Annotated in this window: 52 protein-coding genes (2 of these 52 only partly in view); 35 read left to right on the top strand and 17 right to left on the bottom strand. The window is 67.1% G+C overall.

Annotation, left to right across the window (positions count from 1 at the left end; all coding sequences use genetic code 11):
• The 5 genes in view from kdpA to Q9Q79_RS01520 are tightly spaced (at most 36 nt apart) and all read left to right on the top strand, a layout consistent with a single transcriptional unit that may run on beyond the window.
• Nucleotides 1-1,701: the 3' portion of a potassium-transporting ATPase subunit KdpA gene (gene kdpA, locus Q9Q79_RS01540; RefSeq protein WP_183153727.1), read on the top strand. The gene continues 9 nt to the left of window position 1, outside the view; 1,701 of the gene's 1,710 nt are visible here — the last part of the coding sequence; its start codon lies off the left edge, out of view; its stop codon occupies nt 1,699-1,701.
• Nucleotides 1,702-1,711: 10 nt separating this feature from the next.
• Nucleotides 1,712-3,769 carry a potassium-transporting ATPase subunit KdpB gene (kdpB, locus tag Q9Q79_RS01535; RefSeq protein WP_005412004.1) on the top strand — a complete coding sequence of 686 codons (2,058 nt, stop codon included), beginning with the start codon at nt 1,712-1,714 and terminating at the stop codon, nt 3,767-3,769.
• Complete coding sequence (gene kdpC / locus Q9Q79_RS01530) at nt 3,766-4,416, top strand: potassium-transporting ATPase subunit KdpC (RefSeq protein ID WP_049459891.1); 651 nt, start codon at nt 3,766-3,768, stop codon at nt 4,414-4,416. Before kdpB ends, kdpC begins: the two co-directional genes overlap by 4 nt.
• A gap of 36 nt (nt 4,417-4,452) precedes the next feature.
• Nucleotides 4,453-7,113, top strand: coding sequence for a sensor histidine kinase KdpD (locus Q9Q79_RS01525; RefSeq protein ID WP_012478919.1), 2,661 nt, complete (start codon nt 4,453-4,455; stop codon nt 7,111-7,113).
• Nucleotides 7,094-7,807 carry a response regulator transcription factor gene (locus Q9Q79_RS01520; protein WP_005412001.1) on the top strand — a complete coding sequence of 238 codons (714 nt, stop codon included), beginning with the start codon at nt 7,094-7,096 and terminating at the stop codon, nt 7,805-7,807. Before Q9Q79_RS01525 ends, Q9Q79_RS01520 begins: the two co-directional genes overlap by 20 nt.
• A 229-nt stretch (nt 7,808-8,036) precedes the next feature.
• On the opposite strand, the gene Q9Q79_RS01515 is transcribed toward Q9Q79_RS01520, so the two are convergent.
• Genes Q9Q79_RS01515 through coaBC form a run of 3 tightly spaced genes read right to left on the bottom strand, consistent with a single transcriptional unit; the run spans nt 8,037 to nt 12,124 of the window.
• Entirely contained in the window at nt 8,037-10,379 is a 2,343-nt protein-coding gene (locus Q9Q79_RS01515; RefSeq protein WP_005407764.1) for a phosphomannomutase/phosphoglucomutase, read from the bottom strand.
• A 12-nt stretch (nt 10,380-10,391) separates the two neighbouring features.
• Nucleotides 10,392-10,865 (bottom strand): dUTP diphosphatase, encoded by a 474-nt coding sequence (gene dut, locus Q9Q79_RS01510; protein ID WP_005411999.1) that lies wholly within the window; start codon nt 10,863-10,865, stop codon nt 10,392-10,394.
• Nucleotides 10,862-12,124, bottom strand: a complete 1,263-nt coding sequence (gene coaBC / locus Q9Q79_RS01505) for a bifunctional phosphopantothenoylcysteine decarboxylase/phosphopantothenate--cysteine ligase CoaBC (protein WP_049449536.1) — start codon at nt 12,122-12,124, stop codon at nt 10,862-10,864. Before coaBC ends, dut begins: the two co-directional genes overlap by 4 nt.
• Nucleotides 12,125-12,352: 228 nt before the next feature.
• Here coaBC and Q9Q79_RS01500 point away from each other — a divergent pair, with 228 nt between their 5' ends.
• The 4 genes from Q9Q79_RS01500 (at nt 12,353) to Q9Q79_RS01485 (ending at nt 16,476) form a co-directional block, all read left to right on the top strand.
• Complete coding sequence (locus Q9Q79_RS01500; RefSeq protein ID WP_033834997.1) at nt 12,353-12,979, top strand: response regulator transcription factor; 627 nt, start codon at nt 12,353-12,355, stop codon at nt 12,977-12,979.
• 69 nt (nt 12,980-13,048) lie between these two features.
• Entirely contained in the window at nt 13,049-13,753 is a 705-nt protein-coding gene (radC, locus tag Q9Q79_RS01495) for a DNA repair protein RadC (RefSeq protein ID WP_005407759.1), read from the top strand.
• A 113-nt stretch (nt 13,754-13,866) separates the two neighbouring features.
• On the top strand, nt 13,867-15,555 hold the full coding sequence (argS, locus tag Q9Q79_RS01490) for an arginine--tRNA ligase (protein WP_012478915.1): 1,689 nt from the start codon (nt 13,867-13,869) through the stop codon (nt 15,553-15,555).
• A 21-nt stretch (nt 15,556-15,576) separates the two neighbouring features.
• Nucleotides 15,577-16,476, top strand: coding sequence for an SPOR domain-containing protein (locus tag Q9Q79_RS01485; protein ID WP_012478914.1), 900 nt, complete (start codon nt 15,577-15,579; stop codon nt 16,474-16,476).
• Nucleotides 16,477-16,565: 89 nt separating this feature from the next.
• Here Q9Q79_RS01485 and Q9Q79_RS01480 read toward each other — a convergent pair whose 3' ends face one another.
• On the bottom strand, nt 16,566-17,318 hold the full coding sequence (locus Q9Q79_RS01480) for an SDR family NAD(P)-dependent oxidoreductase (RefSeq protein WP_005411994.1): 753 nt from the start codon (nt 17,316-17,318) through the stop codon (nt 16,566-16,568).
• Nucleotides 17,319-17,405: 87 nt separating this feature from the next.
• Nucleotides 17,406-17,894 carry a hypothetical protein gene (locus tag Q9Q79_RS01475; protein WP_099527562.1) on the bottom strand — a complete coding sequence of 163 codons (489 nt, stop codon included), beginning with the start codon at nt 17,892-17,894 and terminating at the stop codon, nt 17,406-17,408.
• Between the two features lie 83 nt (nt 17,895-17,977).
• Here Q9Q79_RS01475 and Q9Q79_RS01470 point away from each other — a divergent pair, with 83 nt between their 5' ends.
• Entirely contained in the window at nt 17,978-18,445 is a 468-nt protein-coding gene (locus tag Q9Q79_RS01470) for a DUF1456 family protein (protein WP_099527566.1), read from the top strand.
• On the opposite strand, the gene Q9Q79_RS01465 is transcribed toward Q9Q79_RS01470, so the two are convergent.
• On the bottom strand, nt 18,414-19,301 hold the full coding sequence (locus tag Q9Q79_RS01465; RefSeq protein WP_111174334.1) for a LysR family transcriptional regulator: 888 nt from the start codon (nt 19,299-19,301) through the stop codon (nt 18,414-18,416). The two genes, Q9Q79_RS01470 and Q9Q79_RS01465, sit on opposite strands and share 32 nt — an antisense overlap.
• 143 nt (nt 19,302-19,444) lie before the next feature.
• On the opposite strand from Q9Q79_RS01465, the gene Q9Q79_RS01460 reads away from it, so the two are divergent.
• Nucleotides 19,445-20,593, top strand: a complete 1,149-nt coding sequence (locus Q9Q79_RS01460) for an MFS transporter (protein WP_329762175.1) — start codon at nt 19,445-19,447, stop codon at nt 20,591-20,593.
• On the opposite strand, the gene Q9Q79_RS01455 is transcribed toward Q9Q79_RS01460, so the two are convergent.
• Entirely contained in the window at nt 20,590-21,288 is a 699-nt protein-coding gene (locus tag Q9Q79_RS01455; RefSeq protein WP_032965519.1) for a TorF family putative porin, read from the bottom strand. The two genes, Q9Q79_RS01460 and Q9Q79_RS01455, sit on opposite strands and share 4 nt — an antisense overlap.
• Before the next feature lie 177 nt (nt 21,289-21,465).
• On the opposite strand from Q9Q79_RS01455, the gene Q9Q79_RS01450 reads away from it, so the two are divergent.
• Nucleotides 21,466-21,855 (top strand): DUF6165 family protein, encoded by a 390-nt coding sequence (locus Q9Q79_RS01450; protein ID WP_081284565.1) that lies wholly within the window; start codon nt 21,466-21,468, stop codon nt 21,853-21,855.
• A 7-nt stretch (nt 21,856-21,862) separates the two neighbouring features.
• Here Q9Q79_RS01450 and Q9Q79_RS01445 read toward each other — a convergent pair whose 3' ends face one another.
• On the bottom strand, nt 21,863-22,534 hold the full coding sequence (locus Q9Q79_RS01445; RefSeq protein ID WP_024956372.1) for a response regulator transcription factor: 672 nt from the start codon (nt 22,532-22,534) through the stop codon (nt 21,863-21,865).
• Nucleotides 22,535-22,724: 190 nt separating this feature from the next.
• Nucleotides 22,725-23,297 carry an Ax21 family protein gene (locus Q9Q79_RS01440; protein ID WP_005407747.1) on the bottom strand — a complete coding sequence of 191 codons (573 nt, stop codon included), beginning with the start codon at nt 23,295-23,297 and terminating at the stop codon, nt 22,725-22,727.
• A 210-nt stretch (nt 23,298-23,507) separates the two neighbouring features.
• On the opposite strand from Q9Q79_RS01440, the gene Q9Q79_RS01435 reads away from it, so the two are divergent.
• The gene (locus Q9Q79_RS01435; protein ID WP_201863753.1) at nt 23,508-25,910 is read left to right on the top strand and encodes a DPP IV N-terminal domain-containing protein; all 2,403 of its coding nucleotides are present in this window, start codon (nt 23,508-23,510) and stop codon (nt 25,908-25,910) included.
• A gap of 91 nt (nt 25,911-26,001) precedes the next feature.
• A complete protein-coding gene (locus tag Q9Q79_RS01430; RefSeq protein ID WP_201863755.1) occupies nt 26,002-26,361 on the top strand; it encodes a DUF1428 domain-containing protein in 360 nt (119 codons plus the stop codon).
• Nucleotides 26,362-26,376: 15 nt separating this feature from the next.
• On the opposite strand, the gene Q9Q79_RS01425 is transcribed toward Q9Q79_RS01430, so the two are convergent.
• Both Q9Q79_RS01425 and Q9Q79_RS01420 read right to left on the bottom strand, forming a co-directional pair.
• Nucleotides 26,377-27,060 carry a hypothetical protein gene (locus Q9Q79_RS01425; RefSeq protein ID WP_043035179.1) on the bottom strand — a complete coding sequence of 228 codons (684 nt, stop codon included), beginning with the start codon at nt 27,058-27,060 and terminating at the stop codon, nt 26,377-26,379.
• 107 nt (nt 27,061-27,167) lie between these two features.
• Nucleotides 27,168-28,028: a hypothetical protein gene (locus tag Q9Q79_RS01420; protein ID WP_043035180.1), complete on the bottom strand. Its 861-nt coding sequence runs from the start codon at nt 28,026-28,028 to the stop codon at nt 27,168-27,170.
• Nucleotides 28,029-28,519: 491 nt separating this feature from the next.
• Here Q9Q79_RS01420 and Q9Q79_RS01415 point away from each other — a divergent pair, with 491 nt between their 5' ends.
• The 10 genes from Q9Q79_RS01415 (at nt 28,520) to Q9Q79_RS01370 (ending at nt 37,025) form a co-directional block, all read left to right on the top strand.
• Nucleotides 28,520-29,953 carry a Do family serine endopeptidase gene (locus Q9Q79_RS01415; protein ID WP_012478904.1) on the top strand — a complete coding sequence of 478 codons (1,434 nt, stop codon included), beginning with the start codon at nt 28,520-28,522 and terminating at the stop codon, nt 29,951-29,953.
• A 101-nt stretch (nt 29,954-30,054) separates the two neighbouring features.
• On the top strand, nt 30,055-30,420 hold the full coding sequence (locus tag Q9Q79_RS01410) for a hypothetical protein (RefSeq protein WP_004153835.1): 366 nt from the start codon (nt 30,055-30,057) through the stop codon (nt 30,418-30,420).
• An 8-nt stretch (nt 30,421-30,428) separates the two neighbouring features.
• The gene (locus tag Q9Q79_RS01405; RefSeq protein WP_099498329.1) at nt 30,429-30,899 is read left to right on the top strand and encodes a phage holin family protein; all 471 of its coding nucleotides are present in this window, start codon (nt 30,429-30,431) and stop codon (nt 30,897-30,899) included.
• Nucleotides 30,896-31,351: a protein sip-5 gene (locus Q9Q79_RS01400; RefSeq protein ID WP_099498328.1), complete on the top strand. Its 456-nt coding sequence runs from the start codon at nt 30,896-30,898 to the stop codon at nt 31,349-31,351. Before Q9Q79_RS01405 ends, Q9Q79_RS01400 begins: the two co-directional genes overlap by 4 nt.
• 67 nt (nt 31,352-31,418) lie before the next feature.
• A complete protein-coding gene (locus tag Q9Q79_RS01395) occupies nt 31,419-32,528 on the top strand; it encodes an AI-2E family transporter (RefSeq protein WP_099498327.1) in 1,110 nt (369 codons plus the stop codon).
• A gap of 241 nt (nt 32,529-32,769) precedes the next feature.
• On the top strand, nt 32,770-33,087 hold the full coding sequence (locus tag Q9Q79_RS01390; RefSeq protein ID WP_223846454.1) for a hypothetical protein: 318 nt from the start codon (nt 32,770-32,772) through the stop codon (nt 33,085-33,087).
• 74 nt (nt 33,088-33,161) lie between these two features.
• Nucleotides 33,162-33,881, top strand: coding sequence for an HAD-IA family hydrolase (locus Q9Q79_RS01385; RefSeq protein ID WP_049441851.1), 720 nt, complete (start codon nt 33,162-33,164; stop codon nt 33,879-33,881).
• 3 nt (nt 33,882-33,884) lie between these two features.
• Nucleotides 33,885-35,252, top strand: a complete 1,368-nt coding sequence (locus Q9Q79_RS01380) for a M17 family metallopeptidase (RefSeq protein ID WP_012478900.1) — start codon at nt 33,885-33,887, stop codon at nt 35,250-35,252.
• A 136-nt stretch (nt 35,253-35,388) separates the two neighbouring features.
• Nucleotides 35,389-36,492, top strand: coding sequence for a catalase family peroxidase (locus tag Q9Q79_RS01375; RefSeq protein WP_076739070.1), 1,104 nt, complete (start codon nt 35,389-35,391; stop codon nt 36,490-36,492).
• Entirely contained in the window at nt 36,489-37,025 is a 537-nt protein-coding gene (locus Q9Q79_RS01370; protein WP_088436371.1) for a cytochrome b, read from the top strand. The genes Q9Q79_RS01375 and Q9Q79_RS01370 overlap by 4 nt, the downstream gene beginning before the upstream one ends.
• Before the next feature lie 550 nt (nt 37,026-37,575).
• Here Q9Q79_RS01370 and Q9Q79_RS01365 read toward each other — a convergent pair.
• From Q9Q79_RS01365 to Q9Q79_RS01350, 4 genes are read right to left on the bottom strand one after another with little or no spacing between them, the layout of a single operon-like run.
• Nucleotides 37,576-38,178, bottom strand: coding sequence for a response regulator transcription factor (locus tag Q9Q79_RS01365; protein ID WP_005407733.1), 603 nt, complete (start codon nt 38,176-38,178; stop codon nt 37,576-37,578).
• Complete coding sequence (locus Q9Q79_RS01360) at nt 38,175-39,389, bottom strand: sensor histidine kinase (RefSeq protein WP_062605992.1); 1,215 nt, start codon at nt 39,387-39,389, stop codon at nt 38,175-38,177. Before Q9Q79_RS01360 ends, Q9Q79_RS01365 begins: the two co-directional genes overlap by 4 nt.
• Before the next feature lie 6 nt (nt 39,390-39,395).
• Entirely contained in the window at nt 39,396-40,178 is a 783-nt protein-coding gene (locus Q9Q79_RS01355) for an ABC transporter permease (protein ID WP_062605995.1), read from the bottom strand.
• A complete protein-coding gene (locus Q9Q79_RS01350) occupies nt 40,175-41,071 on the bottom strand; it encodes an ABC transporter ATP-binding protein (RefSeq protein WP_111118135.1) in 897 nt (298 codons plus the stop codon). Before Q9Q79_RS01350 ends, Q9Q79_RS01355 begins: the two co-directional genes overlap by 4 nt.
• Nucleotides 41,072-41,273: 202 nt before the next feature.
• Between Q9Q79_RS01350 and Q9Q79_RS01345 the strand changes: the two genes are divergently transcribed.
• The 5 genes from Q9Q79_RS01345 (at nt 41,274) to Q9Q79_RS01325 (ending at nt 49,078) form a co-directional block, all read left to right on the top strand.
• Nucleotides 41,274-42,527, top strand: a complete 1,254-nt coding sequence (locus Q9Q79_RS01345; RefSeq protein WP_201863756.1) for an efflux RND transporter periplasmic adaptor subunit — start codon at nt 41,274-41,276, stop codon at nt 42,525-42,527.
• Between the two features lie 102 nt (nt 42,528-42,629).
• A complete protein-coding gene (locus tag Q9Q79_RS01340; protein WP_004137569.1) occupies nt 42,630-43,319 on the top strand; it encodes an ABC transporter ATP-binding protein in 690 nt (229 codons plus the stop codon).
• A 14-nt stretch (nt 43,320-43,333) separates the two neighbouring features.
• The gene (locus tag Q9Q79_RS01335; RefSeq protein ID WP_005407727.1) at nt 43,334-44,491 is read left to right on the top strand and encodes an ABC transporter permease; all 1,158 of its coding nucleotides are present in this window, start codon (nt 43,334-43,336) and stop codon (nt 44,489-44,491) included.
• Between the two features lie 13 nt (nt 44,492-44,504).
• On the top strand, nt 44,505-45,827 hold the full coding sequence (locus Q9Q79_RS01330) for an ABC transporter permease (RefSeq protein WP_005407726.1): 1,323 nt from the start codon (nt 44,505-44,507) through the stop codon (nt 45,825-45,827).
• A gap of 392 nt (nt 45,828-46,219) precedes the next feature.
• Nucleotides 46,220-49,078, top strand: coding sequence for a TonB-dependent receptor (locus tag Q9Q79_RS01325; protein WP_099527613.1), 2,859 nt, complete (start codon nt 46,220-46,222; stop codon nt 49,076-49,078).
• Nucleotides 49,079-49,285: 207 nt separating this feature from the next.
• On the opposite strand, the gene rarD is transcribed toward Q9Q79_RS01325, so the two are convergent.
• On the bottom strand, nt 49,286-50,182 hold the full coding sequence (gene rarD, locus Q9Q79_RS01320; protein WP_033833626.1) for an EamA family transporter RarD: 897 nt from the start codon (nt 50,180-50,182) through the stop codon (nt 49,286-49,288).
• Nucleotides 50,179-51,084, bottom strand: a complete 906-nt coding sequence (gene yedA / locus Q9Q79_RS01315; protein ID WP_005407723.1) for a drug/metabolite exporter YedA — start codon at nt 51,082-51,084, stop codon at nt 50,179-50,181. Before yedA ends, rarD begins: the two co-directional genes overlap by 4 nt.
• A 619-nt stretch (nt 51,085-51,703) precedes the next feature.
• Between yedA and Q9Q79_RS01310 the strand changes: the two genes are divergently transcribed.
• The 6 genes from Q9Q79_RS01310 to Q9Q79_RS01290 form a co-directional block, all read left to right on the top strand.
• On the top strand, nt 51,704-52,417 hold the full coding sequence (locus Q9Q79_RS01310) for a hypothetical protein (RefSeq protein ID WP_236672476.1): 714 nt from the start codon (nt 51,704-51,706) through the stop codon (nt 52,415-52,417).
• Nucleotides 52,418-52,494: 77 nt separating this feature from the next.
• The gene (locus Q9Q79_RS20505) at nt 52,495-52,653 is read left to right on the top strand and encodes a HEAT repeat domain-containing protein (RefSeq protein ID WP_339326237.1); all 159 of its coding nucleotides are present in this window, start codon (nt 52,495-52,497) and stop codon (nt 52,651-52,653) included.
• Nucleotides 52,654-52,659: 6 nt separating this feature from the next.
• Nucleotides 52,660-53,586: a transposase gene (locus tag Q9Q79_RS01305; RefSeq protein ID WP_099527612.1), complete on the top strand. Its 927-nt coding sequence runs from the start codon at nt 52,660-52,662 to the stop codon at nt 53,584-53,586.
• Nucleotides 53,573-54,310: an ATP-binding cassette domain-containing protein gene (locus tag Q9Q79_RS01300; RefSeq protein ID WP_024956154.1), complete on the top strand. Its 738-nt coding sequence runs from the start codon at nt 53,573-53,575 to the stop codon at nt 54,308-54,310. The genes Q9Q79_RS01305 and Q9Q79_RS01300 overlap by 14 nt, the downstream gene beginning before the upstream one ends.
• Before the next feature lie 11 nt (nt 54,311-54,321).
• Nucleotides 54,322-55,428 carry an ABC transporter permease gene (locus Q9Q79_RS01295; RefSeq protein ID WP_225792006.1) on the top strand — a complete coding sequence of 369 codons (1,107 nt, stop codon included), beginning with the start codon at nt 54,322-54,324 and terminating at the stop codon, nt 55,426-55,428.
• Nucleotides 55,429-55,649: 221 nt separating this feature from the next.
• On the top strand, nt 55,650-56,894 hold the 5' portion of the coding sequence (locus tag Q9Q79_RS01290; RefSeq protein ID WP_005407717.1) for an MFS transporter. It continues 90 nt past the right edge of the window; 1,245 of the gene's 1,335 nt are visible here — the first part of the coding sequence; the start codon lies at nt 55,650-55,652; its stop codon lies off the right edge, out of view.

Raw genomic sequence — 56,894 nt, 5'->3', positions numbered from 1 at the left:
ATGCTTGTGATTATTGCCGCCAGCCTGCTGCTGGCGTGGCCGCTGGGCCTGTACCTGGCGCGCGTGATGCGCGGCACGCCGATGAAGGTCGACGTGCTGTTCCACTGGATCGAGAAGCCGCTGTACAAGGTGCTTGGCGTCGATCCATCGCGCGCCATGTCCTGGCGCGGCTATGTGCTGGCCTTCGTGCTGAGCAACGTGGTGGTCGCGGTGCTGACCCAGGCGGTGTTCATGACCCAGGCCTGGTTGCCGTTGAACCCGGACCAGATCCCGAACATGCGCTGGGACACCGCGCTGCACACGATGATCTCGTTCCTGACCAACACCAACCAGCAGCACTATTCGGGCCAGGCGCAGCTGTCCTACTTCTCGCAGATGACCGGCATCACCGGCCTGCAGGTGGTGACGCCGATGATGGGCCTGGCGCTGGCGGTGGCGACGCTGCGCGCGTTGTTCTCGCGTGCGCCGCAGGCTGCGGCGACCACCAGGGCCGGCGATGACCGCCAGGTGGCGGTGGGCAACTACTACGTGGACGTGGTGCGCCTGTGCGTGCGCTTCCTGCTGCCGCTGTGCCTGGTGTGGACGCTGGTGCTGACCAGTCAGGGCGTGCCGTCGACGATGGCCGGTGGGCCACAGGCCACGCCGATCGATGCCAGCGCTGGCATGGCCGAACAGAAACTGCCGTTGGGACCGGTGGCGGCGATGGTCGCGGCCAAGCAGCTGGGCGCCAACGGCGGCGGCTGGTATGGCCCGAACAGCAGCTTCCCGCTGGAGAACCCGACCCCGCTGTCGAACGCGCTGGAGATCGTCGGCATCCTGCTGGTGCCGATGGCGGTGATCTTCATGATCGGCGCGTTCACCGGCCGGCGCCGCTTCGGCGCCCTGGTGTTCAGCTGCATGCTGGGCATGTCGCTGCTGTCCACCGGCGCGATGATGTGGAGCGAAGGGCATAGCGCCAGCGCCGCCACCCCGCTGCTGATGGAAGGCAAGGAAGTGCGCTTCGGCGCCGATGGCACTGCGCTGTGGGCGGCGGTGACCACCCAGGTCTCCAACGGCTCGGTCAACGGCATGCACGATTCGCTGGCGCCGCTCAGTGGCGGCATCGCGATGGTCAACATGCTGGTCAGCGCGATCTGGGGCGGCATCGGTTGTGGCCTGCAGCAGTTCATCGTGTACCTGCTGCTGGGTGTGTTCCTGGCCGGGTTGATGACCGGGCGCACGCCGGAACTGTTCGGCCGCAAGCTGGAGACGCCACAGGTGCGCCTGCTGGCCCTGCTCGTGCTGCTGCAGCCGATCACCCTGCTGGTGTTCACCGCGATCACCCTGGCCGTGCCCGGCCTGGCGGGCACCTCCAATCCCGGCTTCCATGGCATCAGCCAAGTGTTCTACGAGTATGTCTCGGCCTATGCCAACAACGGTTCGGGCTTCGAAGGGCTGGGAGACGCCACGCTGTGGTGGAACCTGAGCTGCTCGCTGGTGCTGCTGCTGGGCCGCTTCCCGCTGCTGATCATCCCGCTGGTGGTGGCCGCACAGCTGGCTGCCAAGCGCCAGGCGCCGGAGTCTGCCGGCAGCCTGCAGATCGAAACGCCGACCTTCGCCCTGACCCTGGTCTCGGTGATCGTCATCCTGACCGTGCTGCAGTTCATGCCGGCGCTGGTACTCGGCCCGATCGCCGACCACCTGAGCCTGGGACTGCACTGAGGACACCGCAATGAGTACCCATGCAAGTTCAACCCGTAGTTCCCTCGCACCGCGCCCTGCCCTGCTGGATGGCGCAGGCCTGCGCCGCGCACTGGTCGAGGCAGTGCGCAAGCTGTCGCCGATGCATCTGGTGCGCAGCCCGGTGATGGCGGTGGTGATGGCCGGCACGATCGTGGCCGCGATCGTCACCCTGACCGGCAATGCGCCGCTGGGCTTTGGCCTGGCGGTGACCGCGATCCTGCTGGTGACCGTGCTGTTCGGCAATTTCGCCGAAGCCGTGGCCGAAGCACGTGGCCGTGGCCAGGCCGCATCGCTGCGCCGCGCCCGCCAGGACCTGGTGGCGCGCCGCCTGGCCGCACCGCAACCGGGTGCCGCGGAAACCCAGCTGCCAGCCGCCGAGCTGCGCCCGGGCGACCATGTGATCGTCAGTGCCGGTGAGCTGGTACCGGCCGATGGCGAGATCGTGCAGGGCCTGGCTACCATCAACGAAGCAGCGGTGACCGGCGAATCGGCACCGGTGCTGCGCGAGGCCGGTACCGACCGTTCCGGTGTGATCGGCGGAACCAAGGTGCTGTCCGACCAGATCATCGTGCGGGTGACCGCCGAGCCGGGCCACAGCTTCCTGGACCGGATGATCGCGCTGGTGGAAGGCGCCAACCGGCAGAAGACGCCGAACGAGATCGCACTGACCCTGCTGCTGGCGGCGATGACGCTGACCTTCCTGGTGGTGGTGGCGACGCTGCCGGCCATTGGCGCGGCGGTAGGCGTGCAGGTTGACCCGCTGCTGCTGATCGCGCTTCTGGTCTGCCTGATCCCGACCACCATCGGCGGCCTGCTGCCGGCCATCGGCATCGCCGGCATGAACCGCGCGCTGGCCGCCAACGTGCTGGCCAAGTCGGGCAAGGCGGTGGAAGTCGCGGGAGACGTGGACGTGCTGCTGCTGGACAAGACCGGCACCATCACCTACGGCGACCGCCAGGCCAGCCACTTCCATCCGTTGGCCGGTATCGATGCCAGCCAGCTGCGTGAAGCGGCGCTGTTGTCCTCGCTGGCCGACCCGACCCCGGAAGGCAAGTCGATCGTGCGCCTGGCGCGCGAACAGGGCTGCGCCACCGCTGAACCGGACCACGCCGAGTACCTGGCGTTCAGTGCGCAGACCCGCATGTCCGGCGTGGATCTTGAACATGGGCGGCAGATCCGCAAGGGTGCCGCCGATGCGATCCGTGCCCACGTACAGGCGCTGGGCGGCAATGTACCGGCTGAACTGGCCGGCCGCGTCGAGCAGGTCGCACGCAACGGTGCCACCCCGCTGGTGGTGGCCGAGGGCCGCCACGTGCTGGGCGTGATCGAACTGTCGGACGTGGTCAAGCACGGCATGCGCGAGAAGTTCGCGCAGCTGCGGGCGATGGGCATCCGCACGGTGATGATCACCGGTGACAATCCGCTGACCGCCGCCGCGATCGCTGCCGAAGCCGGTGTCGACGACTACATCGCCGAGGCGCGACCGGAAGACAAGCTGGCGCGCATCCGCCAGGAGCAGGCCGGTGGCCGTCTGGTGGCGATGGTCGGTGACGGTACCAACGACGCCCCGGCACTGGCCCAGGCCGACATCGGCCTGGCGATGAACTCCGGTACGCAGGCGGCGAAGGAGGCCGGCAACATGGTCGACCTCGATTCGGACCCGGCCAAGCTGCTGGCAGTGGTGGAAGTAGGCAAGCAGCAGCTGATCACCCGCGGCGCGCTGACCACCTTCTCGCTGGCCAACGACGTGTCCAAGTACTTCGCGATCCTGCCGGCGCTGTTCGCCGCGGCCGTTCCGACCATGGCCGCACTGAACGTGATGCAGCTGTCGAGCCCGCGCAACGCGGTGCTGGCGGCGCTGATCTTCAACGCCCTGGTGATTCCCGCCCTGATCCCGCTCGCCCTGCGTGGCGTGCGCTTCCGCCCGGCCACCGCAACGGCGCTGCTGCGCCGGAACATGCTGGTGTACGGCCTCGGCGGCGTGCTGCTGCCGTTCGCAGCGATCAAGGCGATCGACCTCCTTCTTGTCCTGGTATTCGGCGCATGAACCGTTCTGCTTCCACCTCCACTTCCCTGTCGCGCGAACCGAAGGCCGAGGCCCGCGTGGCCAGCCTGCAGGATGGCGCCAGCTGGCGCCCGGTGATCGGCCTGGGCCTGGCCACCCTGCTGCTGGCCGGTGCGGTCTACGCCGGCATCGCCACCGGTTTCGCCGGCCTGGCCTACCCGACCCAGGCCGAGGGCAGCCTGCTGCGCGATGGCAATGGCCAGGTGCGCGGCTCGGCGTGGCTGTCGCAGCCGTTCACCGGTGACGGCTACTTCCAGGCACGTCCGTCGGCGGCCAACTACGACCCGATGGCGGCAGCCGGTTCCAACATGGCGCGCAGCAACCCGGCGCTGGCCGAGCGCGTCGCCGCCAGCACCGCGGCGGTGGCCGCGCGCGAAGGCGTCACCGCGGCGCAGGTACCGGCGGACCTGGTCACGCAGTCCGCCGGCGGCCTGGATCCGCAACTGTCGCCGGCCGCGGCGCAGCTGCAGGTGGCCCGCGTGGCGCGTGCCCGTGGCCTGCCTGTGGAACGCGTGCAGGCACTGGTGCAGGCGCATACCGAAGGTCGCCAGTGGGGCCTGTTCGGCCAGCCGCGGGTGAACGTGGTGACGCTGAACTTCGCGCTGGACCACGCGCCCAAGGCGCCGTGATGCCGGCCTGCACCGGCTGCGCGCACAATGGCACCCATGACTGATGCGCGTACCCGCCAGGCCGATGCCCTGGTCGAAGGCCTGCAACGCGAAGCCGGCGGCAAGCTGACCGTGTTCCTCGGCGCGGCGCCGGGCGTGGGCAAGACCTACGCCATGCTGACCCGCGCGCAGGAACAGCTGCGTCGCGGCGTCGACCTGGTGGTCGGGTTGGTGGAAACCCATGGCCGTGCCGATACCCAGGCGCTGCTGGAGGGGCTGCCACAGCTGCCGCTGAAGGACGTGGCCTACCACGGCCATGCCCTGCAGGAGATGGACCTGGATGCCGTGCTCGCACGGCATCCGGCCTTGGTGCTGGTGGACGAACTGGCCCATCGCAATGCACCCGGCAGCCGCCACGAGCGGCGCTGGCAGGATGTGATGGAGCTGCTGGACGCCGGCATCGACGTCTGGACCACGGTCAACATCCAGCATCTGGAAAGCCTCAATGACGTGGTGATGCGCATCACCGGTGTGCGGGTCAGCGAGACCGTGCCGGATGGGGTGCTCGACCGCCTGCATGACATCGTGCTGGTCGACCTGCCGCCGCGCGAGCTGATCGCGCGCCTGCAGCAGGGCAAGGTCTATGTGCCCGAACAGGCCGCGCAGGCGCTGCAGGCGTTCTTCTCGCCGGCCAACCTCACCGCACTGCGCGAGCTGGCCATGCAGGAGGCCGCCGACCGCGTCGACAGCAGCCTGCGTGAAGCGCGCGCCGCGCGCGGCGAGAGCAACCTGCCACTGCGTCGTGGCGTGCTGGTGGCCATTGATGGCGGCGGTCAGAGCGAATACTTGGTGCGGGTGGCGCGGCGCATCGCCGAACGCCGCGATGCGCCGTGGACGGTGGTGACCGTGCAGGGCCGACGCCAGGACGAGGCGACCCGGCGCGAGATCGATGCTGCGTTCGCCCTGGCACGCCGCCTCGGCGGCGACGCCGAACTGCTGCACGGATCAAGCATCGCCGATGCCCTGCTCGACCATGCCGCGCACAACGGCGTGTCGACCCTGGTGCTCGGCCGGACCCGCGAACGTCCACTGGCGCGGATGTTCAACCGCACCCTGACCCAGCAGCTGATCCAGCGCGGCGCGCATTACGAGATCACCATCATCAGCACCCCACAGGCACGTGCGCGCTCGCGCCGCGAGGGCCTGCTGCCGCCGATGCGCGGCATCAGCTACGAACCGGTGCAGGCGCTGATCGCCACCGCGCTGGCCTGTGCGGTGGCATGGCTGGCCGAACGCTGGGTCGGCATGGCCGACCTGTCGATGGTGTTCATCGTGGCGGTGGTGCTGGTGGCCGCACGCACGCGCGCCAGCGTGGCGGTGATGGCGGCGATCCTGTGCTTCCTCGCCTACAACTTCCTGTTCATCGCGCCGCGCTTCACCTTCGCCATCGGCGCGCGCCAGGGCGTGATCACCGTGTTCCTGTTCCTGGCCGCCGCACTGGTGGCCGGACGCCTGGCCTCGCGCCTGCGCATGCAGGTGATCGCGCTGCGTGCGGCGAATCGACATGCGCGTGCGCGCCAGCAGCTGGGACGGCAGCTGGCCAGCGCGGCCGGCAACGGCGAGGTGGCCCAGGCGGGTCGGCATGCACTGGAACAGGCCATGGACGTTCCAGCGTGGCTACGGATCGGCGCCGATACCGCAACCGGTGGCCGCAGCCAGCCGGGCGATACCGACTTGGCCGCCGCCGATTGGGCACTGCGCCACGGCCAGCCCAGCGGGCGCTTCACCGACACCCTGGCCGGTGCGCAGTGGTGGTTCCTGCCGCTGCTGGATGGCGAAGACCGCGCCATCGGCGTGGCGGGCCTTTACCTGCCCGGCGCACAGGCGCGCCTGCTGCCCGAGCAGCGGCAGCTGGCCGAGGCGATGGTCGACGACATCGCCCAGGCCGCGCTGCGCACGCGGCTGGTGGCCGAACTGGAGCAGGCCCACGTCAGCAACGAGACCGAGCGGCTGCGCTCGGCGCTGCTCTCTTCGGTGTCGCACGACCTGCGCTCGCCGCTTGCGGCGATGATCGGCTCGGCCGACAGCCTGGCCAGCTACGGTGCGGCGATGGATACGGCCGATCGCCGTGCCCTGCTGGACACCATCCTGGTCGAAGGCGAGCGGCTGGACCGCTACATCCAGAACCTGCTGGACATGACCCGCCTCGGCCACGAAGGGTTGAAGATCAACCGCGACTGGATCGGCGTGGACGAGCTGATCGGCTCGGCGGCGCGGCGCCTGCAGCGCTACCAGCCCAAGGTGCGGCTGGAGCTGGATATTCCGGCCACGCTCGCGCCGATCTGGGTACACCCGGCGCTGGTTGAACAGGCGGTGTTCAACGTGATGGAGAACGCGGCCAAGTTCTCACCGCCCGATGCCGCCGTGCAGGTGCAGGCGCGCGAACTGGACGGACAGCTGCGCATCGATGTGATCGATGCCGGCCCCGGCATTCCCGATGACGAGCGCGCGCGCATCTTCGACATGTTCTACAGCGTCGAGCGCGGCGACCGTGGCCGCCACGGCACCGGCCTGGGCCTGACCATCTGCCAGGGCATGGTCGGTGCGCATGGCGGCAGCGTGCAGGCGCTGCCCGGACGCGACGGTCGCGGTACCCTGATCCGCATCACCCTGCCCCTGCTCAAGCCAGCCTCCCACGATGAGCCCGACTCCGATTGACGCCAGCGCGCCGGCCCCGCGCGTGCTGGTGATCGATGATGAAACCCAGATCCGCCGGTTCCTGGACATCAGCCTGCGCGCGCAGGGCTACCAGGTGCGGCAGGCGGCCACCGGCCAGGAAGGCCTGCAGCTGGCGGCCAGCGAGGACATGGACCTGGTGATCCTGGACATCGGCCTGCCGGACATGGAAGGCCACGAGGTGCTGGAGCAGCTGCGGCAGTGGAGCCAGGTGCCGGTGATCATGCTGACCGTGCGCGCCGGCGAGGCCGAGAAGGTGCGGGCGCTGGACACCGGCGCCAATGACTACGTGACCAAGCCGTTTGGCACGCAGGAACTGATGGCACGGGTACGTGCGCTGCTGCGCACGCGCAGTGTGCCCAGCGACGGCACACCGCCGGTGTTCGACGACGGCCATCTGCATGTGGATCTGGTGCGCCGTGAAGTGGCACTCGATGGCGAGCCGGTGGCACTGACCCGCAAGGAGTACGCGCTGCTGTCGCTGCTGCTGCGCAATGCCGGGCGGGTGGTGACCCAGCCGCAGATCCTCCAGGAAATCTGGGGCCCGACCCACCAGCACGACACCCATTACCTGCGCATCCTGGTCGGCAAGCTGCGGCACAAGCTGGGCGATTCAGCGCTGGATTCACGCTACCTGTTCACCGAGCCGGGCGTGGGCTTGCGGTTCAAGGGGTGAGGGTGTGTCGACCAAGGTCGACACCTACCAACAGCTCCAGGACATTGTCAGGGGTGGGGCGGTGTCGGAGTGCGGGGTGTCAGCCGCATGGATGCGGCTGCCAAGCTTACAGGGACGTACTTGCTGCGTCCCCGCACTCCGACACCGCCCCGCCATCCCCCGGATAGCCGGCCTTTGACGTTGACGTTGACGTTGATTCGGCGGGTGCCGGGCGCAGCCCGGCCCCACCTCAGAACCCCAGCGGGGTGTCGCCCAGCACCGGCTGCAGCTGGCTGCGGAACAACGCCTGGATGCGTTCCAGTGCCGCCTCGTCGTTGCCCTCGAAGCGCAGCACCAGCACCGGCGTGGTATTGGAAGCACGCACCAGGCCCCAGCCATCGGGGAAGTCCACGCGCAAGCCATCGATGGTCGACAGGCGGCCGCCCACATACGGGTTGTCCGGCGACTGTGCCGCCGCCACCAGCATCGCCACCAGCGCATGCGGCGTGCCTTCGGCCACCGGCACCTTCAGTTCCGGCGTGGCCACCATCTCCGGCAGCTCGGCCAGCACCTCGTCCGGGGTTTCCTCGCGCTGCGCCAGGATCTCCAGCAGTCGCGCGGCGGCATACAGGCCATCGTCGAAACCGAACCAGCGCTCCTTGAAGAAGAAGTGGCCGCTCATCTCGCCGGCCAGCTCGGCATCGGTCTCGCGCATCTTCGCCTTCATCAGCGAGTGCCCGGTCTTCCACATCAACGGGCTGCCACCATTGCGCAGCACGTGGTCGGACAGCTTGCCGGTGCACTTCACGTCGTAGATCACCATCGCGCCGGGGTTGCGCATCAGCACGTCGGCGGCGAACAGCATCAGCAGGCGGTCGGCATAGATGATCCTGCCTTCGCCGGTGACCACGCCCAACCGGTCTCCGTCGCCATCGAAGGCGACGCCGAGGTCGGCGCCGAAGCGCTTGACCGTCTGCACCAGGTCTTCCAGGTTGGCCGGCTCGCTCGGGTCGGGATGATGGTTGGGGAAGGTACCGTCGACATCGCAGTACAGCGGGATGACTTCGGCGCCGATGGCTTCCAGCAGCTGTGGTGCAAGCGCACCGGCGACGCCGTTGCCGGCATCGGCCACGACCTTCAACGGGCGGTCCAGCTGCACGTCGTCGGCGATGCGCTGGATGTAGTCGGCACTGACATCGCGCTGCTGGTAATCGCCCGGCTCGGCCGCCTGCGCCAGGCGCCCCTCGACGATGCGCTGGTAGAGATCGGTGATGGCATCGCCTGACAGCGTCTCGCCGCCGATGACCACCTTGAAGCCGTTGTACTCGGGCGGGTTATGACTGCCGGTGACCGCCACGCAGGTGCCGGTACGCAGGTGGAAGGCGGCGTAATAGACGACCGGCGTCGGTGCCAGGCCGATGTCGATCACCGCGCAACCGGTGCGACGCAGGCCCTCGGCCAATCCCGCAGCCAGTTCCGGGCCGGACAGGCGGCCATCACGGCCGATCACCACCTCGCGCAGGCCCTGTTCCAGCGCCACGGTACCGATGGCCTGGCCGATCAGCGCGGCGGTCTTCGGCGTCAGTTCGCTGCCGACCACGCCACGGATGTCGTAGGCGCGGAAGATGCCGGCGGCCAGTTCCCCGGCAGGGACCGGTGGCGGCGGCGGCGCAGTGTCCGCGGCGCTGGCGGCGGCCACCGGTGGCGGCGCCATCTGCAGGCTCTCGCTCAGGGTCGGGCCATGATCCGCTTCCGCCACGGCCGCACGGCGCGGCAACGGCAGCGACTTCGGCAGCCGGCCGCGACCCACGACCAGCAGCACGGCGATGAACGCCAGCAGCAGCGCGACGATGGCACTGGCCAGCGAACCCAGGCCCAGTGGACCCGCTTCGACATTCGGTACGGCGGCCACCAGCCGCAACGGCGTGCCCGGAACCGGGCGCGCCAGCGCTTCGGCGCTCTCGGCCAGGCCGGCGTCGCCCTGGGCAACGAGGTCATGCGTGCCTTGGCGCAGGCCGAGGAAGCCGGTGGACGGGGCGCTCACCTGGTCCAGCGGCGAGGTCAGCCGCAGCAATGGCTGGCGCACGTAGAGCACTGCCGGGCCAAGGCTGCCCAGCTGCACCGGAGCCGCCAGACCCAGGCGATTGCCACCTGCATCGCGCACCACGCGCAGGCCAGGCTTGCCCTCGGCCAGCGCTTGTTCCAGCAGGGCCAGGCGTGCGTAGCCGAAGGTGGCCGGGTCGGCATAGGCCGTGGCCAGATCGGCGGTCAGCACGTCAGCCTGCTCCACGCCGGTCCAGCTCTCGCGCACGGCCAGCGCCGCTGCCGCGGCGTCACCGGCCTGCAGTGCCTGCTGCACGCGTTCGTTCTTCAACTGCTGCTGCAGCTGCTTCAGCTGGCCGGCTGCCGCCTCCTGCAAGCCCTGCACGGCCTGGTCACGCGCTTCTTCCAGCGCCTGGCCGTTGGCCTCCTGCCGCCATTGCTGCACCGCGCTCCATCCGAACCAGCCGGCCAGCAGGACCAGCAGCACCCCCAGTAGTGGCGCACTGCGTCCCAACGACCGTTCCCGCTGCCCTTCCCCGATGCCGCTCATCGATGTCCCCCGTCAACGCACCCCGGTATGGCCGAATCCACCCGTTCCCCGCACGCTGTCGGTGAAAGTATCCACCACCTGCAGGCTGACGCGGGCAATCGGCACGACCACCAGCTGCGCGATGCGATCGCCCGGCTCGATGGTGAAGGCCTCGCGGCCACGGTTCCAGACGCTGATCAGCAACGGGCCCTGGTAATCGGCGTCGATCAGGCCGGTGCCGTTGCCGAGCACGATGCCGTGGCGGTGGCCCAGCCCGGAACGCGGCAGGATCACCGCGCAAAGGTGCGGATCAGCGATATGGATGGCCAGGCCGCTGGGCACCAGCGCGGTGTCGCCCGGCTGCAGGGTCAGCGCGGTATCCAGCGCCGCGCGCAGGTCCATGCCGGCGCTGGCTTCGGTGGCGTAGGCGGGCAGCGGCCAGCTGTCGCCGAAACGCGGATCAAGCAGCTTGACCTGCAGCGGTTGGGAAGTGAAAGCCTGGGTCATGCCTGGAGTCTCCGCGCGATCAGCGCCAGCAGTTGTTCGGCCAGCTCGCGCTTGGAGGTGGCCGGGAATACCTGTTCACCGTCCTGCCAGAAGGCCGTGGCGGCATTGTTGTCGCTCTCGAAACCGCCGCCACTGATGCCGACCTGGTTGGCGATCACCAGGTCCAGGCGCTTGTCGACCAGCTTGCCACGCGCATATTTCTCCACGTCGTGGGTCTCGGCGGCGAAGCCGACCACCAGCTTCAGCGACTGCGTCTGTGCAGCGACTTCGGCGAGGATGTCCGGCGTGCGCACCAGCTCGATCACCAGCGACTGGCTGTCGGCGGTCTTCTTCAGCTTCTGCGGCGCGACCTGGCGTGGCGTGTAGTCGGACACCGCGGCGGCACCGATATAGATGTCGGCCGGCAACGACTTCAGCACGGCATCGCGCATCTGCGCGGCCGAGCGCACGTCCACGCGCTGCACGCCGGCTGGCGTCGGCAGCTGTACCGGACCGCTGACCAGCACCACCTGGGCGCCCATCGTCGCGGCGGCCGCGGCCAGGGCAAAGCCCATCTTGCCGCTGCTGCGGTTGCCGACGTAGCGCACCGGATCGATGTCTTCATAGGTCGGGCCAGCGCTGATCAGCAGGCGAAGGCCCTGCAGCGCGCGGGTTTCCGGTGCGACAACCGCCGCTGCAGCACTGCCATTGGCAGCCAGCGCGGCAACGATGTCGCCCGGTTCGGCCAGACGGCCGGGACCGGATTCGCCTTCGGCCAGCGGACCGTCGACCGGGCCGACCACCTGCGCGCCGCGCTGGCGCAGCAGGGCGATGTTGGCCTGGGTGGCCGGATGCAGCCACATGCGGTGGTTCATCGCCGGGCAGATCGTCAGCGGCGCGGTACTGGCCAGGCACAGGGTGCTGACCAGATCATCGGCGTGGCCCTGGGCCAGCCGGGCCAGCAGATCGGCGGTACCCGGGGCGACCACGATGCGGTCGGCCCAGCGGGCCAGCTCGATGTGGCCCATGGCCTGTTCGGCGGCGCTGTCCCACAGCGTGGTGCGGGTGGGCTGCCCGGACAGGGCCTGGAAACTGAGCGGAGTGACGAACTGCTGTGCTCCGGCGGTCATCGCCACCTGCACCTGGGCACCGGCGTCGCGCAGGCGCCGCACCAGTTCCAGGGCCTTGTAGGCCGCGATCCCGCCTCCGACGCACAACAGCAGTTTCTGACCTTCCAGCGCGCGGGCCGGCGCGGGGGAAGCGTTGGGGGAGTCAGCCACCTGGAATTCCTGTGCAAACGAGGGCGCTAGCTTACCCGATGGTCGGTAATGTCCCGGTGCAGGGCGCACATAGCGGGCGGCTATCAGCAGATGGAGTCCGTCTCCGTTGACCCGGAATTCACCCGGTATCAGTTTCGGACCTTTCCTATACCTCTACGGGTCTGCGCTTTTGCAGAATCAGGCATTGGCTGCCGCCCGCCGTGGCCTGTTCGACCTTCGAGGAGCCGCGTGCATCCGCGCATCATCATCGCCGACGACCATCCCGTGGTCCTGCATGGCATCCGTATCGTGCTGCAGACCTACCTGATGGACATCGTCGGCAGTGCGCGCGACGGCGCCCAGCTGCTGGAGCTGGTGGATCACCACGACTGCGATGCGGTGCTGACCGACCTGTCGATGCCGGGTGCCGGTCCGGACGGTCCGGAGCTGATCGACGCGCTGCGCATGCGCCGCCCTGGCCTGCCGGTGGTGGTGCTGACCGGCGCCCGCCATCCCGGCCTGCTGGACAGCCTGCTGCGGGAGGGTATCAGTGGCCTGGTCGACAAGTGCGCCGATTTCGCCGAACTGCCCCACGCGCTGAACGCCGCGCTGGCCGGGCAGGTATTCGTCTCCCAGCAGCTGCGCCACCACCTGCAGGCGCGCGACCTGCTGTTTCCACGTCAGCCGGCGCCGTTGTCGGCACGCGAACAGGAAGTGCTGGAGCTGCTGGCAGCCGGCCTCAGCGTGAACGAAGTCGCCGAGCGCTGCGGACGCAGCCCGAAGACCATCAGCCGGCAGAAGGCCGAAGCCAAGCGCAAGCTGGGCCTGCAGAACAACCAGGAACTGTTCGACTACCTGCAGACCCGGCGCGGCTGAGGCAACCTCCGACCCCAGTCCGCGGCATGCCCCGATGGGAGCCACCGCAAGGTCTGGCGATGATGGGCCATGCCCATCCATGACTGGCCCGAACAGGAACGCCCCCGCGAGAAGCTGATCGCGCGCGGGCCCACGGCACTTTCCGACGCCGAACTGCTGGCCCTGTTTCTCGGCTCCGGGTTCGGTGGCCGCGATGCCGTGCAGACCGCGCGCGACCTGCTGCAGGCGCACGGCCCGTTGCGGGTACTGCTCGACCGCCCCGCCGCCGAGCTCGCCCGCCTGCCCGGGCTCGGCCCGGCACGCAGTTGCACGCTTGCTGCCGGGCTGGAACTGGCCCATCGCTACCTGGCGGCCGAGCTGGAGCACGGCGAGGCGGTTGGCAACAATCCGGCGGCGGTCGGCCGCTACCTGCAGCACCGGCTGCGTGGCCAGGCCCGCGAGGTCTTCATGGCCCTGTTCCTGGACAACCGCCACCGCCTGATCGCCTGTGAAGAGCTGTTCCACGGCACCATCAACGCCGCACCGGTCTACCCCCGCGAAGTGGTGCGGCGCGCCCTGCTGCACAACGCGGCGGCGGTGATCCTCAGCCACAACCACCCTTCCGGCGACCCGGAACCCTCCAGCGCCGATACCCGCATCACCGACGAACTGCAGCAGGCGCTGGCGATGGTGGACGTGCGCCTGCTGGACCACTTCGTGGTCGGCGAGGGCCGTCCCGTTTCATTTGCTGAACGGGGCCTGCTGTCCCCGCCCCAGCCGCGGCTGTTCGGCTGAGCGCGGCCCTTCAGGCGCCTTCTGTCGCCCCCACAGGCATGTTCTGGTCAGCGTGGGCGCGGGTATCTGCGCTAAAATGGGCGATTCCGCCGCTCATTCTCACAGCAGGCCTCGTGAAAAATCTCCTCCGCGCCCTGATCAGCCAAGGCATCGAAGCCTTGCGCGCCAATGGCACCCTGCCCGCCGACTCCCTGCCGCCGGACTTCGTGGTCGAGCGCCCGAAGACCCGCGACCACGGCGACTTCGCCACCAACGCCGCGATGCTGCTGGCCAAGGCCGCGCGCAGCAATCCGCGCGCACTGGCGCAGGCGCTGGTCGAGGCGCTGCCGCGCAGCGAGGACGTGAGCAAGGTCGAGATCGCCGGCCCCGGCTTCATCAACTTCCACCTGGCCCCGGCCGCGTACCAGCGCGAAGCCGCGTCGGTCATCAAGGAAGCCCACGACTACGGCCGCAACCTGTCCGGCAATGGCCGCACGGTGGGCGTGGAGTACGTGTCGGCCAACCCGACCGGCCCGCTGCATGTCGGCCATGGCCGCGCGGCGGCGATCGGCGACTGCGTGGCGCGCGTGCTCGATGCCAACGGCTGGAACGCCAAGCGTGAGTTCTACTACAACGACGCCGGCGTGCAGATCGAGAACCTGGCGCTGTCCACCCAGGCACGGATCAAGGGCATCGCGCCGGACCAGGACGGCTGGCCGGAAGGTGGCTACCGCGGCGAGTACATCGCCGACGTCGCACGCGCCTACATGGCCGGCGCCAGCGTCGACCTGGAAGGCAGCACCGTGGTCGGCGCCAAGGACCCGGACGACATGCAGGCGATCCGCCGCTTCGCCGTGGCCTACCTGCGCAACGAGCAGAACCTGGACCTGGCCGCGTTCGGCGTCGACTTCGACATCTATTTCCTGGAAAGCTCGCTGTACGCCGACGGCAAGGTAGCCGAAGCGGTGGCCAAGCTGCAGGCGTCGGGTCATACCTATGAAGAAGGTGGCGCGCTGTGGCTGCGCAGCACCGACTTCGGTGACGACAAGGACCGCGTGATGCGCAAGTCCGACGGCACCTTCACCTACTTCGTGCCCGACGTGGCCTATCACCTGTCCAAGTGGCAGCGCGGCTACGAGCGCGCGATCACCGAGCTGGGCGCCGACCACCACGGCTCGCTGGCCCGCGTGCGCGCCGGCCTGCAGGCGATGGAAGTGGGCATCCCGCAGGGCTGGCCGGAATACGTGCTGCACCAGATGGTCACCGTCATGCGCGGCGGCGAGGAAGTGAAGCTGTCCAAGCGTGCCGGCAGCTACTTCACCCTGCGCGACCTGATCGAGGAAGCCGGCCGCGATGCCACCCGCTGGTTCCTGATCGCGCGCAAGCCCGATTCGCAGCTGACCTTCGACATCGACCTGGCCCGCCAGCAGAGCAACGACAACCCGGTGTTCTACGTGCAGTACGCGCATGCCCGCGTCTGCAGCCTGCTGCGCCAGGCGCAGGAGAAGGGCCTGGTGTACGAGCAGGGCAACGGCCTGGCCAACCTCGGCCGCCTGGCCGACGATGCCTCGCTGCTGCTGATGAACGAGATCTCGCGCTATCCGGAAGTGGTGGAAGCGGCCGGCGTGGCGCTGGAACCGCATCTGGTGGCGCAGTACCTGCGTGAATTGGCGCACGCGTTCCACACGTGGTATCACGGGACGCCGGTGCTGGTGGAAGATGCCGCCGATCGCAACGCCAAACTGACCCTGGCCTGTGCGGCGCGCCAGGTACTGGCCAATGGCCTCGAACTCCTGGGCGTCAGCGCCCCGGAAAAAATGTAAGCATCAGGAGACGCAGTACACATGGCAGCACGACGCGGCAAAAGCCAGGCACGACGCAACAGCGGCAGCCAGGGCACCCCCGGATGGGTGTGGCTGGTGGCCGGTGTAGCGATCGCGGCCGTGGTGTTCTTGGCGGCGCCGAACCTGTTCAAGGGCGAGGGCGATGGCTTCCTGCGCGCCGGTCCGCAGCCGAACCCGAACGCGCAGCCGGCCCCGGTCGCCGATGCCGACAGCGATGTCGGTACCCAGCCGGCCGCGCAGCCGGCTGCGCCGAAGCAGGCCGAACCGGAAAAGCCGGCCGCCACCCAGTACGACTTCTACACCCTGCTGCCGGGCAAGGAAGTCGAGATGTCCGACGCCGAACTGGCCGCCAGCGCGCGTGCCGAAGACCAGCGCCGGGCCAAGGCCGAAGCGCAGCGCGCGCAGGCGGCACTGGAAGGCAAGCCGGTTCCGCCGGCGACCACGACCACGACCGCACCGGCGGCCACCGCCAGCGTGTCCAGCACCGCGCAGGTGACCGCCACCAGCCGTCCGCTGCCGGCACCGCTGAGTGAACGTCCGGCTGCGGCAACGCCGCCGGCCAGCACGGCCTCGACCAGCACCGCCGCCGCCACGCCGGCAGCGCGCGCGGAAACCGCAACGGCAACGGCGGGTACCCCGGCCACAGCCGCTCCGGCGGCCGCCGACAACGCCCGCTATATCCTGCAGGCAGGCGCCTTCGGCGCCTCCGGCGATGCCGAAGCAACCAAGGCCAAGCTGGCGATGATGGGACTTGCGGCACGCGTGGAGTCAGCACAGATCAACGGCAAGACCGTGTACCGCGTGCGCATGGGGCCGTATGGCAGTGCCGGTGAACTGTCCGAAGCCAAGCAGAAGCTGGATGGCACCGGCCTGCAGGCGATGGCGATCAAGGCCCAGTAAGCCTGCCGCTGTGAATGAAAAAGCCGGGCATTGCCCGGCTTTTTCTTGTTTCTGCAGAGTCGAGCCATGCTCGACTCTACAAACGGCGGTCAGCCTTCGCGGGCGACCTGGAAACCGGCGAAGGACTGGCTCACCGGCATCAGTTCCAGGCGATTGATGTTCAGGTGCGGCGGCAGGCTGGCCACCCAGAAGATCTGTTCGGCGATGTCTTCGGCGGTCATCGGGTTGGCGCCGTTGTAGAGCTTGTCCGACGCCGCCTGGTCGCCGTGGGTACGCACCACGGTGAACTCGGTTTCAGCCATGCCTGGCTCGATCGTGGTCACGCGCACGCCGGTGCCGTGCAGGTCCGAACGCAGGCCCAGCGAGAACTGGCTGACGAAAGCCTTGGTGCCACCGTAGGCGTTGCCACCCGGGTACGGGTAGACGCCGGCCACCGACGAGATGTTGATGATCGCGCCCTTGCGCTCCACCAGCTGCGGCAGCAGGCGGTGGGTCAGGGTCACCAGCGCGGTGATGTTGGTGTCGATCATCGTGGTCCAGTCCGACAACTTGGCGCTCTGTGCCGGCGCGGTGCCCTGCGCCAGGCCGGCGTTGTTGACCAGCAGATCGATCTCGCCAAAGGCGGGCGGCAGTGCCAGCAGCGCCGCTTCCATCGCAACCGGATCGCGGATGTCGAAGGCGGCGGCATGCACCACGTCCTTGCCGTAGCGATCGACCAGCGGCTGCAGGCGTTCGCCGCGGCGGCCCGTGGCGATCACTTTCCAGCCGGCCTGGGCGAAGCGGTGGACGGCGGCGGCGCCGAAGCCGGACGTGGCGCCGGTAATCAGGACAGTGCGGGTCATCAGGCAACTCCAGGGGGAAAAACCGGACGCCCATTCTGGCATTCCCGGCCCGTCCTGAGTTGCCCGCCGTCCTGCCGTCCCCCCGGCTCAACGCACGCGAAACACTCTGGCCTTGGGCAGGTCTTCGTCGACCTGCAGGAACCAGCGTCCGGCAATTCCTGGAACAACGGCGATCTGCGGCGACTGCAGCACCTTGCGCAGCTTCATCTGCCCCTTCATCACCTGCCATTGCTGGCCGTTATCAAGGGTGAACAGCGTGCCGGGCTGCCAGCCTGCGACCTCTCCGACCACGCGTGCATTGACCGGTCCTTCTTCCAGGCCCAGATGCATTGCTGCCGGTGCCGGCACATTGGCAGGCAGCGGCGCAGCGGCGGGGGCCACCGCTGCCGTCGGCCCGGTGGCCGCGCGCTCTGCCTCGCGCAGTACCCGGTTCAGCGCCTGCAACTGCGCTGGACTGAGCCCGACCTCGGCCAGTTGGGATGCACTCAGGCGCCGCTCGACGGGTACGAAGCGGTCCTGGGAGAAGGCAGCGAAGCTGCTGGCGAGCAGCAGTGCGGAAAACAGATACCGGCGCATGCAAGGGTCTCAGCGAACGAGTGCCCACGATGCTGCAGTTCGATGACAGTCCGGTGACAGGCCAGGGGCCGGTACAATGGGCCATGATCAACAACGATGTCCTGCGCAGCGTGCGCTATTCCCTGGACCTGGGCGACCACCACGTGGTGACCCTGTGCCAGATGGCCGACCCGGCCTTCGCCGTGGATCCCGAACAGGTGAAGGCCTGGCTGCGCCGCGAGGACGAAGCCGGTTTCGAAGCGATGAGCGACAGCGAGCTGGCGCACTTCCTCGATGGCCTGATCGTGCACCTGCGCGGTCGCGACGAGAGCCAGCCGCAGCGCGCGGTGGAAACCCGCATCGACAACAACCTGGTGCTGAAGAAGCTGCGCGTGGCGTTCCAGCTGCGCGACGTCGATCTGATGGAGATCTTCGCCAGCGCCGGTTTCAACGTCTCCAAGTCGGAAGTCGGTGCGCTGTTCCGCCAGCCCGGGCACACCAACTACCGGCGTTGCCTGGACCAGATGCTGCGCAACTTCCTCAAGGGCCTGAGCCTGCGCCTGCGCGGCTGAGCACGGCCTCGACGAACGCCCGCGCCGCCGGTGTCGGCAGCCGCTGCCAGACCAGGTGCACGCGGCGGGTCGGGGTTGGCTGCAGCGGAATCCGCACCACGCCCTGGAAGCCTTCGGCGATCAGCGCCGGCACGATGCCAACCGCCAGACCATGGCGGACGAAGCGCTCGACCAGTTCCATCAGGTTGACCTCGAAACGCACTGTGTGCGGCAGGCCAGCGGCGACGAAAGCATCGTCGGTCTGCCGCCGCGCACCGGTGCCGCGCGGGAAGTCGACCAGCGCCTCGTCCTGCAGTTCGGTCAATGGCAGCCGCTTGCGCCTAGCCAGCCGATGCGAGGGGGCCAGCACCGCCACCAGGTCTTCTTCCTGCAGCATCTGGTGGCAGACCCCGTCCAGGCCGGCCGAGGGCGCCAACCCCACCAGTGCAACATCCAGGTCACGCGACTGCACCTGCGCGATCAGGTCCTCGCTCTTGTCCACCCGCAACTGGAATTCCACCTGCGGGTGCGCCTGCTGGAACGCGGCCAGCATCGCCACCACATCGATATCGGTCAGCGAGGAGATCTGCCCGATCGCCAGCAGCCCGCGCACCTCGCCACTGACCGCGGCCACGTCGGCGCGCAGGTGGCGCAGGCTGACCAGCACCTGGCGTGCGTGCACCAGCAGCGCCTCACCCGCTGCCGTCGCCCTCACCTGCCGCGGCAGGCGCTCGAACAGCGGCGTGCCCAGTTCCTGCTCCAGGTGGGCAATCTGGTGGCTCAACGCGGACTGCACCACATGGCAGCGTTCGGCGGCACGGGTGAAATTGCCCTCTTCGGCCAGGGCAACGGCAAATTCGAGCTGCTTGAGATTCATCCAACTATCTCGTTTCCAGATGGCATGGATGATGATGATTCATTTCCATCATGGCCGCAGCAGGTGGACACTGTGCCCCCCGCTTCCTGGATCACCGCGTGAGCCCGTCCCTCCCCCCTCTGCACCGCTGGCAGGTGCTGCTGATGTCCGTGGCTACCGGCGTGGCCGTGGCCAGCAACTACTATGCGCAGCCACTGCTGCACACCATTGCCGATGCCTTCGGTGTGCCGTTCGGCCAGGTCGGCATGGTGGTCACTGCGGCACAGCTGAGCTATGCCGCCGGACTGATCCTGCTGGTGCCGCTGGGAGACCTGTTCGAACGCCGCCGCCTGATCGTGGTGATGAGCCTGCTGTCGGCCGGCGGACTGGTGATCAGTGCCTGCGCACCGTCACTGACCTGGCTGCTGGTGGGCACCGCCATCACCGGCCTGTTCTCCGTGGTCGCCCAGGTGCTGGTGCCGTTCGCGGCCACGCTGGCCGCGCCGGAACATCGCGGTCGCGTGGTCGGCACGCTGATGAGTGGCCTGCTGCTGGGCATTCTGCTGGCGCGCACCGTGGCCGGCCTGCTTTCCAGCCTGGGCGACTGGCGCCTGGTGTATGCGATCGCCGCTGCCACCCTGGTGCTGACCGCACTGGCATTGCAGCGCGGTCTGCCGCGATTCCACCACAGCGCCGGCTTGGGCTATTTCGCATTGCTGCGCTCGATCGGCGTGCTGTTCGTGCAGGAACCGGTGCTGCGCCAGCGCACGCTGCTGGGCGCCTGCAGCTTCGCCATGTTCGCGATCTTCTGGACCCCGCTCGCGTTCCTGCTGGCACAGCCGCCGTATGCCTACAGCGACGCCACCATCGGCCTGTTCGGGCTGGTCGGTGCGGCCGGTACGCTGGCGGCAGGCCTGGCTGGCCGCATGTCCGACCGTGGCCAGACCGGGCGTGCCACCGCCATTGCACTGCTGCTGTTGCTGCTGTCGTGGCTACCGCTGGGGCTGTCCGCACACTCGCTGCTGGCATTGCTGGTGGGCGTGGTGGTGCTGGACCTGGCCGCACAGCTGTTGCACGTCAGTAACCAGAACCTGATCTACGCACTGCAACCGGCGGCACGCAACCGCCTCAATGCCGGCTACATGACCGGCTATTTCATCGGCGGTTCGCTGGGTTCGCTGCTGTCTGCGCAGGTCTACCAGCGCTTCGGCTGGACCGGCGTCTGCGTGGCCGGCGCTGCCGTGGCTGCGCTGGCCCTGCTGCTGTGGCTGCCCGGCGCGCTGCGCGCGCGCCAGGCGTCGCTGCCCGACTAGAAGCTGCCCTGCAGCGCCAGCTCCCATCGCCCACCGGCGTTGCCGGGGAACAGGCGCTTGGCTGCGTTGTCCGTGTCATGCACGGTGGCGCGCAGTTCCCATGCCGGGGTCAGCGAGGCGATGGCACTGAGCTGCCCATGCAGGTAGTCCGGGCCCTGGGCGGTGGCCAGCCAGTACTGGCCCACCGCTGCTTCCAGGCGGAGGCGTTCGTGCAACGGCACACGCACACCCAGCTGGGCATAGGTACCGCGATGGCCACCGGCCAACGCATCGTTGGAATGGGCGACCTGCAGCCAGGCGCGCTGCTTCCAGGTCACCGTGGTGTTGAGCTCGGTCCAGTCCAGCGCGCGGCCGGTGCCCGGGTACACGTAACGGGTCAGGTTGGCATCCAGGCTCCAGTCCGGTGCCAGTGCGCCGGACCAGCCCGCCACCAGGTCGAACTCGCTGCGCGCGCCATTGTCCGGCTTGAACGAAACGTTGGACCCCCACACGCTGGCGTACCAGCCCGCTGGGATCGAGACCTTCGCGCCGGCCTGCGCCGCCGGGTCGCCGTCGCTCTGCGAACTGCCGCGCCATACGTAGTCACTGGTCAACGCCGCACTGCCACTGACCTGCACCTGTGCCTGCGCGCTGCCGATCCCGAGCAGCCCTGCCAGGGCGGCCACCAGCGCCGCCATCATCCCCTTGCTGTTCACTGCACTGTGTTCCTCGTCGAAGGCGGTCACGCCGCCGGGAACGCAGTGTCGAGGCGAGGGCCGTAACGGATCGAGGGTGCTGCCGGGCCCGTGGCGCAAATTCGGCGTAAATCCCGTGGACTGCGGCCAATGCCAGCAGCGCGGTATCATGGCGCCCTGTTTCCAGGAACCAACCGCGTGGACGCCATCCTGACTCCGGTATCGATCGGCGAGCTGATCGACAAGATCACCATTCTCGAGATCAAGGCCGAGCGCATCGACAATGCCGCCAAGCTGGCCAACGTCCGCACCGAGCTGGACGGCCTGCTGCCGTTGCTGCAGCAGCTGCTGCACGCACAACCGGCACTGGCCGCGCTGAAGCAGCAGCTGAAGGTGATCAACGAGCGCATGTGGGACATCCAGGACCAGCTGCGCGACAAGGAAGCGGCCCAGGTGTTCGACGATGCCTTCATCCAGCTGGCACGCGGTGTCTATGGCACCAATGGCGAGCGCGTGCAGGTGAAGAACGAGATCAACCGCGTGGCCGGTTCGGCCCTGGTCGAAGAAAAGCAGTACCAGGGCGAGTAACCCCGCCTCAATCAGCGTCGATCAGATGGCGGAACCGGAACAGCTCGCCATCGTTGCGGATGCCCAGCTTGCGGTATGCCGCTCGTTTCTGCGTGCTGATGGTGCTGGCCGCACGCCCGCTGCGGCGTGCCATCTCGCCGGTGCTGCAGCCACGCAGCACCCACTGCAGGACAGCGCGCTCGCGCGTACTCAACCGTGGTGAACGCATGGACTGCTGGCGCTGCCGGCGGGACTGGTTCAACTGTGCACGCAGCTCCGGCGGCACGAAGCGCCCGCCGCGGGCGACCACGCTCACTGCGCGCAGCAGCATCTGCGGCGCGCAGGCCTTGGACAGGAATCCGCGCGCACCGGCCTGCAGGGCCAAGGACACGACACCCGCGTTGCAGTGTGCGGACAGCACCAGGATCGGCACTGCCGGCCAATGTCGTGACACGTGCCGCAGCAGTTCCAGGCCTTCCCCGCTGTCACCGATCGGCAAGGCGTCAACCAGCAGCAGATCGATCGCAGCTGCCTGCTGCTGCAGGCGCTGCAGCAGATCACCGCTGCGGCCATAGCTTCCATCGACCTGCAGGCCCGCCTGCCGGGCCAGCAGTTCCTGCACGCCATGCCGCAACAGTGGATGCGGATCCAGCAGCAACAAGCGGCAGGGAGAATCGCGGGGCGAGGGAAACGGGGGCATCGTTGCATTCCTGCAGGACAGGCCACTCACCCTAGGGCGCAGCCGACGCCTGCGGAATCCAATTCGTTGCAATGCCGCCCGTCCACCTCAACACGGTCAGGTAGCGTTTGCCCAGCCGGAAACGCAACAGGCCCGGCATGGGCCGGGCCTGTCGAGGCATCTTCAGCGCGCAGGCGCGCCGAGGAAGCAATTACCAGCTGAAGCGCGGGCCGACGGTGTATTCCTTGTCGCCGTGGCGGTTCATCTTCAGCTCGCCGTTCAGGCCCCAGTTCTGGTTCAGCTTGACCTGACCACCCAGGCGGCCGTACCACTGGCCGTCGATGTCGACGCCGTGCTTCTTGGCGTAGTCTTCGTAGCCGACCATGCCGTAAACCTCGGCGTGGGCACCGAAGGCGGTGCGGATACCGGCTTCAGCGCTGTAGCCGTTGAAGTCCAGGCCGTGCTTGCGATCGAACTTCTGGTAGGCAACGCGGGCAACGAAGTCGGTCGACGGAGCGATTTCGACGTTGTAGCCGGCACCGACCTTCCACTGGTCAACCTTGATGTTGGTGTGGTCGACTTCCTGACGGCTGTATTCACCGAACGCGTGGAAGTTCGGCAGGAAGCCGTAGGAACCCTTGACGCCCCAGCCGTCAGCCTTGATGCCATCGACGTCGGTCTTGGCGTAGTCGGCTTCAGCGTAGTTGTACGACAGGTTCTCAGCAGCCGAAGCGGTGAACGGCAGGGCAGCGGCCAGGGCCAGAGCAATCAGCGAATTCTTCATGGGGGTACACCTTTACTTTCTTATGGTGTGCAGCAGCGCCAGGGCGCCATCGCATCGGGAATGTAAATTCTCCGTTATTCGCCACAACGCTCCCTGAAAACAATGGTCTTCGCATTGCTGAATTTTTGGGCTTGATTCAGGCTCCGTCTGGCATACGCGCGCGGCGCGCGTGCATCTGTAATCCTTCGACGATTGCAACAGGAGGTTGCCTTGCTCGTTTCCGATCCGCTGCGGACGTGTGTCCGCGCCGCTGTCTTTGCCTGCATTGCCCTCTTGTCGCCACACACCGCACATGCGCTGCAGGCGGCCGACTACCAGCGCGCCGAACGCGTGCATGACAGTCATCTGCGCGGTGCGCTGCGCAATGCTTCGGTCCTGCCCCACTGGCTGGCCGATGGACGATTCTGGTATGAGCGCGAAGACACTCAGGGCCGGCGCCAGGCGGTACTGGTCGATCCGGTCCAGGCGACACGCCAGACCCTGTTCGAACCCACTGCGCTGGACGCTGCGGTTGCGCCGCTCGGTGCCAGCGGGCCACGCCTGCGCCTGGCCAGCGTGCAGCAGGCGGACGATGGCCTGCGCCTGCGGTTCAGCGGAGAAGTGCCCGTCGATTGCCAATGGCCGCGCTGGCAATGCACACGTTCACCGGATGCGCGGCCGCCGGCCGATGCACTGCCTTCGCCCGTAGGCGATGCGTGGCTGCAGGTGCGCGACAACAACCTGTGGCTGCAGTCGCCTGGCACGGCGCCACGGGCACTGACCCACGGCGGAGAAGCCGGTAATGGCTATGGCGTGCTGCCGGACTTCGCCCTGCGCGGTATTCCACGCCGTCAGGGCCGGATGCCGGTGCGGCCGTTCGCGGTTGGCTGGTCTGCGGACGGGCGCTACGTGGCCGGCATCCGCTACGACGAACGCGCGCTGCAGGACTACCCCTATCTGGAAAGCAGCCCGACCCACAGCGCGCGGCCGCGCGTGCATACCGTGAAGCTGGGGGTGCTGGGCGATGCACACCAGGTGCGCGACACCCTGTTTGTGGTGGATACCCGCAGCGGTAGGCAGCATGACATCGCGCTGCCCGAGGGCTGGAACACGCTCAGTGAGGCCGGCATCCTGGGTTGGGACGGCGATCGGTTGTATGCCGTGATCGCGCACTTCGGCACACCGCGCAGGCTGCGCCTGGTGGAGATCGATGCCAACAGCGGTGCACTGCGCACGGTTCTGGAAGAAGCCAGCGACACTCGCCTGCAGCTCAACGTGTATTCCTACAATCGGCCAGCGGTGGCCATCCTGCCCGGGCAGGACACCGCCGTGTGGTTCTCGCAGCGCGATGGTTGGGGCCATCTGTACCGGGTGCGCCTGTCCGATGGCAAAGTGCTGCGCCAGCTCACCCGCGGCCACTGGGCGGTGCGCGACCTGCTGGGTGTGGACGCTGTCGGTGGCTGGGCGTACTTCAGCGCCGGTGGCGTCGACGATGGCGACCCCTACGTGCGCGGCCTGTACCGGGTATCGCTGCAGGGAGGGCCGATCCAGCGCCTCGCCGCCGATGGCTACGACCACATGGCCGATGCCGGTACCGGCGCGCTGTTCGGCGGGCGCGCACCCCAGGCGCTGTCGCCCAGCGGTGGCTATCTGGTGGACACCATTTCCCGTCTCGACCAGCCACCACGCACCGTGCTGCGGGCCAGCGATGACGGTCGCGAGCTGCTGGTGCTGGAAGCGGCGGACAACCGGGCAGTGCTTGCTGCGGGGTGGCGCCCACCGCGGCGCGAACGTCTGCTGGCCGCCGACGGGCGCACGCCGATCTTCGCCACCGTCTACCTGCCCCGCGACTATCGCGATGACGGCAGCTTCCCGGTGATCGATGCGATGTACGGCGGCGCCTTCATCAGCAATGCCCCGGTGACCTACGCCGAGGCGGTGTCCGCGCTGAATCCGGTGTCACGCGCCAGCCTGGCCGAGCTTGGCTTCGTGGTGGCCAGCATCGATGCGCGCGGCACCGGCGGCCGCGACAAGGCCTTCCATGACAGCAGCTTCCTGCACGGCGCCGATGTGCAGCTGGATGACCATGTGGCCGCGCTGCGCCAGCTGGGTGAACGCTACCCGGGCATCGACCTGCAGCGGGTCGGCATCTACGGGCATTCGTTCGGCGGTTACAGCGCGGCGCGGGCATTGCTGCGCTACCCGGCGTTCTACAAGGTGGGCGTGGCCTCGGCCGGCAGCCACAATTTCCAGGGCATGTACGGCGGCGCCCTGCACGGCATGGACCGGCTGTTCGGTGGCGTGCTGCCAGCCACGGCCATGACCGATGGCGTGCCGGCGCCCTTTGCCGGACTCGACAACGCAGCGCTGGCCGGCAACCTGCGCGGGCATCTGATGCTGGTCTATGGCGAGCTGGACGAAAACGCACCGCCGGCGCTGACCCTGCAGCTGGCCGCCGCCCTGAACAAGGCCCAGCGCAGCTACGACCTGCTGTACCTGGCCCGGCAGGACCACGAGCTGTTCCGCAACGACGCCACCTACACGCACCGCATGTGGGACTACTTCGTGCGCCACCTGGCCGGCCAGCAGCCACCGGATACGGTGCTGGCACCGCTGCCCGGTGGCCCGGGCTGAACGGGCGCCCAGAGGATATCGATCCCCGACGCTCTGGTTCGTCGTGTACTTGAAGGCCGTGCATGCGGCACGGTCCATCCGGAGGCAGGCAATGAGCTACATCGATGGTTTCGTCCTGGCGGTGCCCACCGCCAACAAAGAGAAGTTCCTCGCCCATGCACGCACAGGGGATCCCGTTTTCATCGAGTACGGCGCGCTGCGCGTGGTCGAGTGCTGGGGTGACGACGTACCGCACGGCAAGACCACCGACTTTTTCGGCGCGGTGAAAGCCACGCCGGACGAGACGGTGGTGTTTTCCTGGATCGAATGGCCGGACAAGCCGGCCCGCGACGCCGGCATGAAGAAGATGATGGAAGACCCAAGGTTTGATCCGGCGACGAATCCGATGCCGTTCGACGGCGCGCGGATGATCTACGGTGGCTTCGTGCCGATCTACGAACTGACCCGCTGAACCGGGCGGACGTGCTCAGCGCGCGTCCGTTTCATCGCTGGCGGAGGCATGGCCGGCGCCCAGTGCGGCGCCGGCGCCGAGGCCCACACCGCCCATGCCGGCCCCCATTCCGCCACCGCCGCCTCCGCCCGCACGACCGCCCTTGGCATCGCCGTCGTTGCGGCCCTTGCCACTGGCACTGCCCGGCCGGGTCGGCCCCTGCGGCGGTATCTGCAGGTCGGCCGGAATCGGCGCCAGGTCCAGCGCTTCGCGCACGAAGTCGCGCAGCGAGACCACCAGTTCGTGGGTATGCACCGGTCGCCCCTGTGCAAGATCGTTGGCAGCGCGCGCAGCCAGCCGCACCTGTTCGTCGGTGCCCAGCAGCAGGATGTCCGACAGCGCCGCTTCAACGGCATCGCGGATGCGGCGCGCGCGATCCGAGCGGGGTTCGGCGATGCCTTCGGCATCTTCGCGCTGGCGCAGGTCGCGGCGATGGCTGGGATCCACGCCCAGTTCGCCGGTGAACGAACCGCCCAGGGTCTTGTAGGCCGCCATCAGCGTGCGCAGCCGTTCGTTGATCTGCCGGTTCTCGCGCTCGCGGCGCTGTTGCAGGGTCTGCATCACCAGCAGGCGGATGCCCACGCCCAGCAGGGTGATCAGGACCAGGCCAGCCAAGGTGGACAGCACGCCCTGCCAGGAACTGAAGTCGATACCGCGCATGCCCGGGGCTCCAGCGGAAAGAACCTGCATCTTGCCCCGGACAGTGTCCCGGAAACGCGAAAGGCCCCACCACCCGGTGGGTGGCAGGGCCTTTGGTCACGGCGCGATTACTTGCGCTTGGCGGCCTTGCGCACGGCCTTCTTGGCCGGAGCCTTCTTGGCGGCGACCTTCTTCAGCGGGGCAGCCTTCTTGGCAACCGTCTTGCGGGTAGCGGCAACCTTCTTGCCAACTGCCTTCTTGGCAACGGCGGTCTTCTTGCCGACAACCTTCCTGGCAGCAGCGGTCTTCTTGCCGACGGCCTTCTTGGCCACAGCAGCCTTCTTGCCGACAACCTTCTTGGCGGCGGCGGTCTTCTTGGTGGCGACCTTCCTGGTGGCGGCAACCTTCTTGCCGACAACCTTCTTCGCAGCCACGGCCTTCTTGCCAGCGACCTTCTTGGCGGCGACGGTCTTCTTGGCCACAGCCTTCTTGGCGGTGGCGACCTTCTTGCCGACCACCTTCTTGGCGACGGCGGCCTTCTTGGTGGCAGCCTTCTTCACGGTGGCGACCTTCTTGCCGGCAGCCTTGGTGGCGGCCTTGGTGGTCTTCTTGGCAGCGGCGGCCTTCTTGGTCACAGCCTTGCCTGCAGCGGCCTTCTTCTTGGCCACTTCCTTCTTCAGGGCAGCGGCTTCGGCCTTGGCGTTCTTCTTGGCCGCTTCCAGCTTCTTCTTGGCGTTGGCAACAGTCTTGCCGACCGACTTGGCAGCCTTTTCGGCCTTCTTGGCAACGGTCTTCTCGACCTTGGCCACGGCCTTCTTGGCCTTGGCAACGCGGGTACCGGCAGCCTTGGTGGCGCGCTTGACGGTCTTCTTGACCGACTTCACTGCGTCTTCGGCAGCGTGGGCGATGGTCTCGCCAACGTTGGTGGCGGTTTCTTTGACGTTCTCGACAGCGTCGGTCACGACCGACACACCATTACCGTTGCTCATGTTGCCCTCCTGGGGGCCTTAAGTATCAAAACGGGGCGATGCTATACCGACATTGACGATCGTGGAACGGGGCATGCGCCACCAATCGCATCTGCTGCGACGGCGATGGTGTAGTCGACCATCCCTGCAGGCACACCGTGTTTACAGGAAACCCCTTTTTTTCAGTGCTGCGCCGCATGATCCGCGTCGTGACAGGCATTGGTTGTGTGCACCCGCCCGGATGCCGCGGAAGGCATGCAATATGGCGCGTCGCGGCACCGGGATGCGCAGAACTGCGCAAGTATCGTCCTGTATCCGCGCGACCTGCGGCTGACGTCCGCACACTGCCGGGCGCCGCCTCCGCTGTCGTCACCGGCCCAGCGCTGGTCGTCGCGATCCGCGCTCCCGGCGCGCGGTTTTCATGGCGCATTTATCCAGATCGCGACACACTCATTCAGCTTGTTTTACCGTAGAGCCGAACCGCCCCCATTCCCGCCAGCGAACCGACTCCCATGCGACCGCTACCTACCCTGCTCACGCTCGCAATCGCCGCCGCCTTCGGTGGCTTCGTTGCCACCGGCATCAACGCCCACCTGGACAACCGTGCCGATGCCGCTCCGCTTCCAGCGGTGGTGCCGACCATGGCGGCACTGCCAGCCGCAGTGGCCGGGCAGCAGGTTCCGTCACTGGCACCGATGCTGGAGAAGGCGATGCCGGCCGTGGTCAGCGTCAACACCAAGCAGGTGGTGCGCGTACGCAATCCCTTCTTCAACGACCCGTTCTTCCGCCGCCTGTTCCCGGACATCCCGCAGGAACGCATCAACGAATCGCTGGGCTCGGGCGTGATCATCGACGCCAGGGAGGGCCTGGTGCTGACCAACCACCATGTCATCGACAACGCCGATGACGTACAGGTGACACTGGCCGACGGGCGCACGGTCAAGGCCGAATTCCTCGGCTCGGACCGCGATACCGACATCGCGCTGATCCGTATTCCGGCGCAGAACCTGACCGACATCAAGCTCGGCAACAGCGACCAGCTGCGGGTGGGCGACTTCGTGGTGGCCATCGGCAATCCGTTCGGCTTCAGCCAGACGGTCACTTCGGGCATCGTCTCGGCGGTGGGCCGCAGTGGCATCCGCGGGCTGGGCTACCAGAACTTCATCCAGACCGACGCGTCGATCAACCCGGGCAACTCGGGTGGCGCGCTGGTCGACCTGCAGGGCCAGCTGGTCGGCATCAACACTGCCAGCTTCAACCCGCAGGGCAGCATGGCCGGCAACATCGGCCTGGGCCTGGCGATTCCCTCGAACCTGGCGCGCAGCGTGGTCGACCAGCTGGTCAAGCACGGCGTGGTGGTGCGCGGCACGCTGGGCGTGGAAAGCCAGAACCTGACCGCGCAGATCGCGCAGGGCCTGGGCCTGGGCGAAACCCGCGGTGCGCTGATCACCCGCGTGCTGGCCGGTTCGGCGGCGGCCGCCGCCGGCCTGAAGCCGGGCGACGTGGTGGTGTCGGCCAATGGCCAGCGCGTGGACAGCGCCGAAGCCCTGCACAACGTGGAAGGCCTGGCGGCGGTCGGCAGCCCGATGACGCTGGACGTACGCCGCGAAGGCAAGCCGCTGCAGATCAAGGCGACGCTGAAGGAACAGGCACGCGCGGTCACCGGCGACAGCCTGGACCCGCGCCTGGGCGGGGCCACCTTCGTCGACCTGCCCGAGTCGCTGCGCCAGTCAGGCGCCAGCGGCGTGCTGGTCAGCGAGGTCAAGCGCGGCAGCCGCGCCGCCAGCAACGGCCTGCAGCAGGGCGACATCATCACCGATGCCACCGTCGGTGAATTCGCCGACCTGGCCAGCTGGCGCGCCAACTTCCAGCAGCGCCCGCCGACGCTGGTGCTGCGCGTGCTGCGCAACAATGGCCAGCAGCAGGGCCAGCTCGTGATGCGCTGATCGCCCTGCCGTAACACCCCCTATACCCCGGCAATGCTATTGCTGTCAGTTCAGGTCGGCACCGCCGACTCCCGTTCCCCCATCGCAACAGGAGTGATTCGATGAGCCCCACCAATACCGAGAACCTGAAGGAACACCTGGGTGAAGCCGGTTCCCACCTGAAGCAGGCCGCTACGGCCGCCGGCGGTGCGATCAAGGGTGCAACCGGTGCAGCGACCGACGAGCTTCGCATCGGCAAGGCCAACGTCAAGGCTGAATTGTCCGACAGCGCACTGTCCGGCCTGGCCGCCGCCGAGTTCGGCGGTGCCGCCGCCAAGGAACAGGTCGATGCGCTGATGGACAAGGGCAAGGACCTGATCGACAGCGCCGCTGAACTGATCCGCGAACGTCCGCTGGCCTCGTTCGGCGTGGCCTTCGCAGCCGGCTGGATCATCGCCAAGCTGGCCCGCGGCAGCAGCGACAAGTAAGCCGCAGCGTGAGCGAAGACAACACGCAAGCGCCTGATCCGGCGGCCACCCCGCCGCTGGATGAGAGCATCCGCCAGGTCGGCGCGGCCGGTCGTGCCGCTGCCGATTCGGCCAAGCACACGGTGCGTTCGCTGCGCCGGCTGGCCTCGGCCGATTTCGCGCTGGCACGCAGTGCGTTCGGTCGTGCGCTGGCCTGGGCCGGCGTGGCGATCGTGTTCGGTGCCTCGGCCTGGCTGCTGATGGCCGCCACCCTCATCGCGCTGCTGCAGAGCTGGGGCCTGAGTTGGCTGCAGGCCCTGCTGATCACCTCCCTGCTGAGCCTGGCGGTCACCGGCTATGCGATCTGGCGGGTGTCCTACTTCTTCCACCACACCGGCATGCATGCCACCCGGCGCCAGCTGTCACGCCTGGGCCTGTTCGACGAGCCCAGCGAAGACGACCCCGATGCCGGCGTGCAGCTGCCCGAGGGCAAGCCATGAAGTTCGGCGCGCTGCAGCGGCGGGTGAAACGCTGCGAACAGGTGGTGACCGTGCGCCTGGGCGAGACCCAGGACCACTGGTCCACGCTCAGCCAGGTCTGGCGACAGGGTTGGTCGCCGCGGCGCATCGTGGTGGTCGGCCTGGCCGGTGGCTTCATCGCCGGCAAGCTGGAAGTCCCGGGCAAGGTCAACGGTGCCCGCTGGCTGCAGATGGTCGGTTCGGTCTCGAACCTGTTCGCCAGCGCGCAGGCGGCATTTGCCACGGCGATGGCGGCGCAGGCCGCGGCCACTGCCGACGACGCAGCCGAGGAAGCCGACGAGGCCAGCGAACAGGCACAGGCGGCAACGTCGGCGACCGCCGAGCGACCTGCGCCGGCAGCCCGGCCCGTGCCCGAACCGGAACTGCGCGAACCGCGGCCGGCCGAAGCGGCCACCGAGCTGTCCGAACGTTGATGCATGTAATCCGCCGCGCCGATCGCGGCCGGCGGATAATGCGCTCCCCTTTCCGGTTGATGCGTCGATGAGCGAGCCCCTCCTGTCCCCGTCACCGGCCGATCCCGAACAACCCGACGCACCGCTGCCCCCGCCGTCGCGTCCGCGCGGGCCGATGTCGCTGGTGGTGCTGGCGACCCTGGCAGTGGGCTACACGCTATGGGCGGCGCAGGACATCATCCTGCCGGTGCTGCTGGCGATGTTCTTCGCGCTGGTCGGCAATCCGATCCTGCGCCTGCTGCAGAAACTGTGGATTCCGCGTGCGCTGGGCGCACTGTTGATCCTCGGCGCCGGCCTGGGCGTGACCGGTTCGCTGGCCGTGCAGCTGATCGGCCCGGCCATGGACTGGGCACAGGAAGCCCCGCAGCAGCTGCGCAAGGTCGCCCGCCAGGTGCAGGACCTGACCAAGCCGGTGCAGCAGGCCAACCAGGCGGCGGAAAACTTCGCCCGCGTGGCCGGCGGTGACAGCAACCACAAGGTGCAGGTGATCCGCACCCAGCTGGACGACCCCTACCGCATGCTGACCCGCGCGCCGCGGCTGGCTGCCTCGGTGCTGGCGGTGGTGCTGCTGACGCTGTTCTTCATGATCTACGGGCAGAGCCTGCAGCGCGCGGCCATCGCCCTGTTCCCCAACCGCCAGCAGCAGCGCTTCACTACGGACATCCTGCGTTCGATCGAACGCGAGGTCTCGCGTTACGTGCTGACCATCAGCGTCATCAACACTCTGGTCGGGCTGGTGTTCGCCGGCGTGCTGATGCTGCTCGGTATCGGCCTGCAGGAAGCGCTGCTGTGGGGCACGGTGGCCGCGCTGCTGAATTTTGCGCCGTATGTGGGTCCGTTGATCGGTGTGGCGCTGATGCTGTTGATGGGCTTCGTCGAGTTCCGCGACCCGCTGCAGGCCCTGCTGCCAGCGGCCGCCTACCTGGGCCTGCACACACTGGAAGGGCAGATGGTGACCCCGATCGTGCTGGGCCGTCGGATGAAGCTGTCGCCGCTGGTGCTGATCCTGGCGCTGATGGTGTTCGGCTGGGCCTGGGGCATGATCGGGCTGCTGCTGGCGGTGCCGCTGCTGGTGTGCATCAAGCTGGTGCTGGCACGCCTGGACGGCATGCAGGGCTGGGCACGCCTGCTGGAGTGACGGCATCAACAACGGATGGACGCAGGTGGCGGAACCAGAAACAGGGACGAAGTGGCAGACTATGGCGCCCTACCCGGATGGATCCGCTCGGATGAACTCTCTCGCCACGCGTTGCCTTGCCTTGGCCTGCATTGCCGCTCCCGCGTTCGCCGCGACACCGCCGACTGCCGATCAGGCGCGCACTCAGCTTGCTGAGGCGGTTACCTGCAAGCGGCACCTCACGCCCATACAGTTCGACGCCATGGCCCGGATGCTGACACCGGCCCCGGCAAGGGTGCAGGACGGCGAATCCAGCGGCGAGTTCCGGCTGACCACGCCCTTGATGGTGCTGGGCCAGCCCGTGAACCGGCTGCAGTCCTATGACGGCGACAGCGGCGAGGATGGCATCGACAGTTTCACCGCGTACTTCAGCTCGGCCAGTGTGGAACAGGTCGCGGCACTGGCGAAGATGTCCGACCCGGTAGCAGGCACCTACACGAAGGAAGTTGGGCGGCACAACCTGGACGTGCAGCAGTTCGACGGCCAGACCACCATCGCCTGCTCGTACAACCTGCGCTGACCCGGCCCAGCCACAGTGCCCACCCGCCCGCCGCGTCGCATGAAAGCCCGTGCTGGCAGGGGTAGAATGGCGGGGTGAATTTCCCCGTCCAAGCCATCACCCTCGACCTTGACGACACGCTGTGGCCGTTCGCTCCGATCGGCGCCCGCATCGAACAGGTCCTGCACGCCTGGATGTGCGAACACAGCCCCGCTACCGCCGCGATGTATCCGGTGGAGGCGATGCGCGAACTGCGCGAGCGGCTGTACCACGCCCATCCGCACCTCCACCACGACCTGAGTGCGCTGCGCCGGCTGACCCTGCACGAAGCACTGCACACCAGCGGTGCCAGCCTCGATCTGCTGGAGCCTGCGTATGAAGTGTTCTACGCCGCGCGCAACCAGGTGGAGTGCTATCCCGATGCGATCGACGCGCTGGCGCGCATTGCCGCACGGGTACCGGTGGCGGCGCTGAGCAACGGCAACGCCGACCTGGAGCGGATCGGCCTGGCCCATCATTTCGCCTTCCAGCTGGGTTCGCGCGAACACGGCGCGGCCAAGCCCGAAGCCAGCATCTTCCATGCCGCGTGCACCCGCCTGGGTGTGGCACCGGCACAGGTGCTGCACGTCGGCGACCATGCCGACATGGACGTGGCCGGGGCGATTGCCGCCGGCCTGCGCGGCTGCTGGATCAACCGCGACGCAGCCACCTGGACCCATCCGCAGCTGCAGCCGGACCTGCAGTTCGACACCCTTACCGGCCTGGCCGACTGGTTGGATGCCAACCTCGACGCCGCCGCACCCCGGAGTACCTGACGCATGAGCGAGATCACTGGTTTCACCGCCGACACCGCTGCGGCGCTGCCGTTGTACGTGCTGGACCGCGAGCAGTTCGCCGCCTGGAAGGACAGCCAGCCGGCTGCCACGCAGGCGTGGCTGGCATCGCAGGGCTTCAACGCCGGCGCCCACAGCGTGGCACTGCTGCCGGGCGCCGATGGCCTGGCCGGTGCCGTGATGGGCGTGGGTGATCGTGCCGATGCCTACAGCTATGCGCATGCGCCGCACGCGCTGCCGGAAGGCAGCGTCTGGCAGCTGGCCAATGAACTGCCTGCCGCCGAACTGGCGCTGCTGCAGCTGGGCTGGGGCCTGGGCAGCTACCGCTTTGACCGCTATCGCAAGCGCAACCGCGCACCGGCGCAGCTGGTGGCCTCGCCGACCGGCGAAGTGGCCGACCTGATCGCCGCCAGCCTGCGCGTGCGCGACTGGGTCAACACCCCGACCGAAGACATGGGCCCGCAGCAGCTGGAAGACGCCGCGCGCGCGCTGGCCCATGCACATGGTGCGCAGGTCGAGGCGATTACCGGCGACGAACTGCTGAAGCAGAATTTCCCGGCCATCCACGCCGTGGGCCGCGCTTCGCACCGTGCGCCGCGCCTGGTCGTGCTGCGCTGGGGCAGGGAAACCGACCCGGCACTGGTGCTGGTCGGCAAGGGCGTGTGCTTCGATACCGGCGGGCTGGACATCAAGCCGGCCGACGGCATGCGCAACATGAAGAAGGACATGGGCGGCGCCGCGCACGCACTGGCCCTGGCCGGCCTGGTGATGGCGCGCGGGCTGCCGGTGCGCCTGACCCTGCTGGTGCCGGCAGTGGAAAACGCGATCGGCCCCGATGCGTTCCGTCCGGGCGAGGTCATCGCCACCCGCAAGGGCCTGAGCGTGGAGATCGACAACACCGACGCCGAGGGCCGCGTGATCCTGTGCGACGCATTGACCTTCGCCGGTGAGCAGAAACCGGACCTGGTGCTGGACTTCGCCACCCTCACCGGTGCCGCGCGCATCGCCCTGGGCCCGGACCTGCCGGCGCTGTTCAGCAACGACGACACGGTGGCCCAGCAGTGGCTGCAGGCCGGTGACGCGACCCGCGACCCGGTCTGGCGCATGCCGCTGTGGCGCCCCTACCTGCGCTACCTGAGCAGCGGCATCGCCGACCTGGCCAACGCCGGTTCGCGCATGGCCGGCTCGGTTACCGCCGCGCTGTACCTGGAACGCTTCCTGGAAGACGGCCAGCGCTGGGCGCATCTGGACGTGTATGCCTGGAACGACGGCGAGCGCCCGGGCCGTCCGGCCGGTGGCGAAGCGCTGGCGCTGCGCTCGGCGTGGGCGATGCTGAAGCAGCGCTACAGCTGATCGGGTGGGTGCCGACCGTTGGTCGGCACCCCGTCCCCGGAAAATCTGACGAAAAATTGAATTTCGGCCCCGGCCGGGTTCTGCGAGGATGTGTGGGTCGACCACCCACACGCTCCGTGAAGGCAGGACTCCGACCATGTCGCTCTTCCGCTACACCCGCGCTGGCCAGACGCCTGGCGCGCCACGCAAGCATTCACCCCTGCTCTGGATCGCACTGATCGCACTCATCCTGGGTGCGGTCGCGCTGGCCTTCGCCTGGCTGGCCGGCTGGATTGGCGGCCGCCTGACCGCGCAGCGCTTCACCGACACCATCGAAGCCACCGGCCCGGCACATCCCGGGTTCCGCCGGGCGCACAGCAAGGGCATCTGCGTGAGCGGCTGGTTCGAACCCAGTGCACAGGCCCCTACCCTGTCCAGTGCACGGGTGTTCTCGCAGCGCCGCGTGCCGGTGATGGGCCGCCTGTCGATCGGCGGCGGTGATCCCTACGGCGCCGACAACACCGCGCGCGTACGCAGCCTGGCGGTGCAGCTGGTCAGCGATGACGGCCAGGAATGGCGGATGGCAATGAACAGCTTCCCGTTCTTCGCGGTGCCCGATGCCGAGGCGTTCTACGAGCAGACGCGCGCCTCCATTCCCGACCCGGCCACCGGCAAGCCCGACCCGCAGAAGATGGCCGCGGTGCTGGCGAAATACCCCAGTGCACAGGCGTTCCAGCAGTGGGCCAGGACGGCACCTTGGACCAGCAGCTGGGCTGACACCACCTTCAACAGCGTCAACAGCTTCTGGTTCACCAACGCGCAGGGCCAGAAGCGCGCGGTGCGCTGGCGCTGGCAGCCGCAGGCGCCGGTGGTGGAGATGGATGCGGAAACGCGCAAGCAGGCCAGCGTCGATTTCCTCAGCCAGGAACTGCAACAGCGCATGGCCAGCGGCCCGGTGCGCTGGAACCTGGTCGTCACCACCGCCGAGCCCGGTGATGCCATTGATGATCCCTCGGTGCCGTGGCCCGAGTCGCGTGATCAGGTGGTGGCCGGCGTACTCAGCCTGGACCGCATGCAGTCGCAGGAAAAAGGCGCGTGCGGCCAGATCAACTTCGATCCGCTGATTCTGCCCAGCGGCGTGCGCGGCAGTGACGATCCGATCCTGGCCGCACGCTCTGCGGTGTACTCGCAATCCTTCAACCGCCGCGAGCGCGAGCGCGCCAGCGGCAACGTCGAGCAACCGAAGGAGGCCGCACGATGAGCACCGGCAACGGCCACTTCAACCTGCTGGCGCGGGTGCTGCACTGGACCATGGCGCTGATGATCATCGCCATGCTGTTCATCGGCGTGACCATGGTCGCCTCGCTGCACCTGCGGCCGATGCTGATCGACCTGCACCGACCACTGGGCATCGCGATCCTGCTGCTGGTGCTGCTGCGCCTGTACAACCGGCTGCGCCATCGCCCGCCGCCGCTGCCGGCGGATCTTCCGGTATGGCAGGTGATGGCGGCCAAGGCCTCGCACTGGATGCTGTATGCGCTGATGCTGGCGATGCCATTGATCGGCTGGGCGATGCTGTCGGCCGGCGGTTACCCGATCGTGCTGTGGGGTGGCCTGCACCTGCCGCCGATCGTGCCGCACACCCCGGCGTTGTATGCCGCGCTGCGCAATGCGCACAGCTTGTTGGCGTATGTGTTGTTCGCCACGGTGCTGATGCACGTGGGTGCGGCGTTGTTCCACCTGTGGGTGCGGCGCGATGGCGTGTTCCAGGCGATGGCGCGCGGGAAGGATTGAGCGGATTCGCCGGGTGTTCCCGGCGGATTGTTTCCGCGACTGCGGAGGGGTGTCACTTTCTTTGCGCGCAAAGAAAGTAACCAAAGAAACACGCCGCCAGATCGCGAGCCGGTGCTGCGCACCGGTGCCCTGCGCTTCTCGGTGAATCAGGGGACGGCGCCGAACTCGCTGCGCTCAGACATCGGCGCCTCTACGCCCCTGATTCCCCTGCGATGCTCGGCTCGCTAAAAGGCGGACCCGACGTCAAAGGCAAAAGCTGCACCCCGTAGATCCACGCCGCGCGTGAATGCTCTTGTTGTTGATCTTGCCCTTCAAATCCGCCTTGAGCGAGCCGAGCACCGCAGGTCCGGCGAGGGCGAAGAGGTGCGGGTGTCTGAGCGCAGCGAGTTCCCGCGCCGTCCCTCGACGGACCGAGGAGCGCAGGGCACCGGCGTGCGAAGCACGCCGGCTCGCGGCCGGCGGAGCGTTTCTTTGGTTACTTTCTTTGCGCGCAAAGAAAGTGACACCCACCCGCGGTCGCGGAAACATCATTGGGAACAGCTGGGCGCCGCTACAACCACCCCTTCTGCCGCGCCAGCCGGTACGCCTCGATCCGGTTGGCCACGCCCAGCTTGCCGATGCACTCGGACAGGTAATTGCGCACCGTGCCATGCGACAACCCCAGCTGCTCGGCAATCTCGCTGGCGGTACGGCCCTCGCCCGCCAGCCGCAGCACGCGGCGTTCGCGGTCGGTCAGCGGGTCGGCCTGCGACCACGCATCCAGTGCCAGCTGTGGGTCGATCGCGCGGATGCCCTGTTTCACCTTGCGCAGGGCATCAGCCAGGTTCTCGGCCGGTGCGTCCTTCAGCAGGTAGCCCAGCACGCCCGCTTCCAGCGCGCGGCGCAGGAAGCCGGCACGGGCGAAGGTGGTCACGATCACGACCTTGATCGGCAACTCGTGGCGGGCGATGCGCTGGGCCAGTTCCAGCCCGGACAGGCCAGGCATTTCGATGTCAGTGACCAGAATGTCCGGCTGCAGCTGCTGCAGCATGCGCCACGCCGCCTCGCCGTCGGCAGCGCTGCCCAGCACCTCGATGTCCGGCTCCAGGCCCAGCAGCGCCGACAATGCACCGCGCACCATCGCCTGGTCTTCGGCCAGCAGGATGCGGATCATGCGGCACCATCCCGTGCCAATGACGCTGGCGACAGCGGCGTGGTCGCGGCCACCAGTGGCACGCGCACGGTCACTACCGTGCCTTCTCCGCGCGACGACTGCAGTGACAACTGGCCGCCCAGCGCCATCGCCCGTTCGCGCATGCCACACAATCCGTTGCCCTCGGCCTGTACGCCACCGCGGCCGTCATCGCGTATCTGCATCACCAACTGTCGTTCCTCAAGCATGAAATCCACCTGCACCCGGGTCGCCTGTGCGTGGCGCACGATGTTGGTCGCAGCCTCGCGCAGCACCAGCGCCAGCCCACGTTCCACGTCGACCGGCATCGGCGGCGGCGGTGTGTACTGCAGGTGTACCTGCTGGCATTCCAGCAGCAGGCGCGCCGAGGCCAGCTCGCCGGCCAGGTCGCTGGCGCGGATGCCGGTCACCGCACTGCGCACCTGGGCCAGCGCCTCGCGGGCGATCGCTTCGGCTTCGCCGATCTCCTGCCGCGCGCGCGCGCCATCACGGTCGTACAGCTTGCGCGCCAGCTCCAGCTTCAGCGTGATCAGCGACAGCGTGTGGCCCAGCAGGTCATGCAGATCGCGGCCGATGCGCTCGCGCTCGGCGGTAGTGGCCAGCCGCCGCACCTCGTCCTGGGACAGCTGCAGGGCAACGTCCCGTTGATGGCTCAAGGCCTCCACGTTCACCACCAGGCCGACGATGAACGACACGGCCGGCATCCACACCATGGCTTGCCACGGATAGCCGACGTAGAGCGCAGCGCCGCAGAACAACAGGTTCAGGCCGGTGAGCTGCAACAGGTACACCCACCAGCCGCCACGGCTGCTCATGCGGATCATCACGCAACCGAACACGAAGTAGCTCAGTCCCGACGGATACCACGGCAGCAGCACCAGGGCCATCAGGATCATGCCCAGCGCATAGCGCCATGCGTGGTGCCGTGGCGCCAGCATCACCTTCGCATAGAGCAGCAGGAACAGCGGATAGCTGGCCACGGTCAGCAGCAGCCAGCGCACCGTGAAGCCATTGCCGAGCACCGGGGTAAGGAAGATCCAGACCGACCACAGCAGGTGGATCGCACCACTCCAGGGCGACTTGCCACGCCTCAGCAGGTCGGCCACCGCCGAGTCCGGTGCGGGGCGCAGCAGGGACGCAAGCCAGCTCGACGACACGGAAGAATCCAGGCGGGAATGATCGCTGCCGATCATGCCAGTTCAGCCGATCCGGCGCAGGCGGCGGCGCGCCAGCAGCAGCGCCACCACCGTGACCGCCAGCAGCACCAGCAGGTGGCCGGCCATGCTGCCCACCGACGGCAGCCCGACCACCGGCAGCGCCAGCTGCGCCAGATGCCAGGTCGGCCACAGCGGTGCCATCATCGAGAACAGCTGGGGCAGCGCCGACAACGGCAGCCACAGGCCCGACAGCAGGGCCAGCGGCAGGTAGACCAGGTTGACCATCGCCGGCGCCGCGCTGGCACTGACATGACTGCCGATCAGCAGGCCGATCGCCCCCAGCGGCAGCGCTGCCAGGCCCGCCACCGCCAGCAGCTGCAGCATCTGCACTGCCTGCAGCTGCACGCCACCCAGCGCGCGCGCCACCCCGATCAACAGGGCGGCTACCAGCAACGCGAACATCACGGCCATCGCCAGTCGCGCCAGCAACGGTGCCGCCGCCGGCATCGGCAGCGCTCGCTTGAGGGTCAGCAGGCCGCCTTCACGGTCCAGCGCCAGCTGCACGCCGAAGCCGAAAAGGGCCGGGGCCATCGCACCGAACACGCAGTAGGTGGCCAGCAGGTAGAGCGGTGCATGGCCGCGGCCCAACAGCACGCCGAACAACAGGTAGAACAGCACCGGGAACAGCAGCGAAGGCACCGCGAAGGCGGGTGTACGCCAGGCGCGGCGCAGCTCGGCCACCAGTTCAGCGCCGTACGGGCGCAAGGCCTGGCGCCACGCCGATACCGGCGCGGGTGTAGTGCCGGTACGGGTCATCGTGTTCATGCGGCCTCCCGGGTCATGTCGAGGAAAGCGTCGGCCAGTGCCGCGCCCTGTACTTCCAGCTCACGCAGCTGTGCATCGGCGGCCAGCAGGCGCGCCACCACCGGCTCGGCCGGGCTTGCCATCAACTGCAGGTGCTCGCCATCACGCTGCACCTGCTGCACGCCCGGCCACTGCTGTACGTCTTCAACAGTCAGCACGCTGCGGCAGCGGATGCGGCGCGGCCGATCGGCCAGTCGCAGCTCGCTCAACGGCGCATCGGCCAGCACCCGGCCCTGCTCCAGCACCAGCACCTGCTGCGCCAGCGCTTCGGCCTCTTCCAGATAGTGGGTGGTCAGCAGCACGCCGCAGCCTTCGGCCACCAGCTGCCGGATTGCCTGCCACATCGCCTGCCGCGCCTGGATGTCCAGGCCTGTGGTGGGCTCGTCCAGGAACAGCACGCGCGGGCGGCCACACAGCGCGATGGCGAACTGCACCGCGCGCTGCTGGCCACCGGACAGCTGACCGTAGCGACGGCCTGCCAGTGCCTGCAGGCCTGCGCGCTGCAGCACCTCCTGCAGCGGCATCGGGTCCGGATAGCAGGCGCTGGCCTGCGCCACCAGTTCGTCCACCTGCAGCATCGGCGGCAGGCTGGTGCTCTGCAGCATCACGCCCAGGCCGAGGCGGCTGCTGCGCTGCTGCGGGTCGCCACCGAGCAGCTCGACCTGGCCGGCATCGGCGCGGCGCAGGCCCAACAGCACGCTGATCGCGGTACTCTTGCCGGCACCGTTGCGGCCCAGCAATGCCAGCACCTGGCCAGCGCGGACCTGCAGGTCGATGCCCTGCAGGGCGGTATGGTCGCGGTAGCGCACCTGCACCTGCTGCAGGCGGGCCAGCGACGGGGCGATCGGATCCATGGGCGGTACCGGTAGCGGGGACGTTGCCATCCTGTGCCGCCGTGGTCACATTTCGCAGTTGCCGCCGTCAGTGTCATCGGATGACAGCTGTCACTGCCGTCATCGCTGTGCCTGCCTTCATGCTGTGCCGCACGCTCCACCGCCGGAACCGCCGCCGTCCGCGCTTCCGGCCACACCCGCCCGAACGCCTGTGATGGAACGAATGAACGCTTCTGCCGAGCTGTTGAAGGAACTCCGTATCGACCGCAAGTCGCCGCCGCCCGCCTCCGGTGGTGGCAGCAATGGCGGTGGCCGTCGTTGGCTGTGGATCGCGATCATCGTGGTCGTGCTGCTGATCGCCGCTGCCGTGGCCTTCCTGCTCGGCCGCGCGCCGGCCGTGGAGGTGGAAACCGCGCCGGCGGTGGCCATCCAGCAGGGCAACGCCAGCAGTTCAGTGCTCGATGCCAGCGGGTATGTGGTGGCCCGGCGCATGGCCACGGTCTCGGCCAAGATCACCGGCAAGGTGCGCGAGGTGATGATCGAGGAGGGCATGCGCGTGGAGCAGGGCCAGATCATGGCCACGCTGGACCCGATCGATGCCGACGCCCAACGCAGCCTGTATGCCTCGCAGTTGCAGGCCGCGCGCAGCCAGGTGGCCGGGCTGGAGGCACAGCAGAAGCAGGCCGCCGCCGAAGCCAGCCGCCTGCAGGCGCTGGTCGGCCAGCAACTGGTGTCACGTTCGCAGTACGACCAGGCCGTGGCCCAGCGTGACAGCCTGCGTGCGCAGCTGGAAACGGCCCAGCGCAACGTCAAGGTCGCCAACGACCAGCTGGCCATTGCCGATCTGGGCGTGGACAACAACATCGTGCGCGCGCCGTTCTCCGGCGTGGTCACCGCCAAGGCCGCGCAGCCGGGCGAAATCGTTTCGCCGCTGTCGGCGGGCGGTGGTTTCACCCGTACCGGCATCGGCACCATCGTCGACATGGACTCGCTGGAGATCGAAGTCGAGGTCGGCGAGGCCTTCATCGGCCGCGTGCAACCGAAGATGCCGGTGGAAGCCACGCTCAATGCCTATCCGGAGTGGAAGATTCCGGGCGAGGTCATCGCCATCATCCCCACTGCCGACCGCGGCAAGGCCACGGTGAAGGTGCGCGTGGCGCTGAAGGTGAAGGACCCGCGCATCGTGCCGGAGATGGGCGTGCGGGTCAGCTTCCTGGAGCAGGCGCAGCCGCAGGCGGCCGCCAAACCGCAGGGCGTGCGCGTGCCGGCTGGCGCGGTGGTCCAGCGCGAGGGCGCCTCGGTGGCCTTCGTACTGGGCGACCAGAGCCGCGTGCAGCAGCGCACGGTCGAGGCCGGCCAGGCGATGGGCAAGGACCGCCAGATCCTCAAGGGCGTCAGCGCGGGTGAGTCGGTGGTGGTGAACCCGCCGGACACCCTGCGCGATGGCGCCAAGGTGCAACAGAAACAAGCGCAGTAACGGCCTGGCGCCCATGGGCGCCGCCGGCAACACCGCTCGACGCACGCCTGCGGCCACCGCAGGTGCGCTTCCCCGTTTCCCGCCTTCCGTGGAGAACCACCCATGTCGACCCTGGTTTCACTGCGCAACATCACCAAGACCTACCAGCGTGGCCCCGAGAAAGTGCAGGTGCTGCACGGCATCGACCTGGACATCGCCAGCGGCGACTTCGTCGCGCTGATGGGCCCGTCCGGCTCGGGCAAGACCACCCTGCTCAACCTGATCGGCGGCCTGGACAACCCCAGCGGCGGCGAGATCAGCATCGAAGGCGAGCGCATCGACCAGATGAGCGGCGGCCAGCTGTCGACCTGGCGCAGCCACCACGTCGGCTTCGTGTTCCAGTTCTACAACCTGATGCCGATGCTGACCGCGCAGAAGAACGTGGAGCTGCCGCTGCTGCTGACCCATCTCAATGCCGCGCAGCGCCGCCGCAATGCCGAGATCGCGCTGACCCTGGTCGGCCTGGCCGACCGCCGCAGCCATCGCCCCAATGAACTGTCCGGCGGCCAGCAGCAGCGCGTGGCGATCGCGCGGGCGATCGTCTCCGACCCGACCTTCCTGATCTGCGACGAACCCACCGGCGACCTCGACCGCCAGTCCGCCGAGGAGATCCTCGGCCTGCTGCAGCAGCTCAACCGCGAACACGGCAAGACCATCATCATGGTCACCCATGACCCGAAGGCCGCCGAGTACGCCACGCACACGGTGCACCTGGACAAGGGCGAGCTGGCCGACGCGCCGCTGGCCCACTGACGGAGGCCACGGCGATGAAATACTTCTCGTTGGTGTGGGCGCAGCTGTTCCGCAGCCGCACGCGCACCCTGTTGACCCTGCTGTCGGTGGTGGCCGCGTTCCTGCTGTTCGGCATGCTCGACTCGGTGCGCGTGGCGTTCTCGTCCGGCGGCAGCGTGGAAGGCGCCAATCGCCTGGTGGTGGCCTCGCGGCTGTCGATCACCCAGTCGCTGCCGATCCGCCTGGAAACCCAGATCCGCCAGGTGGCCGGCGTGCGCGACGTGGCCTACGGCATGTGGTTCGGCGGCATCTACCAGGATCCAAAGAACTTCTTCCCGAACTTCTCAGTGTCGCCCAACTACTTCGATGTCTACCGCGAACTGCAGATCGATCCGGCCCAGCTGGAGGACTGGAAGCAGACCCGCACCGGCGCCATCGTCGGCGAATCGCTGGCCAAGCAGTTCGGCTGGAAGATCGGCGACACCATCCCGTTACAGGCCACGATCTTCCCGCGCGGCGGCAGCAACGACTGGCCGCTGGAACTGAAGGGCATCTACCGTTCCAAGGACCGAGCGCTGGCGGCCAACGAAGAACGCCAGTTGATGATGAACTGGAAGTACTTCGATGAATCCAACGACTACATCAAGAACCAGGTGAGCTGGTACACGGTGACGCTGGACAACCCGGATCATTCCTCGCGGGTAGCGCAGGCCATTGATGCAATCTCGGCCAACTCCGACCACGAGACCAAGACCCAGACCGAGTCGGCGTTCCAGCAGGCCTTCGTCAAGCAGTTCGCCGACATCGGCATGATCGTCACTTCAATCATGGGCGCGGTGTTCTTCACCCTGCTGCTGTTGACCGGCAACACCATGGCGCAGGCCGTGCGCGAGCGCGTGCCGGAGCTGGCCACGCTGAAGACGCTGGGCTTCAAGGACAGCACCGTGCTGACCCTGGTGATGGTGGAGTCGGTGCTGCTGATCGGCCTGGGCGGCCTGATCGGCATGGGCCTGGCCGCACTGATCCTGCCGGCGATCGGCCCGAAGAGCATGGGCATGCTGCCGCCACACGTACCGACGCCGACCTGGCTGATGGGGCTGGGCCTGATCGTGGTGATCGGCATCATCGTCGGGTTGTTGCCGGCGCTGCGTGCCAAGCGCCTGAAGATCGTCGACGCACTGGCCGGCCGCTGAGGAGGACACCGACATGTTCAAGAGCAAACTCAAGAAATGGCTGGGCAACGGCCTGACGGTGCTGCTGCTGGTGATCGGCCTGGTGCTGTGGATCAGCCTGCCGTGGTTTGGCGTGCTGGCCGTGGCCGTGCTGGTGGCACTGTGGCTGCTGCTGACCCGTGGCGGACGGTTGGCGCTGGCCGCCACCCGCATCGGCGTGGCCAGCCTGCCGCAGCGCTGGGGCGCGTCCTCGGTGATCGTGGTCGGCATCGCCGGCGTGGTCGGCGTGCTGGTGGCGATGCTGGCGATGGGCGAAGGCTTCCAGGCCACGCTCAACAACACCGGCGACGACACCACCGCCATCGTGCTGCGCGGCGGCTCGCAGGCCGAGACCAACTCGGTCATCACCCGCGAGCAGGTGCCGACGTTGTCCACCCTGCCCGGTATCAGCCGCGATGGCGAAGGCCGGCCGCTGCTGTCGCCGGAGCTGTCGCAGGTGGTCAACCTGGTGTCGAAGTCCGACGGCACCGACGTCAACGCGCAGTTCCGCGGCGTTGGTCCGCAGGCCTGGGCCGTGCATGACAAGGTCAAGATCATCGAAGGCCGCAAGTTCGCAGCCGGCCTGCGCGAGATCGTGGTCGGCCAGGGTGCCAAGGGCCAGTTCCGCGACATGGACGTGGGCAGGACGCTGACCCTGGGCAACCAGACCTGGACCGTGGTCGGCGTGTTCGCCACCGGCGATGCGCACGATTCGGAGCTGTGGACCGACGCCGATACGCTGGCCACCACCTACCAGCGCAGCGCCTGGCAGTCGATCAGCGTGCGTACCGATGGCAAGGCCGGCTTCGAACAGTTCAAGGCAGCGGTCGCCGCTGACCCGCGCCTGAAACTGGACGTGGAAACCACCCGTGTCTACTACAGCAAGCAGGGCGGCGGGCTGACCAAGCTGATCGACATCCTCGGCAAGGTGATCGGCACGATCATGGCGGTGGGTGCAGTGTTCGGCGCACTCAACACCATGTATGCGGCCGTGGCCACCCGTGCGCGCGAGATCGCCACCATGCGCGCGATCGGCTTCCGCGGCCTGCCGGTGGTGACGGCGGTGATGCTGGAGACCATGCTGCTGGCGTTGCTGGGTGGCCTTCTGGGGTGTGCGGTGGCGTGGCTGCTGTTCAATGGCTACAGCGTGTCCACCATCGGCAGCAACTTCAGCGCGGTGGTGTTCAAGTTCCACGTGTCGCCGGAACTGCTGTGGACCGGACTGAAATGGGCGCTGGGCATCGGCCTGGTCGGCGGCCTGTTCCCGGCGCTGCGCGCGGCCCGTTTGCCGATCACCACGGCGTTGCGCGAAACCTGAGCATCACGCAGCGGTGGACTGCGCATCACGCAGGGGACGGAGCGAAGGCTCCGTCCCTTTTCTTTTGCGCGTCATCCACGCTTGGTGGTGAGCCAGGACGTCCAGTAGATCCACGCCGTGCGTAGATGGATGCCGGCGCACGCGCACGGCTACAGATTGCGGGAAATACGCCGCTATCGATGCCTCTGCCCATCGCAAGCGCAACGCGCGTGACGTTGCGCACATCTCATCTGTGGATTGTTGGTTGCGATTCATTTTCGCGCACATCCGCGGCGCAGAGGCAAACAGTTACGAATGGAAACATTCTAGAATCGCCCCCCCACGTTGGTTTGCAGCACCCCACGCGTCCATAGAACGGGCGCTTGTTTTTCCTGAAACACGAGATTTCACGGATGTCCCTGAAAACCAATCCGCTGCGCAACGCGATCGTCATCGCGCTGGCCGCCAGCTGCACCACCCCCGCCTTCGCACAGAGCGCCGGCGATACCCCGACCAACCTCGATCGCATCGAAATCACCGGCTCGCGCATCCGCCAGGCCAGTGTCGAGACCGCACAGCCGGTCGTCGCGCTCAGCCGCGCCGAGATCGAGAAGAAGGGTTACATCAACGTCGCCGACATCCTGCAGGACGTCACCGCCGCCGGCGCACCGAGCCTGAGCCGCTCGTCGTCGCTGAGTTCTTCGCGCGACTTCGGCGGCACGTACGTCAGCCTGCGCAACCTCGGCCCGGAGCGCAGCCTGGTGCTGATCGACGGCCGCCGCATGGGCGTCAGCGCCGGTGGCTACTCCGACCTGGCTTCGATTCCCTCGGCGATTGTCGAGCGCGTGGAAGTGCTCACCGATGGCGCGTCCGCGCTGTACGGCTCGGACGCCATCGCCGGTGTGGTCAACATCATCACCCGCAAGAACTTCGACGGTGGCGAAGCCAGCGTCTACGTCGGCCAGTACGGTGAGGGTGACGGCCAGAAGCGCTCCTACAGCGCCACCTTCGGCAAGACCTTCGACCGCGGCTGGTTCAGCGTCGGCGCCGAGCGCACCAAGGAAGACGAGATTCTCGGCAGCGAGCGCGAGTTCAGCCGTTACCCGGGTGGCCCGCGCCATCCCGACGACGTCAAGGCACTGAACCAGACCACGCAGTGGGGCAGCGTCACCGTCGACGGCAAGTCGCTGACCGTGGGCCCGGGCGGCGACCCGAGCCAGAAGGCCAACTTCCACACGCCCAATCCGGCCGATGGTGCCAACACCAAGACCAACATGAGCCTGCTGAGCGGCCTGGAGCGCACTTCGGTGTTCGCCAACGGTGGCTTCTCGATCACCGATGACCTGCGCATCGTGGCCGACGCGCTGTACAGCAAGCGCGAGTCGACCAAGCACCTGGCCGGCTACCCCTACTCGGTGTCCACCGCACAGGCGCGCAACGGTTCCCGTGCTGCCCTGTCCAAGGACAGCGCGTTCAACCACTGGGGCCAGGACGTGCTGTTCTCGCACCGCACCGAAGAAATGCCGCGTGCGACCGAGAACAACCTGGACACCAAGCGCGCCAGCATCGGCCTGGAAGGCAGCTTCGAAACCGGTTCGCGTTACTGGGACTGGAACGTCAGCTACATGTACAACCGCAATGAAGGCGAGCGCATCGGTACCGGCAGCATGTACCAGCCGCATGTCGACCTGGCGGTCGGCCCATCCTTCATGGATGGCACCGTGGCACGCTGCGGCAGCCCGGGTGCAGTGATCGCCGGCTGCGTGCCGTGGAACCCGGCCGCGCCGATGGGCTATGCGGGCCCGGGCTCTTTGAGCAACCAGGACGTGCAGGACTACCTGTTCACCCGTTTCGTCGACAAGATGAAGAGCACCACCAAGGTCGCCAGCGCCAACATCTCCGGTTCGGTGTTCACCCTGCCGGCCGGCGACGTGATGGCCGCGATGGGCTTCGAGCACCGCAACGAAGAAGCCAGCTACACCCCGGACCTGATGGTGCAGAAGGGCCAGATTGCCGGCACCACCGGCCAGCCGACCCGTGGCGACTACTCGCTCAACGAGGTCTACCTGGAGCTGCAGGTACCGCTGCTGGCCGACATGCCGTTCGCGCGTGAACTATCGCTGGACCTGGCCGGCCGCTACACCGACTACAACACCTTCGGTTCGACCACCAACAGCAAGTTCGGCCTGAAGTGGAAGCCGATCGACAGCCTGCTGGTGCGCGCGACCTACGGCACCGGCTTCCGTGCGCCGACCGTGGACGACCTGTACGGCGGTGCGGTGAAGAGCCGTGATTCGTTCACCGATCCGTGCGATACCTCGTTTGGCATCGCTGCCAGCAGCGCGACCGTGGCCGCACGCTGCCAGGCGCTGAAGGTGCCGGCGGACTTCCGCCAGCAGACCGCGTCGGAAGGCAACGTCGCCAACCGTCCGGGCCAGCAGGGCATCGCCGATTTCGACTCCGGTTCCAATGCGAACCTGAAGCCGGAAACCGCCAAGACCTGGACCGTGGGCCTGGTGTACAGCCCCGAGTTCGTGCCGGGCCTGGACGTCAGCCTGGACTGGTGGAAGATCCGCATCGACAACGCGATCGTGGGTGAGTCGGCCACCGACATCCTCAACCAGTGCTACGTGCAGGGTGTGGATTCGGCGTGCGGCCGCTTCACCCGTTCCACCAGCGCCAAGACGCTGGGTCAGGTGACGTCGCTGGACCGCTCGCTGGTCAATGCGGGCTACCGCGAAACCGCCGGCTACGACTTCAGCCTGCGTTACCGCCTGCCGGAAACCGCGTTCGGCCGCTTTGCCGCCACCTGGAACACCACCTACACCGACTACCTGGAGCAGCGCAACGACAGCGCCGCCACCACGCCGGTGGAGCAGAAGACCGGCTGGCAGGGCAACTTCCGCGTGCGTTCGACCTTCAACCTGGATTGGCAGTACGGTGACCTGGGCATCGGCTGGACCGCCCGCTACTACTCGGGCATGAAGGAAGCCTGCTCGTATGACCTGGCCGGTGGCCCGGACTGCAACATGGCCGGCTTCGTCTCGCCGTACACCGATGCGCAGCCGAGCCGCAAGGTGGGCTCCAACACCTTCCACGACCTGCAGGTGCGTTACAGCCTGCCGTGGGACGGCACCGTGTCGCTGGGCGTGAACAACGTCTTCGACCACCAGGGTCCGATCATGTACAGCCAGCCGAACAGCAGCTTCACCTACTACGGTGGCTTCGACATCGGTCGTTTCATGTACATGAAGTACCAGCAGCGCTTCTAAGCCTGCAACCGCGTTCCCGCCACCGCCATCTCTCTCTCCTGGCGGTGGATGGAAGCAGAACGGCGCCCTTCGGGGCGCCGTTCTTTTTTGGGTGGAAGCGGGTCGGATCCCTTCGCCCTGCGAAGGGCTCTGACCCCACGCGACGGATAGAACAGGGTCAGAGCCCTCCGCGTTGCGGAGGGATCCGACCCCGCAGCCCCGCCGGCGCTAGCGCTTGGCGCGCATCGTGCGGATGTTGTCACCGACGAACAGGATCAGGCCGGCCCAGATCGCGGCGAAGCCGATCGCCTTGGCAGTATCGAACGCTTCGTGGAAGAAGAACACGCCCAGCAGCAGCTGCAGGCTCGGCGCGATGTACTGCAGGATGCCGACCAGCGACAGCGGGATGCGCTTCACGCCGTAGGCGAAACCGATCAGCGGCACTGCGGTCACTGCGCCACCGAAGACCAGCAGCAGGTCATTGCGCCAGCCCCAGCCATGGAAGAACGCGCCGCCATGGCCGTTTTCCGCCCAGATCGCGAAGGCCAGCGCCGGCAGGAACAGGTACATGCTCTCCACGCCCAGGCCGGCCACCGGATCGACCGAGACCAGCTTGCGCAGCAGGCCATACAGGCCGAACGAACAGGCCAGGCCCAGCGCGATCCACGGCGGCGTACCCGCGTCGATGGTCAGCCAGGCCACGCCCACCGCCGCCATCGCCACCGCCACCCACTGCAGGCGCCGCAGCCGCTCCTTCAGCACCAGCACGCCCAGCAGCACGTTCACCAGCGGGTTGATGAAGTAGCCCAGGCTGGTCTCGATCACATGGCCGGCGTTGACCGCCCAGATGTACAGGCCCCAGTTGAACGCGATGGTCAGGCTCGACACCAGCAGGATCGGCAGCGCGCGCGGCTGCGCGGCGATCTTCTGCCACCAGCCCAGGCGCGAGCTGATCAAGAGCCAGCCCAGCACCATCACGGTGCTCCAGATGATGCGGTGGGCGATGATCTGGAACGAGGGTACCTCGTTGAGCAGGTGCCAATAGACTGGCACCAGGCCCCAGATCACGAAGGTGGATGCGGTGACCAGCAGGCCCCGGCGTTGTTCTTTCTCGTCCATGCTCACTTCTTTCTCGTCCTTGCCATTGTCAGCACCACCACACCCAGGAGAATCACCGCCATCGCCAGCAGGTCGCGCCAGCCGAAGCGCTCGCCGTTGAGCAGCGCGCCCAGCAGCACCGCGATCACCGGATTGACGTACGCATAGCTACCGGCCAGCGCCGGCCGCACGTTCTGCAGCAGCCAGACGTAGGCGGTGAACGCAACGATGGAACCGAACACGCACAGGTAGGCCATCGCCAGCAGGCCACCGGTATCGGGCAGCGTGGTCGGGCGCTCGCCGACCGCCAGGCCGATCAGCACCAGCAGCACGCCACCGCAGATCATCTGCCCGGCGGCGGTCATGAACGGGCCCGGCAGGTCCAGGCCGCGCGCCCACACCGAACCGAAGGCCCAGCCGATCGGCGCGATCAGCAGCAGCACCAGCCCGGTCGGCGAGGCCGTCAGGCTGCTGCCGGCGTTGAGCCAGACTACGCCGAGGAAGCCGATGGCGATGCCCAGCCACTCACCGCGGCTGGCATGCTGCCCGCGCAGCGCCGAGAACAGCGCCATCCACAGCGGCACCGAGGCCACCGCTGTCGCGGCCAGGCCCGAGGACACCTCACGCTCGGCCAGCACCACCATGCCGTTGCCCAGCACCAGCATGGTCACGCCCATCACCACCAGGTTGCGCCACTGCCGCAGGGTCGGGTTCGGCATCTTCCAGAACAGGCGCAAGGCCAGGAACATCAGGCCACCGGCAATGATGAACCGGCTGCCGGAAACCATCGTCAGCGGCAGCGCGCCGCCGTGCAGGGCCTTGGCGATGCCCAGGTAGGTCGAGCCCCAGACCACGTAGACCAGCAGCAATGCCAGCGCGACAAGGCCACCCCGGGGGGCAGCCGCAAAGGGAACAGGGGAAGCCGACATGACGCACCAGCGGGCGGGGGAAAACGGATTCTAGAGCGTTCGGCTGACGGAAATAACCCCGGTTCCGGGCACGCTGATTTGCACCTACAAAGGCGCCGGGTTTTCCCTCGACAGGGTTGAGACAAACCCCGACGTCTGTTGCGCCGCCGGGCGGGTGGCAGTGTCATCCAGGCTGACGTATCGCACCCCGCCGAACACAAGTGAGATGCCGATCAAGGAAAGGATTGCTCCGATCACTGAGAACGGACTTGCCCAGCAGGTGTTGGGCCAATGACCTGAACAGGAGAACCACCATGACCTGCATACCGCCTCCACTCGCAATGCCGGTGGGAGTTGCTGGTGCTTCATTGCTGTGCTCACCCATTGAACCGGTCCTGATTGCCGTTGCAATCGTCATTGCCGTCCTGCCCATCTGAGGAGCATCCCGTGGAACCGAAAGCACTACCCAAGCAGGCCAGATCGGTAGGGATGCACGGTTCGTGCATCTTGATTGAGACAACCGGAGCAGGCTGCGCAGCTGTCGGCATCGTTGTCGGCATTCTCATCAACCGGGGCATCCATCCGAAGTGATATCCCACTCGGGTGGGTCGGATCATCCGACCCACCCTCCGGAGACAATATGAAAGATCCAGCTCGAATGTTGGAACTCGCGGATGACCCTGCAGAACTGTCTGCACTGACGGAGATATTCGGAAGGAGATCGTCGCTCTTGGGCGTGCTTGAGGCCACTGGACGTGCGGCACGTATTCGCCAATGGGGATCGCAGATCAATGGAAGTGGGGACACCTCGACAAACCGTCAATCCATGCTTTCGATATGCCGTGAGTTCGATCAGGTAATCCTGCGCGACTTCTTCCACGATGAGTGCCGGAGCCACATGGGCAGTCCACTGTATGCGACGCCGGGGAAATTCTTCGTCAAGCCGCCACTGGCGGGAATGGTCATATACAAGGACGAGTTCGTGGACGTGCACTACATGCAGAGCTCGCCACTTCAGGCAGCTGCAGCATTCCAGGCCGGTGTCGAAACCGGAATCACCATCAACGGCACGGACTCACTGGTGTTCTTCACGGATACGCCCGGCGTCGAGTATCAGGTATACCCGGTCCACACCGGTGACGAATCCGACCCGCGGCTGGGCCCGCCTAGTCGAGGGCAGTCGGCTTCTGGTGACCATCTGTTCCTTGAGGGCGGCAGGCAGGGAATGCACCTTCTACATGGCTCCAGTCCGACGTCGATGATTGTCTGCCTCTCGTCCAGATCGAGGTCCGAGGTCACTCAGCACTTCTCCTGCAGTCCGGAAAGCTCGTCGGCTGCACGGCGACAAGCGTAACCGACTCCCGGCTCCAGATCATCGCGACAGCATTGTCCTACCTGCGGGGGAGCGACAACACCGGAGCCTTGCTGGACATGTCGCGCCATCCGACGACATTCGTTCGCTGGAACGCGCTGAGGTCGCTCTACCGCGTTGACCCGGCAGCGGCATCCGAGCGACTCAAGGAAATGAGGGAGAACGATGTGAACGAAGAGATCAGGAAGCTTGCGACCCGCTCACTGGAACAAGGATGAGCAACCATGCCAATCCGCATTGAAGACACGTCCCAGGTTTCGATCGGCCTGATGGAACTCGTGGACTACCTACACGATTCGGCGTTCGATCCCCGCGACCAGGAGTCGATGATCTCAGTGGCCCCCGTGCTGAGGAAGCTGGGCAACAACCAGACATTCCTGAGCGAGATCATCTGCAAGGAACTCAAGGATTCGAAAAGCATTCAGGTCGATAACGACTACACACCCCAGGTCCTGATGCTCCATGCCCCACAGGTCTCGGGCCAGAGCTACTTCATCCGCGCATGCTTCTGGCCTGGCCATGAGGACGAGATCCTTGCTGCAAGCGGGCACAGCACGTTTTTCTATGGCATTCCGCACGACCACAACTTCAATTTCCTGACCATCGGATATCAGGGACCGGGGTACATAAGTGACTACTTCGAGTACGACTACGCGTCTGTTTGCGGAATCCCCGGAGAAAGTGTCGATCTCAGGTTCATGGAACGATCCCAGCTCAACAAGGGAAGCATGCTGCTGTACAGGGCATTCCAGGATGTCCACCAACAAATGGCACCAGAAAGCTTCTCGGTAAGCATCAACATCATGGAGCACTCACTGAGAAGTGTAACCATGGACCAGTATGAGTTCGAACCTGGAACCGGCACGATTTCGCAGATCATCAACCGCTCCAGCGCTGCGGCCATTTTCATGATCGCGGCTGCGACGGAAGATGGGGATTCGCAGCAACTGCTTCGCGATATTTTCAGGAGCCACCCGATGGACCGAGTGCGCATGGCTGCACTGGAAGCCCTGATTGCGAACTCGCCAACCCCCGAAGCCGCCCTTCAGTTGACCACCATGGTCCAGTCCAGGCACAGCCTGTTCATGCGATCCAGAGCCCGCCAATTGGCTGACGGTTTTGAAGAGAGGTCCCGCCATGCTTCTCGCTGAGCAGGTCTGCAAGCGGTTTGGCGAGAGGGTCGTGCTGCGGGACCTCGATCTTTGCGTACCTCCAGGGGAGATCGTTGGCATCATCGGTGCCAATGGCGTTGGCAAGACGACGCTCTTCCGTATCCTCTGCCATCTCATTCCTGCCGATTCCGGAACCGTAGCTTTTGGAACCGAAGCCGACACCGCCAGCGTACCGTACGTGGATATTGGCTATCTGCCCGAATCGCGCAGTCTCTTCTCCGAAGTCACCGTTGGAAGGACACTGGAGTTCTGGGCGCGACTGAGAGGGATGTCAGGAAAGCAGGCGGTGAAGGCACGCGATGTATGGCTTGAAGAAATAGGGCTGCTGGCGCGCGCCTCAAATCGAGTATCCAGCCTCTCCAAGGGCAACCTGCAGAAGCTGCAGCTCGCCGCATGCATGCTTCACGACCCGGGCGTCCTGATCCTTGATGAGCCGTTCTCGGGACTGGACCCTGTAAACCAGATTGCCGTTGCCGACCTCATCAATCGTGCGGCACGCCAAGGCACAGCCGTTGTGCTTTCCGCCCACCACATTGAGTTGCTTCAGCGCCTCGCCAGAAGGATTCTCATGCTGAGGGATGGACAGCTTCATCCCGCCACGTCGCAGGACCTTCACCCTACCCGCATCGTGGCGCTCTCTCATCCTCTGCATTGCGAGTCCTCCCCGCATGACCTTCGACCGGAGAAAAGCTTATGCGAGTGAGCCCGTTCTTCATGATCAGCCTGTTCGAATTCAGACGGCACCTGGACATTCGTGGCGAAGTTGCAGGTCTTCTATTGCTCGCAGTGATCGCATTGGTGAAGTTGGGTGGAGACGCCATTCTTGCTCGGGAATCTGCAGCCGTCGTCCACTTGGATGCGCGAGGCACTCCAGTAGCGGGCCTGAGCGAGGGGCGCTTCCACTTCAGTGACGCGCTGGGAGATGGGGTCTCAGGCGATCCACCAATTCTGTCCTCGGTGGCCGGAGACTATATTCTCCACACCGAGCAGCCGCCGGGCTGGCTTGGGGAACTGCAACGCAGCCTGGACACGCTCCACCGTCAACATTCTCTATCACTGCTCGGTGTAACCCGTGACCAGCTTCGGAAGGTGGACTCACCAGTCTCGCTACGCGTCATTGACTCTCGGGGCACCGCGGTCTTCGCGGACACATCCTTGACCGCTGTTTCAATCGCAATGGTGGTACTGACGACACTCGCCATACTTGGCTGCCTTGGCATGATTTTTCAGGGCCTGCTGGGAGAGCGCTTTGGTCATGCTACAGAAATGATCCTGAGTGCAGCGCCACCTGGGCTCTGGCTCGACTGCAAAGTCGCCGCGTCCATCCTTCATGGATTGAAGACGGTGGCAGTGTATGGGGTCTACGGTGCAATCGGTTGGACGCTGATGTCCGGTTCGGCGAGTGGGGATGCAACCTTTGCCGAAGGCAGTTGGAAGGTGATGCTCGGCCTGCTCGTGTTCTGCCTTCTGGGGCTCATGCTGTGGAACTGGTTTTTCGCCGCGTGCGCTACCGCCATTCGATCACCGCATTCAGCTTTCCGCAACACGCTCCCGGCTTTCCCACTGACGATGATCATGATTGGATTTGCTGGCCTGCGGACGCCCGACGGTGCATTCATGCACGTAATGTCCCTTTTTCCTTTCACGTCAATGGCTGCAATGCCGGTTCGGCTTCTGTACGTGAATGTGCCGATCTGGGAGATCGCGCTGTCCCTGTCGCTTCTGGCCTTCACGGCAGCACTTTTGCGGAAGTGGGCCCGCAGCAACTTCAGGACTGCCATCGTTTCCCCGGTTGAACCAACGCATACATCGTCTGATTGAGGCTGCCGAGAAGGGCTGCAGCGGCTCTCCTTACGACGTATTAGCTATGGTCCCTGCCCCCCTGCGCTGTCACCCTGTGCGGTCCCATGCCCTGCCCCGCCCCTCCGGCACCCGGCGTTGACGTGGGATGCAGTACCTAGGAGGCTGGCCGTCAGCGCCCCGCGCGCGGCTGGCACCGATCTTTCCCGCACGGAAGCGCCGCATCGAGGATTCCCACCCGGATGAGCACCACGTCCCAATCCGCTGTCACCCGCACCGACGGCGCCGCGCTGCGCCGGTCGATCTCCAATACCCTCAAAGGCTCCGCCGGCAACCTGGTGGAGTGGTATGACGTCTACGTGTACTCGGTGTTCGCCGTGTACTTCGAATCGCAGTTCTTCTCGCCGGACGACAAGAACTCCACGATGTACGTGTGGGCGATCTTCGCCGCCACGTTCCTGATGCGCCCGATCGGTGCCTGGTTCTTCGGCCGCTTCGCCGACCGCCACGGCCGTCGGTTGGCGCTGACTGTCTCGGTCACGCTGATGGCGCTGTGCTCGTTCCTGATCGCCATCACCCCCACCGCCGCCAGCATCGGCATCTGGGCCGCAGTCATCCTGCTGTTCGCGCGCCTGCTGCAGGGCTTCGCCACCGGCGGCGAGTACGGCGCCAGCGCCACCTACATGTCCGAGGCCGCCATTCCCGGCCGTCGCGGCTTCCTGTCCTCCTTCCACTACGTCACCCTGGTTGGCGGCCATGTGCTGGCCCAGCTGACCCTGCTGCTGATGCTGACCTTCTGGGGCAAGCCGGAGATCTCCGAGTGGGGCTGGCGCATCGCCTTCGGCATCGGTGGCATCGCCGCGGTGGTGGTGTTCTGGCTGCGCCGCGGCATGGACGAATCGCTGTCGGAGTCGTCGATCGAAGCTGCGCGCGAGGGCAAGGCACAGAAGTCCGGCTCCATGTACGAGCTGTTCGTGCACCAGTGGCGGCCGCTGCTGCTGTGCTTCCTGATCACCGCCGGTGGCACCGTGGCCTTCTACACCTACTCGGTGAACGGCCCGAAAATGATCCAGAGCGCATTCGCGGGCAACGACCCGATGACCGGCACCCTGATCAACCTGGGCGTGCTGGCGTTCCTGATGGTGCTGCAGCCGGTCGGCGGCTGGCTGTCGGACATCATCGGCCGCAAGACCCTGCTGGTGTTCTTCGGTGTGGGCGGTGTGCTGTACAGCTGGTACCTGGTCACCCAGCTGCCGCACCAGCACGACGCCACCCTGGCCTTCCTGACCCTGGCACTGGCCTTCGTCATCCTCACCGGCTACACCTCGATCAATGCCGTGGTGAAGGCCGAGCTGTTCCCCACCCACGTGCGTGCGCTGGGCGTAGGCCTGGGTTATGCGCTGGCCAACTCGCTGTTCGGCGGCACCGCCCCGCTGCTGTACCAGGGCGCGCTGAAGACCGGCCACGTCGACTGGTTCGCCATCTAC

Origin of the sequence: Stenotrophomonas sp. a6, from assembly GCF_030913325.1 — a bacterium.
Lineage (GTDB): Bacteria > Pseudomonadota > Gammaproteobacteria > Xanthomonadales > Xanthomonadaceae > Stenotrophomonas > Stenotrophomonas maltophilia.
The sequence above is the reverse complement of the archived record's forward strand: the minus strand, read 5'-3'. Positions and strand labels throughout refer to the sequence as shown.

Coding starts and splice junctions, on each gene's coding strand:
- Q9Q79_RS01335 (WP_005407727.1), top strand. CDS start 43,334: ATGAAATACTTCTCGTTGGTGTGGGCGCAGCTGTTCCGCAGCCGCACG.
- Q9Q79_RS01390 (WP_223846454.1), top strand. CDS start 32,770: ATGGCCCGGATGCTGACACCGGCCCCGGCAAGGGTGCAGGACGGCGAA.
- radC (WP_005407759.1), top strand. CDS start 13,049: ATGCCCATCCATGACTGGCCCGAACAGGAACGCCCCCGCGAGAAGCTG.
- Q9Q79_RS01325 (WP_099527613.1), top strand. CDS start 46,220: ATGTCCCTGAAAACCAATCCGCTGCGCAACGCGATCGTCATCGCGCTG.
- dut (WP_005411999.1), bottom strand. CDS start 10,865: ATGACCCAGGCTTTCACTTCCCAACCGCTGCAGGTCAAGCTGCTTGAT.
- Q9Q79_RS01305 (WP_099527612.1), top strand. CDS start 52,660: ATGCCAATCCGCATTGAAGACACGTCCCAGGTTTCGATCGGCCTGATG.
- Q9Q79_RS01380 (WP_012478900.1), top strand. CDS start 33,885: ATGAGCGAGATCACTGGTTTCACCGCCGACACCGCTGCGGCGCTGCCG.
- Q9Q79_RS01525 (WP_012478919.1), top strand. CDS start 4,453: ATGACTGATGCGCGTACCCGCCAGGCCGATGCCCTGGTCGAAGGCCTG.
- yedA (WP_005407723.1), bottom strand. CDS start 51,084: ATGTCGGCTTCCCCTGTTCCCTTTGCGGCTGCCCCCCGGGGTGGCCTT.
- kdpB (WP_005412004.1), top strand. CDS start 1,712: ATGAGTACCCATGCAAGTTCAACCCGTAGTTCCCTCGCACCGCGCCCT.
- Q9Q79_RS01485 (WP_012478914.1), top strand. CDS start 15,577: ATGGCAGCACGACGCGGCAAAAGCCAGGCACGACGCAACAGCGGCAGC.
- Q9Q79_RS01420 (WP_043035180.1), bottom strand. CDS start 28,028: ATGAGCAACGGTAATGGTGTGTCGGTCGTGACCGACGCTGTCGAGAAC.
- Q9Q79_RS20505 (WP_339326237.1), top strand. CDS start 52,495: ATGTCGCGCCATCCGACGACATTCGTTCGCTGGAACGCGCTGAGGTCG.
- Q9Q79_RS01515 (WP_005407764.1), bottom strand. CDS start 10,379: ATGAGCGGCATCGGGGAAGGGCAGCGGGAACGGTCGTTGGGACGCAGT.
- Q9Q79_RS01410 (WP_004153835.1), top strand. CDS start 30,055: ATGAGCCCCACCAATACCGAGAACCTGAAGGAACACCTGGGTGAAGCC.
- kdpC (WP_049459891.1), top strand. CDS start 3,766: ATGAACCGTTCTGCTTCCACCTCCACTTCCCTGTCGCGCGAACCGAAG.
- Q9Q79_RS01395 (WP_099498327.1), top strand. CDS start 31,419: ATGAGCGAGCCCCTCCTGTCCCCGTCACCGGCCGATCCCGAACAACCC.
- Q9Q79_RS01300 (WP_024956154.1), top strand. CDS start 53,573: ATGCTTCTCGCTGAGCAGGTCTGCAAGCGGTTTGGCGAGAGGGTCGTG.
- Q9Q79_RS01295 (WP_225792006.1), top strand. CDS start 54,322: ATGATCAGCCTGTTCGAATTCAGACGGCACCTGGACATTCGTGGCGAA.
- Q9Q79_RS01460 (WP_329762175.1), top strand. CDS start 19,445: ATGTCCGTGGCTACCGGCGTGGCCGTGGCCAGCAACTACTATGCGCAG.
- Q9Q79_RS01445 (WP_024956372.1), bottom strand. CDS start 22,534: ATGCCCCCGTTTCCCTCGCCCCGCGATTCTCCCTGCCGCTTGTTGCTG.
- Q9Q79_RS01425 (WP_043035179.1), bottom strand. CDS start 27,060: ATGCGCGGTATCGACTTCAGTTCCTGGCAGGGCGTGCTGTCCACCTTG.
- Q9Q79_RS01330 (WP_005407726.1), top strand. CDS start 44,505: ATGTTCAAGAGCAAACTCAAGAAATGGCTGGGCAACGGCCTGACGGTG.
- Q9Q79_RS01415 (WP_012478904.1), top strand. CDS start 28,520: ATGCGACCGCTACCTACCCTGCTCACGCTCGCAATCGCCGCCGCCTTC.
- Q9Q79_RS01345 (WP_201863756.1), top strand. CDS start 41,274: ATGAACGCTTCTGCCGAGCTGTTGAAGGAACTCCGTATCGACCGCAAG.
- Q9Q79_RS01310 (WP_236672476.1), top strand. CDS start 51,704: ATGAAAGATCCAGCTCGAATGTTGGAACTCGCGGATGACCCTGCAGAA.
- Q9Q79_RS01350 (WP_111118135.1), bottom strand. CDS start 41,071: ATGGATCCGATCGCCCCGTCGCTGGCCCGCCTGCAGCAGGTGCAGGTG.
- Q9Q79_RS01440 (WP_005407747.1), bottom strand. CDS start 23,297: ATGAAGAATTCGCTGATTGCTCTGGCCCTGGCCGCTGCCCTGCCGTTC.
- Q9Q79_RS01430 (WP_201863755.1), top strand. CDS start 26,002: ATGAGCTACATCGATGGTTTCGTCCTGGCGGTGCCCACCGCCAACAAA.
- Q9Q79_RS01465 (WP_111174334.1), bottom strand. CDS start 19,301: ATGAATCTCAAGCAGCTCGAATTTGCCGTTGCCCTGGCCGAAGAGGGC.
- Q9Q79_RS01365 (WP_005407733.1), bottom strand. CDS start 38,178: ATGATCCGCATCCTGCTGGCCGAAGACCAGGCGATGGTGCGCGGTGCA.
- Q9Q79_RS01520 (WP_005412001.1), top strand. CDS start 7,094: ATGAGCCCGACTCCGATTGACGCCAGCGCGCCGGCCCCGCGCGTGCTG.
- Q9Q79_RS01360 (WP_062605992.1), bottom strand. CDS start 39,389: ATGATCGGCAGCGATCATTCCCGCCTGGATTCTTCCGTGTCGTCGAGC.
- Q9Q79_RS01400 (WP_099498328.1), top strand. CDS start 30,896: ATGAAGTTCGGCGCGCTGCAGCGGCGGGTGAAACGCTGCGAACAGGTG.
- Q9Q79_RS01355 (WP_062605995.1), bottom strand. CDS start 40,178: ATGAACACGATGACCCGTACCGGCACTACACCCGCGCCGGTATCGGCG.
- Q9Q79_RS01340 (WP_004137569.1), top strand. CDS start 42,630: ATGTCGACCCTGGTTTCACTGCGCAACATCACCAAGACCTACCAGCGT.
- Q9Q79_RS01375 (WP_076739070.1), top strand. CDS start 35,389: ATGTCGCTCTTCCGCTACACCCGCGCTGGCCAGACGCCTGGCGCGCCA.
- Q9Q79_RS01475 (WP_099527562.1), bottom strand. CDS start 17,894: ATGCGCCGGTATCTGTTTTCCGCACTGCTGCTCGCCAGCAGCTTCGCT.
- Q9Q79_RS01480 (WP_005411994.1), bottom strand. CDS start 17,318: ATGACCCGCACTGTCCTGATTACCGGCGCCACGTCCGGCTTCGGCGCC.
- Q9Q79_RS01470 (WP_099527566.1), top strand. CDS start 17,978: ATGATCAACAACGATGTCCTGCGCAGCGTGCGCTATTCCCTGGACCTG.
- Q9Q79_RS01370 (WP_088436371.1), top strand. CDS start 36,489: ATGAGCACCGGCAACGGCCACTTCAACCTGCTGGCGCGGGTGCTGCAC.